The sequence below is a fragment of the Nonomuraea fuscirosea genome, assembly GCF_003001935.1.
GTDB lineage: Bacteria > Actinomycetota > Actinomycetes > Streptosporangiales > Streptosporangiaceae > Nonomuraea > Nonomuraea fuscirosea.
Genome location: NZ_PVNG01000041.1, coordinates 1 through 41,472, shown reverse-complemented (window position 1 = coordinate 41,472; position 41,472 = coordinate 1). Strand labels below are relative to the sequence as shown.

The 41,472-nt window shown below is 67.5% G+C and carries 35 protein-coding genes and 6 pseudogenes; 20 read left to right on the top strand and 21 right to left on the bottom strand.

Translation table 11 applies throughout. From position 1 onward, the window contains the following. The first annotated feature begins 819 nt into the window (after window positions 1-819). Window positions 820-945 carry a hypothetical protein gene (locus B0I32_RS61280; RefSeq protein WP_281262685.1) on the top strand — a complete coding sequence of 42 codons (126 nt, stop codon included), beginning with the start codon at window positions 820-822 and terminating at the stop codon, window positions 943-945. 160 nt (window positions 946-1,105) lie between these two features. Here B0I32_RS61280 and B0I32_RS57175 read toward each other — a convergent pair whose 3' ends face one another. Next, on the bottom strand, window positions 1,106-1,483 hold the full coding sequence (locus tag B0I32_RS57175; protein WP_146178689.1) for a hypothetical protein: 378 nt from the start codon (window positions 1,481-1,483) through the stop codon (window positions 1,106-1,108). Window positions 1,484-2,004: 521 nt separating this feature from the next. On the opposite strand from B0I32_RS57175, the gene B0I32_RS57170 reads away from it, so the two are divergent. Continuing rightward, window positions 2,005-2,208 carry a hypothetical protein gene (locus tag B0I32_RS57170; RefSeq protein WP_146178688.1) on the top strand — a complete coding sequence of 68 codons (204 nt, stop codon included), beginning with the start codon at window positions 2,005-2,007 and terminating at the stop codon, window positions 2,206-2,208. A gap of 502 nt (window positions 2,209-2,710) precedes the next feature. After that, a complete protein-coding gene (locus tag B0I32_RS58540; RefSeq protein WP_181308802.1) occupies window positions 2,711-2,863 on the top strand; it encodes a hypothetical protein in 153 nt (50 codons plus the stop codon). 289 nt (window positions 2,864-3,152) lie between these two features. On the opposite strand, the gene B0I32_RS53515 is transcribed toward B0I32_RS58540, so the two are convergent. The 3 genes and pseudogenes from B0I32_RS53515 to B0I32_RS53505 form a co-directional block, all read right to left on the bottom strand. Beyond that, window positions 3,153-5,744 (bottom strand): DUF7825 domain-containing protein, encoded by a 2,592-nt coding sequence (locus B0I32_RS53515; protein WP_106252975.1) that lies wholly within the window; start codon window positions 5,742-5,744, stop codon window positions 3,153-3,155. Window positions 5,745-5,950: 206 nt separating this feature from the next. Next, window positions 5,951-6,262, bottom strand: coding sequence for a M55 family metallopeptidase (locus B0I32_RS53510; RefSeq protein WP_106252974.1), 312 nt, complete (start codon window positions 6,260-6,262; stop codon window positions 5,951-5,953). Between the two features lie 13 nt (window positions 6,263-6,275). Continuing rightward, window positions 6,276-6,725 (bottom strand): annotated as a pseudogene (locus tag B0I32_RS53505) (Tn3 family transposase); the annotation flags it as partial. Here B0I32_RS53505 and B0I32_RS53500 point away from each other — a divergent pair. Beyond that, window positions 6,726-7,121 carry a hypothetical protein gene (locus B0I32_RS53500; protein WP_106252972.1) on the top strand — a complete coding sequence of 132 codons (396 nt, stop codon included), beginning with the start codon at window positions 6,726-6,728 and terminating at the stop codon, window positions 7,119-7,121. A 653-nt stretch (window positions 7,122-7,774) separates the two neighbouring features. Here B0I32_RS53500 and B0I32_RS57165 read toward each other — a convergent pair. The 5 genes and pseudogenes from B0I32_RS57165 to B0I32_RS53475 all read right to left on the bottom strand — a co-directional run. Next, window positions 7,775-8,953 carry a WD40/YVTN/BNR-like repeat-containing protein gene (locus B0I32_RS57165; RefSeq protein ID WP_146178687.1) on the bottom strand — a complete coding sequence of 393 codons (1,179 nt, stop codon included), beginning with the start codon at window positions 8,951-8,953 and terminating at the stop codon, window positions 7,775-7,777. Window positions 8,954-9,275: 322 nt separating this feature from the next. Then, window positions 9,276-10,190: a hypothetical protein gene (locus B0I32_RS53490; protein WP_106252968.1), complete on the bottom strand. Its 915-nt coding sequence runs from the start codon at window positions 10,188-10,190 to the stop codon at window positions 9,276-9,278. 1 nt (window position 10,191) lies between these two features. After that, window positions 10,192-10,692 carry a SigE family RNA polymerase sigma factor gene (locus B0I32_RS53485; RefSeq protein ID WP_106252967.1) on the bottom strand — a complete coding sequence of 167 codons (501 nt, stop codon included), beginning with the start codon at window positions 10,690-10,692 and terminating at the stop codon, window positions 10,192-10,194. Between the two features lie 267 nt (window positions 10,693-10,959). Further along, window positions 10,960-11,226 (bottom strand): hypothetical protein, encoded by a 267-nt coding sequence (locus tag B0I32_RS58535; RefSeq protein WP_181308800.1) that lies wholly within the window; start codon window positions 11,224-11,226, stop codon window positions 10,960-10,962. Window positions 11,227-11,431: 205 nt separating this feature from the next. After that, window positions 11,432-11,791: pseudogene (locus B0I32_RS53475) on the bottom strand (PhzF family phenazine biosynthesis protein); the annotation flags it as partial. A 674-nt stretch (window positions 11,792-12,465) separates the two neighbouring features. Here B0I32_RS53475 and B0I32_RS53470 point away from each other — a divergent pair. Continuing rightward, complete coding sequence (locus B0I32_RS53470) at window positions 12,466-12,870, top strand: hypothetical protein (protein ID WP_146178686.1); 405 nt, start codon at window positions 12,466-12,468, stop codon at window positions 12,868-12,870. A 125-nt stretch (window positions 12,871-12,995) separates the two neighbouring features. Here the strand turns inward: B0I32_RS53470 and B0I32_RS53465 are convergent, their stop codons facing one another. Both B0I32_RS53465 and B0I32_RS53455 read right to left on the bottom strand, forming a co-directional pair. Next, window positions 12,996-13,229: a hypothetical protein gene (locus B0I32_RS53465; protein ID WP_146178685.1), complete on the bottom strand. Its 234-nt coding sequence runs from the start codon at window positions 13,227-13,229 to the stop codon at window positions 12,996-12,998. Window positions 13,230-13,564: 335 nt separating this feature from the next. Further along, entirely contained in the window at window positions 13,565-14,269 is a 705-nt protein-coding gene (locus B0I32_RS53455; protein ID WP_106252984.1) for an ATP-binding cassette domain-containing protein, read from the bottom strand. A gap of 88 nt (window positions 14,270-14,357) precedes the next feature. Between B0I32_RS53455 and B0I32_RS53450 the strand changes: the two genes are divergently transcribed. The 3 genes from B0I32_RS53450 to B0I32_RS61520 are packed head-to-tail and all read left to right on the top strand — an operon-like array spanning window position 14,358 to window position 16,071. Further along, window positions 14,358-15,452 carry a sensor histidine kinase gene (locus B0I32_RS53450; RefSeq protein WP_146178684.1) on the top strand — a complete coding sequence of 365 codons (1,095 nt, stop codon included), beginning with the start codon at window positions 14,358-14,360 and terminating at the stop codon, window positions 15,450-15,452. Then, the gene (locus B0I32_RS53445) at window positions 15,449-15,973 is read left to right on the top strand and encodes a response regulator (RefSeq protein WP_342751854.1); all 525 of its coding nucleotides are present in this window, start codon (window positions 15,449-15,451) and stop codon (window positions 15,971-15,973) included. The genes B0I32_RS53450 and B0I32_RS53445 overlap by 4 nt, the downstream gene beginning before the upstream one ends. Then, a complete protein-coding gene (locus B0I32_RS61520; RefSeq protein WP_342751853.1) occupies window positions 15,919-16,071 on the top strand; it encodes a response regulator transcription factor in 153 nt (50 codons plus the stop codon). The genes B0I32_RS53445 and B0I32_RS61520 overlap by 55 nt, the downstream gene beginning before the upstream one ends. A gap of 197 nt (window positions 16,072-16,268) precedes the next feature. Here the strand turns inward: B0I32_RS61520 and B0I32_RS53440 are convergent, their stop codons facing one another. Both B0I32_RS53440 and B0I32_RS53435 read right to left on the bottom strand, forming a co-directional pair. After that, window positions 16,269-17,573, bottom strand: a complete 1,305-nt coding sequence (locus tag B0I32_RS53440; RefSeq protein WP_106252957.1) for a TolB family protein — start codon at window positions 17,571-17,573, stop codon at window positions 16,269-16,271. Then, the gene (locus tag B0I32_RS53435; RefSeq protein ID WP_106252955.1) at window positions 17,570-18,070 is read right to left on the bottom strand and encodes a SigE family RNA polymerase sigma factor; all 501 of its coding nucleotides are present in this window, start codon (window positions 18,068-18,070) and stop codon (window positions 17,570-17,572) included. The genes B0I32_RS53440 and B0I32_RS53435 overlap by 4 nt, the downstream gene beginning before the upstream one ends. A 441-nt stretch (window positions 18,071-18,511) precedes the next feature. Here B0I32_RS53435 and B0I32_RS60700 point away from each other — a divergent pair. Further along, a pseudogene (locus tag B0I32_RS60700) lies at window positions 18,512-19,087 on the top strand (transposase); the annotation flags it as partial. Between the two features lie 163 nt (window positions 19,088-19,250). Here the strand turns inward: B0I32_RS60700 and B0I32_RS57160 are convergent. After that, window positions 19,251-19,655, bottom strand: a complete 405-nt coding sequence (locus tag B0I32_RS57160; protein ID WP_146178683.1) for a hypothetical protein — start codon at window positions 19,653-19,655, stop codon at window positions 19,251-19,253. 712 nt (window positions 19,656-20,367) lie between these two features. Further along, window positions 20,368-21,172: pseudogene (locus B0I32_RS53420) on the bottom strand (IS5 family transposase). A gap of 1,491 nt (window positions 21,173-22,663) precedes the next feature. Between B0I32_RS53420 and B0I32_RS53415 the strand changes: the two are divergent. The 4 genes and pseudogenes from B0I32_RS53415 to B0I32_RS53400 all read left to right on the top strand — a co-directional run bounded on the left by B0I32_RS53415 (window position 22,664) and on the right by B0I32_RS53400 (window position 29,533). Further along, window positions 22,664-24,532: a hypothetical protein gene (locus B0I32_RS53415; protein WP_146178682.1), complete on the top strand. Its 1,869-nt coding sequence runs from the start codon at window positions 22,664-22,666 to the stop codon at window positions 24,530-24,532. 128 nt (window positions 24,533-24,660) lie between these two features. After that, complete coding sequence (locus B0I32_RS53410; RefSeq protein WP_245956698.1) at window positions 24,661-26,193, top strand: DUF5722 domain-containing protein; 1,533 nt, start codon at window positions 24,661-24,663, stop codon at window positions 26,191-26,193. Between the two features lie 119 nt (window positions 26,194-26,312). Then, a pseudogene (locus tag B0I32_RS53405) lies at window positions 26,313-26,719 on the top strand (ATP-binding cassette domain-containing protein); the annotation flags it as partial. A gap of 1,374 nt (window positions 26,720-28,093) precedes the next feature. Then, window positions 28,094-29,533 carry an L-fucose/L-arabinose isomerase family protein gene (locus B0I32_RS53400; protein WP_106252947.1) on the top strand — a complete coding sequence of 480 codons (1,440 nt, stop codon included), beginning with the start codon at window positions 28,094-28,096 and terminating at the stop codon, window positions 29,531-29,533. A gap of 310 nt (window positions 29,534-29,843) precedes the next feature. Here B0I32_RS53400 and B0I32_RS53395 read toward each other — a convergent pair whose 3' ends face one another. The 3 genes from B0I32_RS53395 to B0I32_RS53385 form a co-directional block, all read right to left on the bottom strand. Beyond that, window positions 29,844-30,503 (bottom strand): hypothetical protein, encoded by a 660-nt coding sequence (locus B0I32_RS53395; RefSeq protein ID WP_106252982.1) that lies wholly within the window; start codon window positions 30,501-30,503, stop codon window positions 29,844-29,846. A gap of 278 nt (window positions 30,504-30,781) precedes the next feature. Next, entirely contained in the window at window positions 30,782-31,507 is a 726-nt protein-coding gene (locus B0I32_RS53390; protein WP_106252945.1) for an MBL fold metallo-hydrolase, read from the bottom strand. Window positions 31,508-31,825: 318 nt separating this feature from the next. After that, complete coding sequence (locus B0I32_RS53385; protein WP_106252943.1) at window positions 31,826-33,919, bottom strand: S9 family peptidase; 2,094 nt, start codon at window positions 33,917-33,919, stop codon at window positions 31,826-31,828. Window positions 33,920-34,217: 298 nt separating this feature from the next. Here B0I32_RS53385 and B0I32_RS61950 point away from each other — a divergent pair. The 4 genes and pseudogenes from B0I32_RS61950 to B0I32_RS53365 all read left to right on the top strand — a co-directional run. Further along, window positions 34,218-35,424: pseudogene (locus B0I32_RS61950) on the top strand (Tn3 family transposase); the annotation flags it as partial. A gap of 39 nt (window positions 35,425-35,463) precedes the next feature. Then, window positions 35,464-35,847: a tyrosine-type recombinase/integrase gene (locus tag B0I32_RS53375; RefSeq protein WP_106252941.1), complete on the top strand. Its 384-nt coding sequence runs from the start codon at window positions 35,464-35,466 to the stop codon at window positions 35,845-35,847. A 166-nt stretch (window positions 35,848-36,013) separates the two neighbouring features. Then, entirely contained in the window at window positions 36,014-36,223 is a 210-nt protein-coding gene (locus B0I32_RS53370; RefSeq protein ID WP_106252939.1) for a hypothetical protein, read from the top strand. A 344-nt stretch (window positions 36,224-36,567) separates the two neighbouring features. Beyond that, the gene (locus B0I32_RS53365; RefSeq protein ID WP_106252937.1) at window positions 36,568-37,266 is read left to right on the top strand and encodes an MBL fold metallo-hydrolase; all 699 of its coding nucleotides are present in this window, start codon (window positions 36,568-36,570) and stop codon (window positions 37,264-37,266) included. On the opposite strand, the gene B0I32_RS53360 is transcribed toward B0I32_RS53365, so the two are convergent. Genes B0I32_RS53360 through B0I32_RS53350 form a run of 3 tightly spaced genes read right to left on the bottom strand, consistent with a single transcriptional unit; the run spans window position 37,182 to window position 38,460 of the window. Continuing rightward, window positions 37,182-37,625, bottom strand: coding sequence for an SRPBCC family protein (locus B0I32_RS53360; RefSeq protein WP_106252935.1), 444 nt, complete (start codon window positions 37,623-37,625; stop codon window positions 37,182-37,184). The genes B0I32_RS53365 and B0I32_RS53360 overlap by 85 nt on opposite strands. A 14-nt stretch (window positions 37,626-37,639) precedes the next feature. Beyond that, a complete protein-coding gene (locus B0I32_RS53355; RefSeq protein WP_245956697.1) occupies window positions 37,640-37,990 on the bottom strand; it encodes an ArsR/SmtB family transcription factor in 351 nt (116 codons plus the stop codon). A gap of 2 nt (window positions 37,991-37,992) precedes the next feature. Continuing rightward, window positions 37,993-38,460 (bottom strand): SRPBCC domain-containing protein, encoded by a 468-nt coding sequence (locus tag B0I32_RS53350; protein ID WP_106252980.1) that lies wholly within the window; start codon window positions 38,458-38,460, stop codon window positions 37,993-37,995. A 486-nt stretch (window positions 38,461-38,946) separates the two neighbouring features. Here B0I32_RS53350 and B0I32_RS53345 point away from each other — a divergent pair, with 486 nt between their 5' ends. The 3 genes from B0I32_RS53345 to B0I32_RS59355 form a co-directional block, all read left to right on the top strand. Continuing rightward, window positions 38,947-40,158 (top strand): hypothetical protein, encoded by a 1,212-nt coding sequence (locus B0I32_RS53345; RefSeq protein ID WP_106252932.1) that lies wholly within the window; start codon window positions 38,947-38,949, stop codon window positions 40,156-40,158. A 6-nt stretch (window positions 40,159-40,164) separates the two neighbouring features. Then, window positions 40,165-40,920, top strand: a complete 756-nt coding sequence (locus tag B0I32_RS53340; RefSeq protein WP_106252930.1) for a class F sortase — start codon at window positions 40,165-40,167, stop codon at window positions 40,918-40,920. A gap of 146 nt (window positions 40,921-41,066) precedes the next feature. Beyond that, window positions 41,067-41,472: hypothetical protein (locus B0I32_RS59355; protein ID WP_219912498.1), on the top strand; the 406-nt coding region annotated here is incomplete at its 3' end.

Below are 41,472 nucleotides of genomic sequence, written 5' to 3'. Positions count from 1 at the left end.
ATCATCAACGCACTCCTTGCCGAAGGCCTCGGCGAGGTATCCGGTGTCGTAGAGCCCGTCAACGATCCGGGTGAACTCTCGACGAGCGTCTGACCCGATCGCCGAGTGGAGCCCCTGGACGTGACGCTGCGGCCAGTACGGTCGGGGAGACGACGCCTGTGGCAGTTCGTCGGCACGGTTGATCAGCTCGGCAAACCATTCGCGCCGGCCACCCCCAACTGGACTCCGAGGTGATGATGTGGCTGACGCCCACGGATCAACATCTTGGCGTTCCTTGAGGTTCGCTGCGTCATCGAAGTCAGCTACCGCCGTCGTCCCCAACAACGCCTCCGTCAGAAGCCATTTCGCTCGCTCGCTCCACAACGTCACCGGCAGAGCGCGCGATGCGCTCTCCTTCAGCGACGAACAGCGCTGTCGGCCAAACCGCTTCGTAGGAGCTCAAGTCCACCGCCATGGCGTTCTTCCTCCAACATCGTCCGGTTGCTCGGGGGTGAACACAGGGACAGACAGCGCCTCGCAGGCCGGTCGTGCCGGCGCACGCCCGGCTGTCCCGGCGCTGGGCGCGCGCCGTGGCGTTGTTCGCCCACGCCGCCGGCGACCATGCATCTGTGATGACCCGGACGCCGAGTTTCCGAAGATCATGAGGGCTGCGGCGCGCGGGACGATCGGCAGACTTCCGGCCGCTGCCGCTGCCGGTCGAGTGCGTCGCCGTGGCCCCTTAGATCGCTGCGCCTCCTGGCCATCTGATCGGCGTGATCGCTCAACGCTGCGGAGTGTTCTGCCAAAGGCCGCCGTATGGGCCGCCGTCTGGTCGTGGCCGTGACGCAGTTCGTGGTAGATCGCCTGGAGCATCGACAGTCGCGCATCAGCCAGCAGCTTGCAGGCGCTGCGCAGGAAGGCGCCTACAAGGAGAGCATGTACGTCGCCGACCTCACCAGCTACTGATGCACATAGACTTACTTTGTAAAGGCATCTGGTTATAGAGAACCAATCCTTCATCCTTAAACGGAACGGGCTCCGCCCGTACGTTCTCCAACAACTAGGCCTCGCCCTGCCGCTCCTGGTCCCTGGCCCTCGGCCAGGGGGTGACGGTCCAGATCGGCAGCTATTCCCTGTCTTCCAGGCCGGTGGCGGCGCTGTCGTGCTGAGCGCGGGCGATGTTGGCCAAGGAGTGCAGCAGGGTGGTGGTGTGAGTTCCGCGTGCCGGGTGCAAGGTCTCGGGGGCGGTGTCCAGGAGCATGAAGGCCATGGGGTCGGCGCTGAGTGCGCCGATCAGGCTCCATCCGCTACCTTCGGCGCGGGGCGAGGTCGGGCCGGTCGGTGGCGGCCGGGTAGGCGCGGATGCGGCTGTACTGCGGTGGCTGGTGCGGGTAGGTGTGTGCGGTGTCGAGGGCGGCGGACAGGCCGGCCAGTTCCGGCAGCGGCCGTCCAGCCCGATGACGATCTCCATGAGTGTCTTCAGCGTGCGCTCCAGCGGGGCCATGATGGGGCTCCTGGCCGACGGCTGGGGAGGGTGGCGGAGCAGCCCGGCGATGTTCGGGAAGGACGGCCTGCCCAAGTGGATCGTGGTCGCGCGGTGGGCCGGCTCATCGGGCAGTTTCCCAGGGGCAGAGCTCACCGCTCGCGCTGACAGCCGCGTTCTGTGGGGGCCGCTTCGCACTGGTGTCGAAGCGGCCGGTCACCACGGAGAGCAGTCCAGCCGCACGCTGAACTCGTCACGCAATCGGCTCCTACCCGCGCAGAAACGCCAAGTTCCCTGATAACGCCGCTTTGAACAAGGCATAGCGCATCGCGGCCGTGGATGTGACCTCGTGCGGTGTGCGAGGCGCCATCGCATGGTCCCCGGAGTAGTGCACGCCGGGGCTCAGCCCTGCGGGCTTCCTCCCGAGTCGTGCGCCTTGCCGGATCGGCGCCGGGCGATTGAGAGCGCCGCGGTCTTCGAGGAGGAGGGGCGCTGGAGGGTCATGCGAACATACATTCGATCGGCTGATAGGATGCGGTGCCATGAAGGACGAGCACCGCGGCGCGCTGGCGGCCGTGCTGCATCCCGTACGCCAGGCGGCTCAAGGGGTCAGCGATCAACTCTGGATCGTCAATGATCCGGCTGCCACGCCAACCCCGGATGAGGCGCTTCGCGCTCTCGACACGCTGCAGGCAGAGGTGGCCCGCGCCCGGACGCTGGTTGTGCGGCTGGCCGCCCAAGACTGACGCCGACACGGCACGGCCCAGGACCCGCCTTGCGAACATCGGAATTGTCGAGCTCCCTACCGCCACCGAGTTGCACAGCCTGGCCGATCATGTGGGAGCGGCAGACGGGCATATGGCTGCACCGGCAAGGCCACAGCCAGCTGAGAAGTTCAGGCCGCCGATCGGCGTCGCGCCCGCATTCAGTCCGCGGCCGCCAGTCAAGAACGTGCCGGTGGTGCGGGAAGGTCGGCCACCCGAGCGGAACATGCGCCGCGAGCTCGGCCCAGATGTGCAATATCCCGTGAGTTCCTCCTTAGCTGCAGGACCTGGGCTTATCTGCTGGTGCTCTGGCTTCTTCTGGTGTTGATGAGATTTCGGGGATTCTGAAGGTCTGTCGTCCTGGTCGTTCGTCTTGCTGTGATGGTGAAGGCGAGGTGGCCGGAGTTGGCGCTGGCGGTGGTGAAGGATCTTCGGGTAACGTGCCCCGGCCACCGCCGAGAACCTGGAGGCGCTGGAAACCGACGTGCTGGCCGGGTTCGTGCTGGCCCGGGCGGCGGCGGGGCCGGCGGACGGCACGATCGCCTTTGACATGATGCACCTGGAGCAGGTGCGCGCCTGGTTTGGCCAGCCGCTGCGGCAGATGGAGCCTGCTCGGCGTCACCCAGCGCCGCGATGACATCCACGCCTGCGACGATCTGCGCGAACTGCCCGATCACGACAATGGACCCCCGCCCCTCGTTTCCGTTTGTGAGAACCCGTTGACGGCAGCGGCACCGCAGCGATGCATTCGCCTCACCATGTGACCCAGCGCGACGCAGTTGCCGACTTGCAATCGGTACTTGAATCAGGTTAAACCTCGGAGCACCGCATCACTCGCCCGATCCCGGCCTACCCCAACCACGGCCGGAGAACAGCATCAGGGCGCCCGCGCCCGAGTCCCACCCGCTCTCCGAAGATGTCCGGTGTCACATCGAGATCACCCCTTGCAGGCGTCGCGCCTCGTGGACCACCAGGCTCTGCCCCTTGCGTGCCGCCACCTCCGCCAGCCCCGGGACGTCATCGCGCGCCTGCGTTCGTGTGGCCGCCTCCGTGGCGACCTTAAGCAGCTCACCCAGTCCAGGCCGGGGCTTCTCGTCGGAGCCGGGCAACAGCATCGGCAAGGCCTGTGCCAGAGCCGCCCACACCTGGGCGTGTGCCCCCGCCGCCATTACCTCGTCGAGGATCCCGGTGACCCTGTTGAGCTTGACCTGTTCCGCCCGGACCAGGTGGCCTATAGCCTGGCCGAGGTCGGCGGCAGGCAACTGCCCGTGTGCGGTCAGCGTGATGACTGCGTCGGCGGCCAGGGCCCGCTGGGTGGGGCGGTCGTGGCCCATGCCGATGACGATTACGCTCGCGGTGGCGATGCCCACCGGGCCGTCGCCGTGAGCCAAGGACGCCACGACCTCCACTTGGCCGTCCGAGCTGTCCATGAAGAACGGCAGGCACTGCAGGACGTGCGCGGCCACGACCTCGCGATGAGATGGCATGATCGCCGGCCACCACTGCATGTCGCGGGAGAATGGCTTGGGGTCCAGCGTGCACAACTCGGCGACCAGCTCGTTAACGCCTCCGGGCGGCGTGAGTCTGGCGTGCGCCGACTGCTCGAATGTGTCGAGCTCCCAGGTCACCGTGGGATCGGGCAGTCCACCATCGCGCAGCCAGGCCGCCAGCCGCCGACCCGCCCTCGACGGCAGCTTTTCGGCCCGTACGACCAGTGCCGGATCGATCTCGCGCGGTAGCCTGAGCAACGCCTGCACGAAGTCGGCCTCAAGCGGCTCGGCGTCGCCCAGCAGCTCCATACGCTCGATCAGGATCTCGGCGGCAACGTGGCCGGTCGGGGACGTCGGTGTGGCCAGCAACACAGGGATCGTCTCATCCCGTTCGAATAGGGACAGGACCTCACGGAACCGCCGCTGGACGAAGCGCTCCGGGCTGGGATCGGAGGTGGGCCAGGCGCTCCGCCGGTTCTGCAGCACCGCGGACAGCTCACGGCTGTCCGCTGGCGACACGATTGCCAGCGCGCAGTGCGGCAGTAGCGCTCGGACGTTCTCAAGACTGCCGCTGACCATGGGCCTGTAGGAGCTCGCATCGAACGGCTGCCGCCAATACGACAACCACCAGGGCCGCAATGCCGCCGCGACGGCCTGGCGGTCACGATGGGTCAGCTCGACGAGGGCGGCGAGAATGCGCTCGAACCGCGCGGGTTGATCCGGCCCCCACAGCCTGCCCAACTCGGCCGCCAATTCCTCCGCCGAGACGATGGGCGGGGCCAGAGCAGGCGGCGGCATCGCCGTCACGGCGGGGGCGGACACGACCTCAGCCTGGGCCGCCTCCACCGCGCCGAAGGCAGCGGCCACCCGCTCACGCAGGTCTGCGGGCAGCCGGGTGGCCGCCTCGCGGATCGCCCCCCTGCCCGGTTCGTCAGCGTGAGGGGCGAGCCGGACTGCCACTTTCACCGCACGCTCGCGAAGGGCAGGCGTGTCCACGTCGAACACGGGCGCCAGCGCGGCCACCGCTGCGCCGCCGGTAGGCTCGGGCGCGTCGGCCATCCACTTCACGGCCGCCGTCATGTGCTTCTTCTCCGGTCGATAGGCCAGCGCCCGCACCGCCTCGGCGAACAGCTCGTCGTCGAGCACTCCTGCAGCGTGCGCCCGGCGCAGCTCGTCCACCGCGAGCTGGACCACCGGCGTGGGCGCCGACGGCAGCACCCGCACCAAATCCGCCACCGGGATCTCGGCCACCTCCGGCGCCAATCTCCGCCACAACACCACGAAGGGACCTACCTGCGCGGCCTCGGCTGTCACCAGGAAGCGGCCGACGCAGCCGTCGAGCAACACCTGTCGGGACACCCGCCCGCTGTCGGCCAGCGCGGCCAGCTCATCGATGATCGGATGGCCGTCCCTCCAACTGGAGTCCCAGGCCAGCCGCTCCCCAACGCCCTCCGCCTGAAACAGGCGGGGCAGCATGTGGTCAAACAGCGGATCCTCGGCGAGGACCAAGGCTCCTTCGCTCCTCCACTTCCGCTCGGCCACGTGCGCCGACCAGCCGGCCACGAACGCGTCATTCTCCGGCGGCTCTGCCCCCGTCTCGATCACCAGCGCTGCGGCCAGACCCCAGTCGGCCGCCATCAGCACGCCCGGCCAGGGCGAGCGTGTGGCCGGGCGCAACCGGCGCACGAGCCGGACAGCCAGGTCCCGGCGCCACTCCTGCGGTCTGCGGCGCAGCACGGACATGACGTATTCGGTGTCGGTTGCCGGGGCGCGCACCCAGCGCAGCTCCCGTCGGTTGAGCCAGGCCGCGACCTGCTCCGCACCGCCCAGAATGGCCGCCCCGACCACACGACAGGCAGAGGCCAGGTCGCGGGCCTCGAACCGGTCGTGGAGGCGTTCGCTCAGGCGAGCGGGCAGCTCCCGCGCCACCACGCGCCGGGCCGGGTCGCTAAGGTCGTTCAGGAACTCCACGAGGCCCCGGATGTCACCGTCGTCGATGCGGACGAGGATCCCCTGCAGGGCGTTCATTCCGGAATCTCGATTGCAGAAATGTCCCCGCCCGAGCCCGTGCGGGAGAAAAGGACGCGCTCGTACCTGCTCTTGATCATAGGCCGCACCCTATTGACCTCCACCGACAGAGCGTTGAAATCATCACGCCTTGTCTCCTGAGCTGGGCTGGCAACACCAGCACCGTGAAGACGAGGCAAAGCCACGATCCCGGATGGAGCGCCGTGTCAGGGGCCGATGTGGGTGAGCGGGGCGAACAGCTGGAGCAGGCGGTAGGCGGCGGTCATGTTCTCGGCGGTGAAGGCCACCGTGTGTCCGGTTCGGGTGATGCCGGGGATGAGGGCGGCCAGATCGGCCGCGTGTGGCTGATGCAGGTCGACCCCGGTCCCGAGCGGGCTCGGGACGGTGACGGGCCGGTGCTGGTCCCACCGCCGGATCGCCTGGCCGGCGCTGCCGGATCTGGCGGACGGCTTCGGCCAGCGTCCCTGCGCTCGCGCCGCGTACTGCGCTTTCTGACTCATCACGGTGGTCGTCGCCATGGGGTGAGGCTCCTCAGTGTCCCGCAGCCGGCAGGCCGGTCAGGTTCAGGCGGCGGTCGGTCCGCAGCTGGATCTCGCCGTACGGGCTCATGTTGGAGTGGAAGATCGGAGTCAGGCCGCGCCGGTCGGCGTCGGTGAGCACGTCCCGCCACTCCGGCAGGGCGAGCGTGTCTTGGATCATGAGCGTGTTGATCAGGTCGAGGCGGCTTTTAAGGATGCGCAAGCACAGCATGCCCAGTTTCTGCTCTTCACGCCGGTTGGAGGCGAGCTCACCGCGTTTGCCGAACCGGATGTAGTCATTGACGCCGTTGTAATTATCCACCACGTTCAGCCCGGATTCGGTCTCCCGCTGCAGGTCACGGTCGCGAAGCCAGCGCGCCAGAAAGATCGACCTCTGAGCGCGGCCGACCTCCAGCATCGCGGCGTAGGCGGGATGCGTAGTCTCGCTGGTGAAGCGGCGGAGATGGCCCGACGGGAGCGCGACCTCGCGACCGACGAGCGCAAGACCACCGAACAGCGCGAAGCCGCGCTGCGTACCCGGTTCGACACCCAGGCGGCGCGGCTGACGGCCGTCGGCGACCAGTTGCAGATCGCGCGGGACGAGATCGCCGAGCTAAAGCGGCAGAAGGAGGACGAGCGCGAGCGCGCGGCGGCCGCGGCGGCCGACGCCCGCGAGGCCCGGACGGAGACGAAGGCCGTACGAGAGGAGCTCAAACAGGTGCGGGCCGAGCTCAAGGACGTGGCCGTGAAGCTCTCGGCGGCACAACGTGAACCGGCGAAGCGGCGACCGCTCTGGCCGTGGCCCAGAGCAAACTCCAGGAAGCCCACAAAAGACAGCAGGACCTTGATCGCCGCTTGAGCGCTGCCGGTCAGACGGCACAGCCCGCACCTCCCACCGACCCGAAACCGCACGACCGGCAGTGAGCCAGCTGCGTCCGATGCACGCCCCCCATACGGACCGTCACATCGGACGACACGACCGCGCGAGGATCAATCGACTGTAGAACAGAGGACCGAGCTGCGCGTTCGTCATGAATTGTCGGCGGACTCGTCACTGGTTGTCGCCGGGAAGTGATCTCCACGGCATATGCGGCGCGGGCATGCTCATGTCCTTGCGCGTTTGTTCCTGGACGGCGCGAACCTGCTCGGCCCGCTCAGCGCGGGCGTTCTCCGCATCGGCCTGGCGCAGTGCATCCTCCGCCTCTTCTCGGTCGGCGACGGGTGTGTGGGCGCGCTCGCTTGCGGTGCGAGCCGCTGCTCAGCGTGCTGGGCGCGATTCTCGGCCGCCACCACCTGTTCACCCGGCCTCCGCACGGATGTCCAGGTCGGCTGCCTCCGCTTCACCTGGAGAACACTCGCCGCACAACCTGCCGTCTGACAAGGACGAGGAAGACGGCCCTGATCGCGGTTGACCACCGGCCGTAACTTTTGCCTACATCGAAACGGGCCGCAAGATCGACACATGGTCGGGGTTTGGTGCCGTTTCGCGGCTGGCCCGATCGCGAGCACGGGTCAATCGATTGCAGCCGCGTGTCGCAACCAAATCCAGCCTTCGCTGTCCTCCTCGGCGTTCGGCTTACCGCCGACTGCGATCGCCTGGTCGCTGCCGGGGACGGAAGCGAAGTCGGCAGCGATACGCCAACTGCTGCCAGATGGAATCTTTTCCGCTCTCCACTTGCGACCGTCATAGTGCCAGATGCGGCCGTGCTCGTCGCCGAGCCACAGGCCGCCACGGCCGTCGGAGGCGATGGTGCCGAAGTCGGAGTAGGTTTCGGGCTGGGGTGGTTGGAAGGCATCGTGCGAGGGAGTGTTGAGCGAGTGCCAATCGTGCCCGTTCCAGTACATGACAAAGCCCTGTTCGTACCCGTCGCTGTTTTGGACGTGGACGGCTCCCGCAATCCATGCCTTACCTGGCGCCGCCGCTACGATTCGCTTCAACGTCACCTCCTGTGACCGAAGCCGGTCCGGCAACGGCACGTCATGCCAACGCGTGCCGTCCCAGCGTGCGACGGCGGGCACATCGTCGTCCCCACCACGGCTCATCGCCCACAGTTGTCGGCCAGAGCCGACACTCAGAGATGTCACCTCGCCCACAAAAGGAGCAGGAGCGGTCGTCCATGAGGTACCCGACCATCGCGCGAGGAGAGGGCTCTGGCCCTTATCGCTTATGAGTCCCGCAACCCACACCTCCCGTGGGCCGACCACGACGGCGGCCCTCAAAAGGGAGAGCCCATTCGGGCGGCCCTGGTGCGACCAGCCGCCGCGCTCACGCCGCCAGGCGTTTCCGTCCTGGCCGAACGCCCAGACACTGCCGCTCGACAGCGCGGCTACGACCGCCAGCCCGTTCTCTCCCCTCTTTCCTGGAGGCTTGACCGACTGCCAGCGGTGACCGTCCCAATGTTTCACGATTCCCACAGATTCATCAGCGGCCGACCCGACCACCCACGCGTCTCGGGGGCCTGAGACTGCGACGCTCGTCATATATGCCGGGTCCTCGCGAACCCCGGTGTTCTTCCAGACGCCCCGGATCGGTCCCAGCGTGGGCTGTACGGCAACGGTCTCGACCGGCGTGATGCGGGGCTTGGCAGCTTGGCTTGATGCCAGCGGGGTGGGCGCAGTGCCACTGCGTCCGTCGCTGCAGGCCGCCAACGCCACTGCTGCTGTCATGACGACCATCCACTCCTTGATCACCTCAACAAGGTAGTGCAAAGGGAGCGAGGACCGGAACCGGGGGAAACCGTGGGGAACCAGACCGGTCGACTGGGTTACCGGCGAGGGCGGCGTAGGCTGTGGAGCGGCCGATCTTGAGGGTACGGGCATGCTGCCTGGTCGGAGGCGGCTGCTACCGGGGACGAGCAAGCCAACCGAGTGGCGGACGCGGGACCTCTCACCTTGACCTGGGGCGCTCACCGGCCTCATTCCCCATCCCGCTGTCTTCAGCCGCCCCGGCGGAACGGATACGGCAAGCTGGCGTCTCAGCTCCTTCCAGTCCCCCCTGCAGAGGGGGAGACTCTCATCGGGGTAATGCCCGCTCATTGGCTTGCCTCGACGCCTGATCAGTCGCTTCCCGGCCCAATGGTCCGAACGCCACGTCCTTATCCTGCTCTAGGATCTGGCCCTGCGGGCCATAGGCGGTGACCGTGACCGGTGGCGAATCCAGGATGGTGAAAGGCTTGCCAAGGGGGTCCTCGCCACCAGCGGGGTCCGGGACCGATCTCCCCGGCACCCGGGCGATGAAAAAGCCGTTGGCCACGCGCGCATCGGTACGCCGCCCGTCCGCCCAGTCGATCTCGACCCGTCGCACGTCCGATTGGACCCTGCCGGCGACGACCCGGTAGGTGTCGTCTTTCTGGATCCGCTCCGGCCCCACAGCATACGAGTGCATATGCGAGGTGTAGGCGTCCACCTGAAGGGGCCCCGAGAAGCCGGTCATGTTCCCCGGAGCCTTGAATCCCCAGTAGGTGAAGACCGCTAGCTCCGCGAAATCCTTCTGTGTGGTCAGCGTGCAGAGGACAAAGCCGGACAGGCTGCCGACCAGAGCGGTCGACCCGCCCTTGTCCCGATACTCCACGAGCAGCCGGAAGTCCTTGACGGTGCCGTATTCGGAGAGGCGCCGGTTACCGTCCATGTTGTGCACCGGACCTCCCTTGGGCATGCACTCGCGCACGGCCTGCAACTGCTGAGGGGTGTTGTCCGGCAGGCGTTCCTCCCTCGCCGCGGTGACCTGGCCGGAGCCTCCGGAAGTCATGACGATCACCGAGGCGATCACCGAAGCGGTTGCGGCGAGCCCGGCGACTGACCATGACCTGCGCCGACGCCGCAGGGAGCCGATCCGTGCCTGTCTGGCGTAGGCGAGCGCGTCAATGGGCCTGGCCTCGTCCGCCATCAGGAGCAGTTCCGCAGAGATCTGCTGTTCGTCGATAGTCATCTCAGGCCTCCAGGGTGACGGTCTTGCCGATCACTGCGCGCAACCGGGCGATGGCTTGGTGGGTCTGGCTACGCACGGTCCCTACCCAGCAGCCCATGATCTTGGCGACCTCGGACTCCGAGAGGTCCTCGTAGTAACGAAGCACCAGAACCGCCCTTTTACGCGCCGGCAGGGTCCGTAGCGCCTGGGCCAGGGTGATGTGCGTCTCAACCTCGTGAGTCCGGTCATCCGTGGCCCGGTCAGGAGGCGACAGGACCAGCCGTTCGCGGGACCAGCGCGGACTTCGCCAGCGACCGACCTGTTCGTGGTACATGACCTGGCGCACGTACGCCTCCGGATTGTCGCGGATTCGCCGCCAGTGTCCGGCAGTCTTGGCTAATGCCGTCTGGAGCAGGTCCTCGGCGGCGTGCTGATCGTTGGTCAGGAGGTAGGCGAGCCTGATCAGACTGTCGGAGCGGGTGGTGACGAACTCGGTGAAGGCTCGCTGCTGGTCGGGGTGCAAAGGTTCTCCTCGGGTCTCACCCACTTAGATGCGGGCGGGCCCGCGAATCTATGGTGTGGCGCCAGAGGCCACCTGGATGACCATCGAGCTGAGTTTCGCGGAGAAACGCGTTGGCCACCGAGATCGTTACCTCTTATTCGCAATAACGGGCCCGTACTCGTCGCGGACGTCGCAGCGTTGCACCCACTCGAGCATCTTGGTCCGGTAGAGGAAGCAGGTAAGAGCCTGCTCGGCGCCAGGGTCGCTGCCTGGCTTGGGAACAGCAGGTCACTGGCGGGCAGTGCGGCATCTTCTCTGGCGTGGTGCTCGACGATGAACTTCGAGCTCTTCGTCGATGGAGACGGGAGCCTCCCGCTTCATCTTGAGGTTGTCCGGCTGTTCGAGTTGTACCATGACGTGCTCACTGAGCGCGCTGGGCAGCGCTTTAGCTTCCTTGGGCCTGTTCTCGGGGAAGAACATCGCTCTGGTCGGCAGGTCACTGGCCCAACCGTGCTGGCGGATCGCGGTGAAGACCAAGTTCAGCTGCCCGATCATGTGCCGCCGCACTGTGCGTGTGCCGCTCAGTTCGGCTTGCAGATGGGCCAGGTGCAGTTCCAGAAGGGGGCCGGTCAACCTGGATCAGCCCGCGAACATCTACGGCACGCCGGACGGTACGCCGGCGCGCGAGCCGTCGACTTCTACTCCTATGGCCTGGCCAGCCGCCCCGCACTCGACCGCATCCCGCATGCGCTGAGGCAGGTCACAGGGTGATGGTGCCGCGAATGTAGCTGGTGGCGGCGCCGCCGACCCAGACGGTGCCGTCCGCTTCAGCGGTGATCTCGATGGTCCCGGCCCGGCCTGCGCGCTTGCCCTGGGAGACTCGGAAGGGGGAGGCTACGCGGCAGGTCGCGATGAGCCATTGCCCGACCGAGGCGTTCATGCTGCCGCACACGGGGTCTTCGGCCACGCCGACGCCGGGCGCGAACGTGCGCATTTCGAAGGCGTGCTCGGCTCCGTCGGGATAAGCCCCGATCGCGCCGACCATCCCTGTCGGGATGAGGGACAGGTCGGGTTCGAGGGCGAGGACCTGCTCGGCCGTGGGCAACTGGACGACGGCCCAGCCGGGCCCGTTGTCGACCTACTGGTGGGCGAGGACCCGGTCGCGCTCGATGCCGAATGCGACGACCATCTGGCCGTACGAGGACGACACCCTCACCGGCAAGGTGAACACGCAGTGGGCCGGCACGGACGGGGCGATCTACGGGCTGGCGTGGTTCCCAGCGGGTATGGTGCCGGGTGGCTTCACCAGGACGGTCCGGCAGCGGGACCTCGCCACCGTCCGTGCGGAGTTCGGCGCGACGGCCAAGGGCCATCTCGGCCGCCGGTCGATGTCGCCCTCCCCGATGTCCGGGAGCGCGTTCGTCTGGTCGCCGTTGTCGGGACATCGCCCTGCCGGGCAGCCGTACGGAGCACTACTCCACCGACGGCATCCTATGGAACGGATTCGTGAGCCAGAACGACGCCGACGGCCTGAGCCACGCCACGTGGACCGCGCCGGCTCACGGGCAGGGCGTACGTACTCCGCCCGCTACATCAACGCCGTGTACGGGCCCGGTGCGCCGATGTCGGAGGACGCGACCTGGGTCGTGCGCCGTGGCGACACTATGTCGATAAACGTGCCGATGTTCACGGACGGCCACGGCAACGGCGGCTTCTCCAGGACCGACCAGGCTGTACTACAACGGCGAGCTCATCAACGAGATCGCCGCTCCTGCCACGGGAACCTTCGAGAACGTGCCATCTCGGCCCGGCGTGTACCGGATCGCCACGAGCGTGGTGCGCGGGGCGGCGTTCGACGTCAGTACGAGGATCGACGCGGAATGGACCTTCCGCTCGGCTCACGCCGGCGACGGTCAGGCTTCCGCGCTGGACGTCGTCTTCGTGCGGTTCCTGCCGCGGCTGGACGCGGACGACAGCGCGAAGGCCGGCCATGTCCAGCTCGTGCCGTTGCAACTGCAGGACCAGCGAGGGGCGGCCCTGCGGCCCAAGCGGCTGTCGGCCGAGGTCTCCCATGACGAGGGCAGGACCTGGCGGCAGGTGCCGGTCGTGGCAGCACACGCGGCTGTGCTGGCGCACCCGAAGAACGCCTCGACGGTGTCGCTGCGGGTGTCGGCGGCAACACCGTCAAGGAGACGGTGATCCGCGCGTACAAGCTGTGCTCGTAGCCTGACCAGACTCCCGGCCGGGGCGAGGCATCGCACCATGTCCGATGCCCACACCGGATCAGCCGGGTGGCTCCAGCCAGACGTATCCCGCCGTCGCCACTAGAGCCAAGAGTACGAGGCCGAGGTCACGCACCACCTGGCCCGCCGGGACACGTCCGCGGGCTCCTGCGTCGCGAAAACGTGCTCCCGAACCAGCACGGCGTGGCAGGTCCCGCCGAGCCACAGCGTGACCAGCGCGAGCATGGGGATGATGTCCAGTTTGTTGAGCCCTCCGTCGTCGGTGAGCCGCATCATCAGGAAAGCCCCGCACAGGGCCAGGTAGATGAGCGCCAACAGCGCGAGGTTGAACGTGCGTCGTTTGGCCGCCGCGTACACGAACGCCCATGGAGTTCCGTACGCGCAGCTGAGGATCGGGATGGCCGCTCACAGCCAGCTACCCCAGGCGGTGGCCCGGGGCCGGCGGATTGGCGGCGGTGGCCCGGCGGGGGAGAGGCAGGTCCAGCGTGGGGTCGGCCTTGAGGATGCGCAGCTCCAGGTCCCGCAGCACGGCGAGATCACGGTGGACGCGCCGAGCACGGTGAGCGCGAGCGCCGTCAGCACCCCCACGCCGAGAGCCCACCAGGTCGAGCGCAACGTACGCAATTTGATCCACTCGGCGGCGACGGCGTTCACGGCGCGTTCCTTTCGATGACCTGCATGAACGTGTCCTCCAGCGACATCCCGGGCCGCACGAACCGCGTGATCTCCGTGTCGGCCAGCAGCCGCCCCCGCCCAATGACGATCAGGTGATCGGCGGTGACCGCCATCTCGTGCATGAGATGACTGGAGACCAGCACGGTCCGGCCCTCGGCGGCCAGCGACTTCAGCAGCCCGCGCATCCACCGGATGCCTTCGGGGTCGAGCCCATTGAGCGGCTCGTCCAGCAGCAGCACCTCGGGATCGCCGAGCAGCGCGGCAGCCAGCCCCAGCCGCTGCTTCATGCCGAGCGAGAAGCCGCCCATCCGCGTGCGCCCCGCGCCGGCGAGCCCGACCAGCTCCAGCAGCCCGCCGATGCGCGTGCGGGAGATCCCGTTGGACCTGGCCAGCCACCACAGGTGCTGCTCGCCGCGGCGTCCCCCCTGCATGGCGCTCGCGTCGAGCAACGCGCCGACATGGGTGAGGGGCCTGTCCAAGGTCCGGTACGGCACGCCGTTCACGGTGGCCCGCCCGGAGGTCGGCCGGTCGAGCCCGAGGATGATCCGCATGGTCATGGTCTTGCCCGCACCGTTCGGCCCGAGGAACCCGGTGATCTTGCCGGGGGTGACGGTGAAGGACAGGTCGTCGACGGCGGCGTGCCGCCGGAAGCGTCTGGTCAATCCGATGACTTCGATCATGCCCGTCACCATGCGTCCCGAAGGCCCGCCCGCGCATCGGTCATGGGACCGATACGTGACGCCGGACTCGGTGGCTAGGGTCGGGAATGTGCTTGAACAGCCCCGACCTCCCCTGCTGAGCCGCATACCGGGCTGGGCCTGGGTGTCCCTGGACATCGTGGTGGCTCTGCTACTGGCGGCCGGTTTCCTCGGGCTCATCCATTCGCGTAACCCCGCGCAGCCCGGCCTGCTCGACTTCACAGGGGCCCTGGCCACCAGCCTGCCCCTCGCGGTCCGGCGCCTGTGGCCGCGGGCGGTGTTCGTGGTCGTGCTGATCGGCGGGCTGCGGATGCGGGAGTTCCTCATCCCGCAGGCGGACCCGTTCGGCCTGCCGCTCGTGCTCTACACGCTGGCCACCCGGAACAAGGCGGTGCCCGCGCTGCTCGTGGCGGTGGCGGTCACGACGCAGGGAGTGGTGGAGCTCCCGCTGCGGGGTCAGACCGTCGACCAGCTCGGGCTGGTGCTGGCGATCGTGGTGGCGGCCTGGACCACCGGCACCGCGGTACGCCAGCGCAGGCTCTACACCGAGCAACTGGCCGCCCAGGCGGAGGACCGGGCCCGTGCCGAGGCGGCGCGGGAACGCCTGCGCATCGCCCGCGAGCTGCACGACGTCATCGGACACAGCCTCAGCACGATCGCCGTGCAGGCCGGCATCGAACGGCACGTCGGCGACGCCCGGGAGACGAGCCGCGCGCTCGGCTCGATCGAGGAGACCAGCAGGTCGGCGCTGCGCGAGACCAGGCGCCTGCTCGGCGTGTTGCGCGAGGACGGCCCGGCGGACGTGGTGCCTGCTCCCGACCTCGGCGAGCTCCTGTCCGGGGTCAGGGCCGCGGGCTTGGAGGTGGAGCTGCGGCTCGACGGCAAAGTACGTGGCGAGATGGAGCTCACGGTCTACCGGATCGTGCAGGAAGCGCTGACCAACGTGCTCAAGCACGCCGCGGCTCACCGGGCTACGGTGCTGATCGAACGGCAGGAGGAGGAACTGGTCGTGGAGATCGCCGACGACGGCAGGAACGCGCGGGAGCGGCCCTACGGCCACGGGCTGACCGGGCTGCGCGAGCGCGTGCGCATCTTCGGTGGCGAGTTCGAGGCGGGCGCCCACCCGGTGCGCGGTTTCCGGGTGACGGCGAGGCTGGCGCTGTGATCAAGGTGCTGGTGGCCGACGACCAGCCGCTCATCAGGGCGAGCTTCCGCCGGCTGATCGACAGCGTGCCGGGGTTCCAGGTGTCCGGCGAGGCCGCGACGGGCACGCAGGCCGTGGCCGTCGCCGCGAGCGAGCCCCCCGGCCTGGTGCTGATGGACGTGCGCATGCCCGAGATGGACGGCATCGAGGCCACCCGCCGCATCTGCGTCGCGCACCCCCAGGCGCGCGTGCTCATCGTGACCGCCTTCGACCTGGACGAGTACGTCGACGGAGCGCTCCGGGCCGGCGCTGCGGGCTTCCTGCTCAAGGACACCCCGCCAGCCGAGCTGATCAGGAGCGTGCAGGTCGTCGCGTCCGGCGACTCCCTCCTCGGGCCAAGCGCCACTCGGCGGCTGATCGAGCGTCACGTGCGCCCGCCGGCCCGACGCCTGGACATCACCGAACGCGAGCGGGGGTGCTGGTCCTGGTGGCGCGTGGCCTGTCCAACGCGGAGATCGCGCAGACTCTGTACGTCACGCTGAGCACGGTCAAGACGCACGTCAGCAGCCTGCTGCTGAAGCTCGGCGCCCGGACCAGGGCCCATCTGCTCATCGCCGCCTACGAGGCGGACCTCGTCTAAGACTTTCAAAGTCGATCTACGGCACGCCGTTGATCGACTCCGAGGCAGTCTGCCCGGCGAGATGTGCCCCGGGGAGATCTCGCCGAAGTGGCGCCGCGCCGCACTACAGGCTCGCTGCTGGCGAGGAAGGGCTGGCGCCTCACTCGCGCGGATAGAACGATCCCCTCTGACAGACACGGCCGCGGTTCAGCGCAGCCCTACTTGATCGCGGCCAGGTCCAGAACGTACATCTTGTTCTTGATCGGGTAGGTCATCAGCCGGTCGAGGCCGCCGTTGGGGATCGCCATGATTCCCCGCCCGTCACGCCGTATGCCGAGATCGGCAAAGCGGCCGGTCTTGACGTCGTACAGCGCCACGACGGGCAGGTTTCCCGGTCCCGACACATGGACCTTGAAGAAGCGCTCCAAGGCGGCATCGTCGCCTTCCTGAAAGGTGTTCGGCAGGTCACGCTCGTGGGAGCCGTCACGGTCGCGGACGAACCCGCGCAGAGTGGTCCGGACCTGCACCGTGTCCGGGCACCGGCGTGTGCCGCACTTGATTTCCTTGCCGGAGCGGTCACGGGGACGTTTGACGGTCTCGTAGCGTACGTCCACCCCCGCGCATCGTTCGACGCCGCACCTGACCTCCTCGTTGGCCTTGACCTCGGCGTCGCGCCGCTCACCGGTCTCGACGTTGACCAGCTCGCGGAAGATCGCTTTCCCGTGGTGGAGGCCCACCCATGGCCATTGCAGGATGTGGTGCCGCTCGGCGCCCTTCACCGGCTGCGGCGAACCCCCGCTCAGAGGCGCCCGGTAAACCCCGCCCTTCTCGTACGCGAAGACCACGTCCGAGCCCGTCACCGTCAGCCCTCTGATGTGCCCCTTCTTCATGACGTTTCCGAGAGGGGCGTCGGTCACCGGCCGAGGCTTGCCGCCGGCGGCCGGCACTGTCCAGATCCGGGCGACCCGCGGGCCTCCCGGCTCCTTGTAGGACGCCCACCAGACGATGTTGCCGCCACCGGCGGCGACGCCGTCGGCGAAGATCGCCGATCCCTTCGTCGGGGGAATCTCAGCAATTCGCCTGGGCCGGCCGGTGCGCAGATCGAAGCTCCACAGGAACTGACGCCTTCCGTCGGTCACGCCCGTCATAACCAGCAGAGTGCGATCGTCGAGGAGGAGCTGCGGGTAGTATGCGCGGCCGTCGGGCAGCTCGACCGGGATCTTGTGTACCGCCTGAGGCCACACCTTCTCGACGGCGGGCGGAATCTCGTCCGGCGTCGGCTTTGTTTCGTTGGTCGCGCGTATGGCGGGGTGCGGCTCAGCCGCCGCGCCGAGCGCGCTCACCGCCGCACCCACCCCGCCTGCCACCAGGACCACGGCCGCGGCCGCGCGCATGGCGGCGGTCCGGGCCCGCCGCCGGCGATGGCGCGTCTTGACCGTCGTGAGCAGCCCGGCCTGCGACTGCGGCGCGCGATGCGCCGCCCCGGACAGGACGCGGCTCAGCTTGTCTTCCAGATCGGTCATCGCATGCTCCTGTGGGTCGCCGGTGCGGAGAGGAGGGAGGAACGCAACTTGTCCAGGCCACGGAAGGCCTGGCTGCGCACGGTTCCAGGGGAGATGCCGAGCACCTTGGCGATCTCGGCGTCGCTGAGTTGTTCGTAGTAGCGCAGCACCAGCACGGCACGCTGTCTGCGGGGCAGCGCGGCCAGCTCTTCCCAGAGACCCTGGTCCTCGTCGGAAGGGAGGACCTCGTGGTGAACCCGGTCCGGCGGCTCCGCGGTGAGGTGTTCACGTCTGTGACGCCGCCAGACGCTGATGTGCAACCGCGCCATCGTGGTCCGGACGTAGGTGTGCGACCGGTCCTTGCGTCTCATCCTCGGCCAGGCGCCGCGCAGCCGTACCAGAGCTTCCTGGACCAGATCTGCGGCATCATGAGGGTTTCCGGTCAGAACGAATCCATAGCGGAGCAGCGCGTCGGTCTGCTCAGCCACGAAGTTGTCGAAGCCGGGTTCGTCATCCACGAGTGGTCCCTTCGGTCGTCACGTTCTAGACGGTCGAAGGGGCGAAGCCGCTGCATCGCGCGCTGAATCTTTTCTGGGGACTGCCCGGTGGGCATGGAACGTCAAGCCTCCGCTGGAGGTCAGGCAAGGGCGTGGGCGGACGGCGTCCGCGAGCGTTATCGGGTGTTGCGGGCTCACCGTGTCACTGGGTCCAATGGGGTCTGCGGGGCGATCTGCCGGCACTGCCAGTGGGGGAGAGGAAGGCAGGGGGCGTTTCGGCGCGGCCGATGACAGGCCGTCTGAAGGCGGATCAGGGGTTGCAGGGATTCGTGGCGTGGTCGGCCAGGGGTATGCGGGCGGTGCGGGTCAGGCTCTCATGGCCAGCCACGCTCACTGAGGGCGACGGCACGCTCCCGATCCTGATCATCCGCCGTGCCGGTGGTGCGCCAAGCCGTGCTTCGCCTGCCCAAGAGCGCGTGGACACCTGCCTACGACGTGACCGGCAGGTGCGGCCCGGCGCCTGGGTCGCCGAACTCACCGGCCTGCTGGAGTTGCCCGGCTGGCCGAAAGGAATGCGCATCATCGCCCGCAGAAAACGCCCACACCCCGGCGCCCAGCTGTGCTTCACCGACGTCGACGGCAACCGCGTCACCTGCTTCGTCACCAACATCAAGCAAGGTCAGCTCGCCGATCCGGATTGCGCCACCGCCGCCGCGCCCGCGCCGAAGACCGCATCCGCTGCGCCAACGACACCGGCCTGGCCAACCTGCCGCTGCATCACTTCGTCCGCAACCAGATCTGGTGCGAACTCGTCGCCCTGGCCTGCGAACTCCTCGTCTGGATGCAACTGCTGGCCCTGCCCGGCACCGCCGCCCAGACCTACGAACCCAAACGACTGCGGCTACGCCTGTTCACGGCGCCGGACGACTGGTACGCGGTGGCCGCCGTCTGCGCCTGCGCGTAGCCGCAAGATGGTCCTGGGCCCGCGACATCCTCACCGCCCTGGCCCGCCTGCAAGCCCTCCCGGCCCCGATCTGACCAGCCACAGCCTGTCCCTGCGACCACGAAAGGGAACGCCCGCGGGCCCATGGAAGCCCGCCCACCCGACGCGACAGCCGGGCCAGCATGCTGACCCCAGCACGCAATTCGACCTTCAGCCGAACCACTCCGCCGACCACACCTTGATCACGAAAGATCAAGGCTAGGAACCGTAATCGATCACCTGAGGCGCGCTGCCGTCCTGGAAGAACCTCACGTGCAGCACAATCGCGGTGCCAGCCATCGACACGAAGTAGTCGTACAGGTTCATCCCGGGGTAGACATTGTTCCGGCGCCCGCCCAGAGCGTGGCGCAGGTGGGCGGGAATGCCGTCGAACTGGATGATCTCACCAATGACTTGGCCACGTGTGACGATTGGACCAACAGCGACGCTCGACCCCAGATGCGCGCAGAGGCGCCGGCACCTCCAGGAGAATCGAGATGGTGGCGGATGGAGAATTGATCGCCGTAAATGCCTCCAGAGGGCTAGGCGGGGTGTGAAGATGTTCGTGACCTGGCCGTCGAAGCCGGTCGTGAATGGGTTCGAGATCTCGAGGTCGAAAGACACGGCGTCTTTCTCCTCACGGTGCACACGCGCCTTACGAGAGGGCGTGCCGGGCAAGCGCGCCGCCCTTGCCCGCGAGTTAGTTATCCCTGCATGTCCACGCATATCTCTGCCGTGAGCAAGGCATGGTCTTACTCGGCCATTTTTCCTGGGGCGCCCCGCAGTGCAAGGATGGCGCCCGGGGACGACATTGTCCCGGCGGTTAGCAACACCCTGGCCGGCCACACGGCCCCGGTCGCCGTCACACGTCACCACGTACTATTGATACCAGACAGAATTCAGTTTCTGTCTGGTATCACCCAGCTGGGCGGGTTCTTCCACCTGGACGCGGCCGCCCGGCGGCGGGCGATGGCCTGCAACGGCGCCCGCAACCAGGTTGGCTTTGCCAGGTACGTGGAAAACCGCTGGTGGGCGCGGTACGGCCACGCCCCCTGACGGAGAAGTCCTGCCCGCTGGTGCTGCTGGTACGGTCAGCTGCCCGGTTCGGTGTTCGCATCGTACCGCTTGGGTGTTGTTTCGGGTGACTACGCGTCGACTGGACCACCTGGGGTTGAATCAGTCGCGGGGGTGGGCTCGTGCGGGTGAGCGCGTCGCTCAAACGAGTCGAACCACAAGACCTCGCAACAGGGAGTTGAGCAGGTCGACCACTCCAAGGCGTTGTTCGTTGCCCAGATGAACGCAACGGTCTGGTGGATAAAGAACAAGCTAAGAGCTACTAACGCAATGAGGTGAGGCGTCGCCAGCAGATGAGTGCGCAGGCCAGTTTGAGGAATGCCTCTTGGATGTCGGCGCGGACTTCTCAGCGGATGCGCAGGCGGCGGAAGGCGTCCAGCAGGGCGAAGGCCTGCTCCACGACCCTGCGTTGTTTGCCCAGGCCGGAGCCGTGTCGGTGCCGCGTCGGGCAATGAGCGGCCGGATCTGCAGCTCACGAACCAAGGCGCGGTACTTGTCGTGGTCGTAGCCGCGGTCGGCGAGCACTACGTCAGGACGCTGGCGTGGCCGGCCGCGCTTGCCGCGCACCTTGGGGATGGCGTCCAGGAGCGGGCGCAACTGGGTCACATTGTTGCGGTTGGCGCCGGTCAAGATGACGGCGAGCGGGATGCCGGTGGCGTCGGTGATCAGGTGGTGCTTGCTGCCGACTCGCCCTCGATCGACCGGCGACGGGCCGGTCTGCGCCCCCCTTTCAACGCTCTGATCTGGGAGGAGTCCACCGCGGCCCGGGAGAAGTCGAGTGCGTCGGCGGCCTGCAACCGGTCGAGCAGCACCTCATGCAGCCGCTGCCAGACGCCGGCCTTGTTCCACTCGGCCAGAAGCCGCCAGCACGTCATACCCGAGCCGTAGCCGAGCTCTTGTGGCAGGTGCTCCCAGGCGATCCCGGTGTGCAACACGAACAAAATGCCCTGTAACGCCAGCCGGTCATCCAGCCGCTTACGTCCTGGATGCCGGAACCGCCGCTGACGCTGCGGCAACAGTGGCTCAAGCACCGCCCACAGCTCGTCGCTAACCTCCCACGGCTTCAGCTTGGCCACTCGCACCCTCTCGCTCGGCTACAGCGAGAGATCAAAGCACAACAAAGATCATTCTGTTAGGCGCTCTAAGGCAGATCGCCTCGGCTGCGCGGCGGCAGACCGGGCACCCAACTGGGAAACGGGGCCGTGGCACGCTTCGTTCGTATTCCGGTCTCACCCCATATTAACGGCTCTGGAAGATCGCTAGTCGGGCCGCCGCCTGCCGCTGACGATCTTGGCGGGAAACCGGCGATTATTGGCCAAATCGACGATTGCTGAGCCAGCCGCACACGGTGTATTAATAGAGACGCCAGCCTATTAAATTATTGATAAATATCCGCAATGTGCGGCTAATTCGCTATTATGTCCAAAAACGATATCGCTTTCTGTTTCGCGACCACATTGGCACCCTCGGGGCACGCCCCGAATATCATGCCTGAACGCTGCGGCATGCCTGAGCGGTACAGAAGCGATTGACCATTAAACTTAAAACAGCACGACACGACGTGACGAACTGCCCCGTCCTGCTCATTGCGACCGTCATCGCAGAAGCCTGCGGCGGTGCCGCAAAAGCTTCGGCTGTCGCGTCCTGACCTCACCACGAGTAACTCACCTGTCGCAATACCAGCACCCGGGAATGCGACAGCCATGCAAAGCCCTGGCTCATGGCACACCTGGGCCATAGAGGGCGGCGATCAGCCGCCGGTAGGGAGCATTCTAGATCGCCGCCATCCGGGACGGCCCGGCCGACGGGGCTCGCCAACCTGCCTCACACGCCGATCGCCGCTCGATCCGTATCTCCCGAAACGTACCCTGAGGAAAGAAATGATAAAGCTGAGAAAATTATTAACAATGACCGCCATCCTTGGTATGAGTCTGTCCGTTACGACGATAAATCCTCCGCCGGTCAACGCTGACGATTGTTGCCTTACTCCTCCATATCCTTGCAGTGGGCCACAGCCCAGTGACGCCACGGTACAGATACTCTCCAGCGGCAAAGGCCTAGAGCCGAAAGGTATTCTAGTAAGAGCCACTAACGCCACCCAAGACCCCATGTCGATGCCGGTACATACGATTACAGAAGAATCGGTATCGGTAGAAACAAGTGTGAACACCTCGCTCGAGGTCGCAAAGATAATCGGCGCATCCCGTAGCGTCGGAATCGTCACGACCGTGACTAACAAGACTGCGACCTGGTCGGGGGTAGCGCCCTTGGTTCCACCTGGTAGGGTGGGGTTCGCCCAAGCCTACTTGGAATTCGCTAGAGTGGCGTATCGTAACATCCAGCACGTTGAGCGATTCAACATCTTGGGCACATGGTGGTGTGTGAGCGGTGACGTCACTAGTTACCGCTCTGCCAAGATCCCCACTAGTTCGACGGTCTGTGTGTGGCTCAGCCCAGAAACAAGATGCACGGCGGCGAATTATTACGGTGGCGGTGGCGGCGGCTACGGGCAACCTCCCGGCAGTGGCACGCCCGCTCCCCCGCCTGGTCCGCAGCCGGTGACCGATGTGCGCGGCCTGGCCGACGGCACCCTGTTGCACACGAGCGACACCGGCAGAATCTACAAGATGGTCGGCGGCGCGCCGGTATGGCAGGCCACCTGCAACGACAACATCTGCTCCGGAACGCCGCGCCCGACCACGCAAGGGGTGATCAACGCCGGTCCGGCCACCCCCCGCAACGCCACCTCGGCGATCGACCAGCGCGGCCGGATCTACATCTTCGTCGGCGGCTTTCCCGCCTGGCAGGACTCCTGCGCCGCCCCGGTGACCTGCGGCACGCCGGTGAAGGTCTCCGACTGGTCCATCGACGCCCGTGACCACATGAACCAAATTCCGGCCGACGGGAACCTGGTGCAGGCCAAGGACGGCAGCACCGACCTGCCTGTCTCCATGACGCTGGGCGGCGCCCTGGTGCCCTTCGCCAATCCTCAGGAGGTCATCGACGTCGGTCAGGGCGCCGACTGGGCCAGCCGCGTGGTGGCGATCTCGGCCGGCAGCTACAACCGAATGGGCTTCGTCCCCTCCGACGGGACTCTGGTTCAAGGAACCGCCGGCGGCGCCTCCACAGCGGTCGCGATGTACCTGGGAGGTGCGAAAATACCGTTCGCCAGCCCTCAGGAGGTCATCGACGTCGGATATGGCGCCGGCTGGGCCTCGAAGGTACGTGCCATCCCTTCCCGGCACTTCAACACCCTGCCCACCGTCCCCTATGACGGCACCCTGCTCCAAGGGGCCAACGGGTCGACTCCAGTAGCCGCCATGATCGGCTTGGCCAGAGTGGACTTCGGCAGCTCACAAGAGGTCATCGACGCCGGCTTCGGCACCGACTGGGGATCGAAGGTGCGGGCCATTCCGGAGCGGGTCTTCAACTCCCTGCCGACACGGATCATGGATGGCACCCGGCTCAAGAACGGGACCTCGACCTCGCAGGCCGTGGTCGTCGGTGGCGCGAAGATGCCCTTCACCAGTCTGGAAGAGCTCAACGGCGCCGGATACGGCGACCGACCCGTGTGGACTATCCCCACCCGCACATGGGACGCCCTCCCAACGAAGATCGCAGACGGCACGCGGATCAAGAATGCGGGTTCATCCGCGCAGGCGGCGATCATCGGAGGCGCGAAGATGCCCTTCACCAGCATCGATGAGCTCAAGGCCGCCGGGTACGACAACCGTCCGCTACAGGTGGTGCCTACCCGCGTCTGGGACGCCTTGCCGAACGACATCGGAGACGGAGTCCGCATCGGCAAAGCTGGCGACACCGCCCAAGGGGCGGTCGTGGGCGGGGCGAAGATGCCCTTCATCTCTATGGAGGAACTCGAAAGCGCCGGCTATGCGGACGATCCCCTGCACATCCTGCCGGTCCGTGTCTGGGACGCCCTGCCGACGCGGATCGGCGACGGGACGCGCCTTGTGAAGGCGGGCACCACGTCTGAGGCCGCGATCGTCGGTGGCGCCAAGGTCGAGTTCCACACCATGGAGGAGCTGATCGCCTCGGGCTACAAGGACAAGCCGCGCCAGATCATCCCGGTCCGTGTCTGGGACGCTCTGACCAAGCAGATCGGCGACGGGACGCGCCTTGTGAAGGCGGGCACCACGTCTGAGGCCGCGATCGTCGGTGGCGCCAAGGTCGAGTTCCACACCATGGAGGAGCTGATCGCCTCGGGCTACAAGGACAAGCCGCGCCAGATCATCCCGGTCCGTGTCTGGGACGCTCTGACCGAGCAGATCGGCGACGGCACCTATGTCAAGTCTCCCGACTCGGCGTCGGTGTGGCTGATCAATGGAGGGCGTAGGACTGAGGAACAACAGCACAGCAATGTGCAGGTGATTCCCACCCGGGTCCTGAACGCCATCCCTTTGAGTTGATGATCTCGGTGGAGATCCGCAGCGCTGTGGAGCGGTGCGGATCTCCACCATTTTCCTGAGAAAGGACCCACATGCGAGCCCATCGATGGTGGTGGCTATGCATCAGCGCGCTTCTCCTGACCATATTTGTGCCCACCACCGCGCAGGCGAGCGACATCACGCTCCCCTATCCGGTACGAGACGCTTACCGGATCAAGTCCATTCAGCCTGACTTCTGGCCGGACAAGGAGGAAATAGCAGGGACCAACACCGGCGGCGTGGCGATCAACCTTGTGTGGGCCCATTGGGAGCCGCAGATCAAGCAGGCGCCCTGCGCCGCGAATGAGCAGGCGTACGACGGCCGCTGTTTCGCCGTGCCCGCTGAGGTGGACGCTGAGATCCGGCAGTGGAGCGGTCGCGGCCTTGTGATCACCGGGGTCGTGTACGGCACGCCTGGCTGGGCACGGAATGGCAAGCCATGCTCCCCTGCGGCTCCCGGTTTCGACCTCTTCTGCACCCCGAACAACCCGGCGGACTATGCCCGGTTCGCCGGCATGCTCGCCGAACGGTACGACGGGCTGCACGACCATGGCCGGGTGGCTGACTTCGTCATCGGCAACGAGGTCAACAGCAACAGCTGGTTCGACATCGGTTGCGGCCAGGGCACTGCTTGCGACACCGGGAAGTGGCTGCAGGAGATCTCGGCGAACTACAACGCCGCCTACGATCGGGTGGTCGCCGAGCAGCCCAGCGCGCACGTGCTGATTTCACTGGATCACCAGTTCGGCATCGAACTGGAGCGGCCCGCCGCAACCGATGCCACCCTGGCCGGTCAGACGGTGCTGCGTGGTCTGGCCGAGCGGGCCGGCAACAGGCAGTGGCGCGTAGCCTTCCACCCGTACGCGCCTGACCTGCGCAGCGACGTCTTCTCCACCGACGACTATCCATACGTCTCCTATGGCAACCTCGGCGTGCTGACGGGCTGGCTGCGCGCCACCTTCCCTAGCCAGACGGCCGCATGGTCACAGGTGCAACTCACCGAGAGTGGAGTCAACTCCCTCGCCCCGTCCTCGCCCCAGCGGCAGGCCGCCGCGGTGTGCCAGTCCTTCCGGAATGTGCTTGGCACCCCCGGTATCGTGAACTACGTCTACCACCGCATGCGCGACCATCCCGACGAGGTCGCCGGCGGGCTCGCGCTCGGTCTGCGCAACCCCGACAGCACCGCCAAGCCCGCCTGGGCCACCTGGGCCATGGCCAACCGCAGCGACCTGACGCCGTCCCAGCTGTCCTGCGGCTTCGAGCATCTGCCGTACACCAAGCTCACCCGCGGCAACCATCCCACCCGTGGTCACTGGGCCTCTTCCCGCGGGCTGCCACCCGGCTTCACCGCCGAAGCCAGTTGGCGGCTGCGCCGCGACCAGGTCGCAGGAACTGTTCCGCTGTTCGAATGCCAGGTCGGCGGCCACAATCTCCTCAGCCTGGAGTCGGGGTGCGAGGGGCTGCGTCCGCTCGGCCCGGTCGGCCACATCTACACCAACCAGGGACCCAACACCATTCCCCTGTATCGGTGCTACATCCCTGGCAACGGGGACCACTTCGCCTCCGCAGATTCCGGATGTGAAGGCCAGCGGACCGAAGGGCGCCTCGGCTACGTCTACAACGCCTACCGGGCGAAGTTCTGACGGCGTAACATCCGCCGTATTCTGGGCCGCTCTCGGGCGTAGGCAGAGCCAGTCTGCTCCAGACGCGATCGGCTGAGCTGGCGGCGTACTGCCACGATCTATGACGATCATGGCAGTACGCCGCTGCCGCCGTCGCCGGAGCCGACGAGGTCATCGCCGGCCTCCCGCACGGCTACCGCACCCTGCTGGATCGCCGCTTCAAGGACGGTTGCGAGCTGTCCGGCGGCCAAGGGCAGCGCATCGCTGTGGCCCGGGGCTTCCACCGCGACGCTGACCTGCTTATTGGCGACGAGCCCACCGCCGCCCTCGACGCCCGCGCCGAGCATGCCGTGAGGGCCTGCGCGCGCATGCCGACGGCCGCACCGTCGTCCTGATCACCCACCGGCTGGCCAGCGTCCGCTACGCCGACCGCATCTACGTCTTGGACCACGGCAAGATCACCGAACAGGGGACGCACGAAACGCTGATCGCCTGCGGCGGCTTGTACAGCGACCTGTACACCCTCCAGGCAACCGCCTACCAGTAACAGCCGCCTCTTGCTGGCAGGCGGGAAGCCTCTCCAGCGCGCCGCGGTGGGCTATCCCACGCCAGCCAGGCGATCCCGCTCCAGCCTCACGCGTCATTCGTGCGCATGCGACTTCGGCGACGCCACCGGGACGGCCGTGAGGTGTCGGTGGCCAGGGCGTCTCGTCCGGCTCATTCCCTCAGACATCCGCTACGACGGGGGTCCGGCAAGAAGATCGCCGACCGCAAACGCAGCATCATCACCGACACCCTCGGCCTGCTCCTGGCGGTGCTGGGTCACCGCCGCCGGCATCTCCGACAGCGCCGCCGGACTGCCCCTGCTCACCCAGGTCGCCGCTGACCAGCCCACGATCACCAAGGCCTGGGCCGACAGCGCCTACCGCACCACGGTCATCGAGGGCGCCGCCGCCCTCGGAATCGACCTCGAAGTCGTCAGCCGCGATCCCGCCACCAGAGGCTTTACCCCGCTACCGCGCCGCAGGGTGGCCGAGCGCACCTCGGCTGGCTCATGCTGCGCCGCCGCCTGACCCGCGACTACGAAACCCGCCCCGACCGCTCCGAAGCCATGATCGACCCCATGGCCCGCCGACTCACCGGCGAAAACACGCCCACATGGCGCGGCACCTGAATCCGGGACCAGGCAGGATGAAACGCCCACTAATGCAAGGGGTCGCCGGATGCGCGGCGACGGCGGACCAGCCGAGGTCACATCCGCCGCCCACCGTAAGTTCTGCCGCCAGGGCGACGGCGGCGGATCTCTTCATTTGACCCATGGCTGTGTTGCGAGCAGCGGAAAGCATGCGGTCTCTACGGTGTCAACGCTTCGTATCCGATGCCCGGCCTTGCTCCGAGTTACCTTTGGCAGCATTACCAGGAACTTGGCGCTTTTCGCCCTCGCTGAGCTCGGGCCCACGGTGTGTATTTGAAATCGAGGGATGGGGCGCAAGGTATGTGCCGTCTGAACGTAAGGATGGATGATCTAGGCGTCAGTGCCGTTTTCATCGGACATCTCATAACTGCGTGGTGACAGGAAACCGCTCACAATGAGTGGCCATATCGAAATGGCGAAATCCTGGCGCGATAGAGGGTGACACCGAGATGGTGTTGTGCGGCGGGGACCGGATGGCGGTGGCATGCAGGGCTGAAGGTCTGGGGCGAGTGGAGCGGGTAACCGGCGGGCGCTGCAGGCGCTAGCGCGCCCGTCCGCGTAGTCCGGGTCCCCGGCACAAATCACCGGAGCTGCCGAGCGGCCCGCTCGGACTTCGCCCCTTCACCGCGGACGCCGTCCGCATCGTCGCGCTGGCCTCGAACGGCGCGAACGACCACACGCGCGTCATCGAGGTCGAAGTGCGCTGACACTCATGAGGAGAAACCCGTGAACGACTTCCCCCGCATCACCCCGCGCCGCGTCAAGGTGGGCCTGGTCGCGGGCGGCCTCGGGGCCTACTGGCCGCAGTTCCCCGACCTCCTCCCCCAGCTCCAGCGCTCGGCCGCGCGCGTCTCCGAGCGCATGCGGGAGTTCGACGCGGAGGTGGTGGACGCCGGTTTCATCTCCGACGCCGAGGAGGGTGCCGCGGCGGCGGAGAAGCTGCGCGCGGCCGGCTGCGACCTGATCGTCGGCTTCCTGACGACGTACATGACGGCCACCATGCTCGTGCCGATCGCGCAGCGCAGCGGCGCGCCCGTGCTGCTGATCAACCTGCAGCCGACGGAGTCGATGGAGCACGCCACCTTCGACACCGGCCAGTGGCTGGCCTACTGCGGGGCCTGCCCCCTGCCGGAGATGGCCAACGCCTTCACCCGCTGCGGCATCCCGTTCCGGTCGGTCTCCGGCCATCTGGAGGACGAGCGCGCGTGGCAGCGGATCGGGCGCTGGGTCAGAGCAGCGGGCGTACGGGCCGCGCTGCGGCACGGGCGGCACGGGCTCATGGGTCACCTGTATCCGGGCATGCTGGACGTGGCCACCGACCTGACGCTGGTCAGCGCGAACTTCGGCGGCCACGTGGAGGTGCTGGAGTTCGACGACCTGCGGGTGCGCGCGGAGAAGGTCACCGACACCGAGACCGCCGACCGGGTGGGCCTGGCGCGCGAGGTGTTCGAGCTGGCCGACTCGGTGAACGAGGACGACCTGGCCTGGGCGGCCCGCGTGTCGGTCGGCCTGGACCGCCTGGTCGAGGACTTCGCCCTGGACAGCCTGGCCTACTACCACCGCGGCCTGGACGGCGAGATCCACGAGCGGCTCGGGGCGGGCATGATCCTCGGCGCGTCCCTCCTCACGGCGCGCGGGGTGCCGGCCGCCGGCGAGTACGAGCTGCGTACGTCCCTGGCCATGCTCATCATGGACCGGCTGGGCGGCGGCGGCTCCTTCACCGAGTTCCAGGCGCTCGACTTCGCCCGCGGCCACGTGGAGATGGGCCACGACGGCCCCGCCCACCTGGCCATCAGCTCCCGCCGCCCGCTCCTGCGCGGGCTCGGCGTCTACCACGGCAAACGCGGGTGGGGCGTGTCGGTCGAGTTCGACGTCACGCGCGGGCCGGTGACCGCGTTCGGGCTGCGGCAGGCCAGGGACGGGAGCTACGGGTTCGTCGTGTCCGAGGGCGAGGTCGTCGAAGGGCCCCTGCTCCAGATCGGCAACACCACGTCCCGGGTGGACTTCGGCTGCGACCCCGGCGAGTGGACGGACGCGTGGAGCGCCAGCGGCATCTCCCACCACTGGGCCCTGGGCACGGGCCACCGCCTCGCCGACCTGCGGGCGGTGGCCGACCTGCTGGGGGCGGAGGTCGTGCACGTCTTTCCCGCAACCGCGGATCGGTGAAGGTCACGGTCCCACGGAGTGGTGTAGTTCGGTTCTCGCGTGAGGCCCGTCACCGCGTTTCCGCTGGTGACGGACCTCTTCTCGCTGGTGTGGCAGGTGCAAGGTTCGAACTTGCGTAGGCTGAGCCGACGGTTTCACAGCTCGTCGCCGATCGGACCGGGAAATGGCTTGCGCCAATGGCGCAAGCGCGTCTCACCACCATGCAGGCCATGATCATTGCACGTACATGGCACGGCGACTGTCGGAGATGATCCCAGGGCTGTATCTTCCCCATGCGTGGTGTGCCCCCACGGAACAAACCGCACTCGTGTTACTCGAGCGGATAGCCGATCACTTGCAGGTCAGCACGGACGTTGCGCAGGCCTGTCTCCGGGTTAAGCGCTCTGACCACCTCTTCTGTTAGCGGCCGGAGCGCGAAGATGTGCGCGACCGGTTCCAGCGGCACGGGCGGCTCCTCCTCGTCAGTGACCGCCCATGCCACGTAAGCTGCCGGTGAACGATCGATGAGGAGCTCGAACATATGGTCCGAGCCGTCTCTCTCGTAGGTGGCGGGTCCAGTGCGCCAACAGTCGTCCGATGCAATACGCCACAGGCAGGAGGTGATGAGCGGGACGTCCTCGAGTGTGAACGCCACTTCGTCGACCTGCGGTCTCAACACCTCGGGAACGTCGTCGACCACGCCCGGCCAGGGGCGAAGGTCATCGCTGGCGAACGGCGAAACAGGCGACTCGTGGTCAAAACCGCGGATATAAACGCCAGCGGGGCAGAACACGATGGAATAGTCGTCGCCCGCACCGCTGCGCCCCGAGGCCATCTCCTCCCCAGGCGTCCAGTGGGAGTCGAAAGAGTACTCGCGGTACTCCCATTCCGGGATACGTATGGCATCCACCTTGGCAAGAGCGCGGCAGTGGTCGCGCAGGATCTCGACGGGGGGAGGGAGGGCGGCGGCTACCTCGTGCACATTCTTCATGCGGAGATATGTACCGGACAGCTCTGACACACCAAGCGGAGTCGGCCTGTCGGTAATGTTGGCGCCACCAGCCGCCACCTGCGGCATTCCCGCATGTAGGGCCCGGTGCCATCGGGTACTTTACGGCCAAAGGCGTACCGGCTTGCTTGACCACGATTGTTTGGGATCTTGGTGCGGTCGGTTAAACGGTTCGGCTTGGCAGTTGTAGGCGTGGTTCCTTCGACGCACGCCGAGCGCGGCCGCGTCCACGACCTGGCCGATGGCTTCGGCCGGTTGTCTCAGCCGGAAACGATCAGGTCCCGCAGGGACTGCCGGGACCGTGGCGGGCTGTGGCTGTCGACGAACCAGTCGTAGCGCCCCTCCGGATACTCCGACATCAGCCGGTCGACCAGGTCGGCGGCGTAGCCGTCGCCCGCCTGGCGCAGGTGGAGCGGAGGTGAGTAGAAGCAGTCGCCCAGTAGCAGCACGCCGGCGTCCGGGACGGCCACGACGGTCGAGTCCTCCGCGTGCTGCCCGCCGACGTGCCGCACTTCGACGCCACCTGGCAGGGTGAGGTCGTCGTCGAACTCGGTGTGCGGCGGCACCACCGTGAAGCCCTCCCAGGAGGGCATCGCCCACGCGCGTCCCCGGAAGCTGGGTCCGAGCCTGGGGTTGGCCTCGACCTCGGCGCGCAGGTAGTGGTGACTCCAGGACCGCTGGGCCTCGACTTCCAGGATGCGCGCGCCGGCGCGGTGGCCGATGATCTCGACCTCCGGCCAGGCGCACGCGCCCCAGACGTGGTCCCAGTGGTGGTGGGTGTAGATCAGGCGCCTGGCGGCGGGGAGCCCGGCGGCCTCGATGGCCGCCTGGATCCGGCGCGCGGTGGACGGGCTGTTGCCGGCGTCGACCACGACGCTGCCCGCGGGATCGGAGATGACCGCGACGCCGCCCTGGATATTGTCGGGATCCTCGTCGTGTGGATACCACCAGACGCGGCCTGCCAACTGCCGTAGAGCTTGACGCATCGGCCGAGCCTACAGCAAACCAGTAAAGGTATGCCTTGGGACCGCTAAGGTCTCTGTGGCCTCACTGCCCCCTTGAGGGCCTAAAGACCTCATGACCCGTACTTGGACGGCGGCGTTCCGGTCCACTCGTACGAATCGATGATGCTCATCCACGCGCCGCACGGCCTCGCCACCCGCACCCTCCGCCGGACGTACGCGTCCTCGGCGGCACAGACCGCCTACGGGCTCGTCTACGGCAGGGCAGCTCCTCACTCTCCCGATCCCCGCCTCGCCTCGCCTCGCGGGCGATGTCCTCGGTGCGCCTCAAGAAGTTCGTCATCAGGCCACCGAGTCCGGGCGCTTCCACTCCTGGCCGAGCACGTGCTGGGCGAGGAAGGCCAGCACGGTCTCGTACCAGGCGACGATGTTGCCAGGCTTGAGGATCCAGTGGTTCTCGTCGGGGAAGTACAGGAACTTCGAGTCGACCTCGGTACGACGCAGGTCCCACCACAGGCGCAGCGCTTCGCCGATCGGCACCCGGTAGTCCTTGTCACCGTGGATGACGAGCACCGGGGTTTTGATGTCAGCGAGGGAGTGGTGCGGCGACAGGAGCTGATAGCGCTCGGAGCCGGGCTCGCCGAACACGCGCTGCCAGTACATGGAGGCGTCGGTCGTGCCGGCGAACTGGTCGAGGTTCCACAGCGAGGCGTGGGTGACGATGGCCCGGTAGCGGTCGCTGTGGCCGGCGAGCCAGTTGGCCATGTAGCCGCCGAACGAGCCGCCTACCGCGGCGACGCGCTCGCTGTCGATGTCGTCCCTGGCCAGGGCCACGTCCACGATCGCGTCGAGATCGGCCTGGGTGCGCGGGCCCCAGTTGCCCCAGCCGCGGTCGATCATCTCCTGGCCGTAGCCGGTGGACAGGCACGGGTCGGGCAGGAGCACGGCGTACCCGTGCTCGACCATGATCCACCACTGCCTGCGCCACTGCCAGTCGTTCCAGGAGGCGACCGGGCCACCGTGGATGAACAGCAGGAACGGCGCGGGGTCGGCGGCGGAGGCGCCCTCGGGCAGCGCGAGCCAGCCGCGAATGGTGGCGCCGTCGTCGGCTGTGGCGGAGATCTCGGTCAGCGTGCCGGGCACCTCGGGGGGCGGCGCGGGCGTGGGCAGGTCGATGATCTCGCCGGTGGCGGCGTCGATCCTGGCCGGGGCGGGCGCGAGGTTGACGGCGCTGCGCAGGGCATAGACGAACCGACCGTCGGGGGATGGGTTGAGGCCGAGGTAGGCGCAGTCGTCCAGGGTGAGCCTGGCCGCTTCACCGTGCTCATGGCCGCCTCCGCTTCGCTCCTCTTTGGCTCGTCCCTCGTTCTCTCGTCGCGAGCTCCTGCGCTCGTCAAGCGGCACACGGAAGACCGGGCGGCGGCCCCGGAAGTCGGTGGCGAGGTAGACGGCCGAGGAGTCCGGCGACCACTCGACGTCCGAGGGGAACAGGCCGGGAGCGTAGCCGCGGCCCTGCCCGGTGGCGAGGTCGGCGATCCACAGCTCGCTGCGGGCCGAGACGTTCAAACCGGTGAGCCGGTCGCGGGAGCAGGCGACCCTAGTGCCGTCAGGGGAGACGGCCAGCGGGCCGGTGAAGTCGTGCGCGTCGTCGCTGAGCAGCACGCGCCGCTCCCCGGTGGCCACGTCGATGGCCACCAGGTCGGTGCGCCAATCGCCCTTCGGCAAATAGTTGCGCCAGGTGGAGATCACGGTGGTGCCGTCGGGCGTCAGCTCGAACCCGCCCTCGCGCAGCGCGTCGCCCGCGTCGGGGGTCAGGTCGCGCACGTCCTCCAGGCGCTCGCCGCCGAGCCTGGCGGTGAACAGCCTGGTGCGGCCCGGGCCGAGGTCGTGGTCCCAGAAGCGGATTGGGTAGCCCTCGTGCAGGATGGCGCTGATCCCGGCGTCCTTGCGGGCCTTGCGCCTGGCCTCCTCGGCCGCCTCCTCGCCGTCGAGCACGTCGGCGGAGAACACCACGACGTCGGCGGCCGTTCGTACCGCGCCGATGCCGCCGGGGCGGGTGGCCACCTGGCGGGCCTCACCGCCCGCGCGGGGCAGCAACCAGAGCGCGGGCACCTCGTCAGAGGAGTCCTTGACGGTGGGGTCGGAGCGGGCGGAGGTGAACAGCACGTCGCCCGCGGCCGTGAAGACCGCGGCCGACTCGCCCTTGGCCGAGCGGGTCAGCCGGTAGGGCTGGCCGTCGACCGGAATCGCCCAGAGCGCGGTGCCGTAAGACTTGCCGTCGGGGTTGAGTGACTGGACTGTGGAGATCAACCTGGAGCCGTCGGGGGAGAGCTTCAGCGAGAGAACCCGGGGGATGGCCACATAGTCACATATGTCATTGAATACGCTCACTCGATCGAACCTACCTACAGGCGGGGACCGCCGAAACTCCCGCATAGGGTTGTCACGTGGGACAAGGTCGGCCTCATGGCGAGGCCGCACGCGGAATTGTGGCTGCTGCTCGCAGGAGCGGACAGCAGGTCACGCGAAGGGTGCTGGACCGAACTCGAGCACGCCGACCACCAAAACGGCGGGAATCATGTGGTAAGCGGCCTTTTCAAGGGTGGCCGCACCCCGGTAGGTGTCAAGTCAAGTGCGACAGGGAGCCTGCCGAGGTGATCGCTAGGCGACCTCTTGTGCGGGCGTGGATGCGCTGTTCTGGTCTTCTTCGGGTTGGTTGATGCGCATCGTGCCCGCCGAACTGGCCGAGCTGATGGACGCCCAGCGGTTCACCGCCGACCTGATCGAGGAGATGGACGCCGAACTGTCCGCGCTCCACGACGCCCTGCCGGGCCTGGATTGGCAGCAGATCGCCGAGCGCAAGAAGGGCGGCGCCATCCAGCTCACCCCGCTGGAGCCGCTGCCCGAACCGCGCAACCTGCGCAAACTCAAGGCCGCCATCCGGGCCCGGTGGGGCGTGGTCCCGCTGCTGGACATGTTCACCGAGACCGCGCTGCGCACCGGCTGCCTCGACCCGCTCACCTCTGCCGGCGTCCGTATCGACCTGGACCCCCAGGAAGTGCTGGAGCGCATGCTGCTGGTCATTTACGCCTACGGCACCGGAGCCGGCATCCGGTCAGTGGCCGCCGGCGAGCACCCCTACTCCGAAGACGACCTGCGCTACGCCGCCGCATGGTGCTTATCGGTCGCTGGCGCCCGCGAGGTGGCCCGGGTCAACTATGTGGACTCGCACGGTGCCAGCTTCATCGGTTTCGGCATCACCAGGCTGCTGAACTTCGACCTGATCGCCCGCTTCAAGCAGATCAACACGATGAAGCTGTACCTGCCCGGCAAGAGCGACCGCTTCGCCTACCCACTGCTCGGCCCGGCACTGACTCGTCCGATCCGTCCCGACATCATCGAGAACAACTACGATCTGATGATCAAGTAGCGACCGCGATCCGGACCGGCACCGCCGCCACCGAAGCCCTCCTGCGCCGCTTCACCGGCCAGACCACCCACCCCGCCTACGCCGCGATGCTGGAGGTCGGGCGCGCCCAGCGCACCATTTCCTGGCTCGCTGGCTCCGCGATCGCGATCTTCAACACGAGACCGAGTCCGGGCTGAACGTGGTGGAGAACTACAACGGGGTCAACGACTACATCCGCTTCGGCAAGCGCGGCGAACTGGCCTCCAACCGGCGCGAGGAGCAGGAACTCGGCATGCTCTGCCTGATGATCTTGCAGAGCAGCCTCGCCTACATCGACACCCTGATGATCCAAGACACCCTCGCCGAACCCGAGTGGGCCGAGGTGCTCACCGACGTCGATCGGCGCGGCCTCACCCCGCTGATCACCACCAACATGACCCCGTACGGCACCGTCCAGCTCCGGCCTGACCGGCGCCTTGATCTGACCGCTCCCGCCACGCCCACGGCCGACGACGAGGGACCAAGCGCATGATCTCGGATCGAGTCAGCGCCGAACATATGAGCCGAAACCCTGGACTGCCCGCCACCACCAGCGGCGATCACCCTGCCCGGACCCCTGCCCATCAAAGAGGCCCTCGCCCTGCACATCGCCGCCGCCCGCCAGAAAGGCGCGGCCTTCCTGTTCGAATCATCGTGGAAGAAGCCGTACTCCACCCGCAACGCACGCGCCATGCTCGCCCGCTACGCCGCCAAAGCCGGGCTGCAGCACAACATGCCACCCCACCGCCTATGGCACTTCCTGTTCACCTGGCTCAAGTCCCAAGGCATCGACGACGCCCTCATCCAGCCCTACTCCGGCCACGCCAGCCGCACCTCGCTGGAGATCTACTCCAAGATCGCGCTCGGACCCGCTCAAGCAACCTACGACGGCGTCATCGACCAGTTCCCCGTGTAACCAATCTCTCACGCTCCCCGCCACCTGCGGGAATGTCACAGATGGCGGCTGATGGGGCCAGCCTTACCAACAGCCCGAGTCGCGCACGGTGGAAGGCGTCTGAACTGGGGGGCGCCTCACGACCTTGAGGAACGCGGTAATCACCTGCGCAACCGAGTCTTACGGCATGACGATCAAAGAGCTCCGCGCTCAGGGCCGCGAGGGTCCCGACGAACTGCTGTCGTTCATCGCTCCTGGCCACCGCGAGAACATCCCCCGTCCTCGCTTCATCGAGGTCGACATCAAAGCCGGACTCGCCAACCTGGACCACGGCCGGCGATCGCTGCGGCCCACCCTGGTGAACGAGTTAAGCACCACCTTCCTGACCAACTCTTGATGCCCGAACCCTAGAAGAACCATGAGGGTGGCCGCCTGTCGGCGTGCGTGGCCGTATGTGCAGCTCGCTCCGAAGACGCCGCAGGCTAAGCCTCTGTTCTGGCCCCATGTCAAGCTCTACGGCGGTTCCGGTTGGACCTGGTATCCGGCTCCACCTCACCACCGCTTGCCCGGCCACGTCTCCTCACTGAGGAGGGACGCAGCGCGAGGGACAGCAGGTTCGATCCAATGGCAGGGGAGGATGAGGGGCGAAGGTTGGCGAGCCGGGCGCGACGTCGCTCGACCGCGCCATCGCGGGCGATACAGGCCCGGATCGTACAGGCCTGCGTTTAGGGCAGCGGCAACGTGGCCGTCGCGGGCTGTTGCGCTCGACACCCGAGCACGCCCATCACTGCGGCCGGGCTCCCCGCCGCCCTGCGCCTGATCTACACCCACCACCACTGGGACCATGTCTGGGGCGCGTGTGCCTGGCCGGAGGCGGAGATCATCGGCCACCGCGCCGGCACGCGTCTCCTGGAAGCGAAGGCCCAGCGCCCCTGGAGCCACCACTACCTGCGTGCCGAGGCCGCGGCCGACCCCATGCTCGGTCCCAGCTTCCGGGCGCGTGCCTGGGCGATGCCCTCCTGGGAGGGCTTCCCGATGATGCCGCCGCACACCGAGTTCGACGAGGGGCTCACCCTGTCGGGTGGCATCGAGGTACGGCACGTCGGGGGGCTGCACGCTGAGGACTCAACCGTCGTGGCCGTCCCGAACTCCGGCGTGCTGCTGCTGGGCGGCTGCTTTTACGCACCCCCACTCCACCTGCTCAAGGCGGGTGACGGCTACGTCGCCGATCTGGTCGACTGGCTGCTGTCGGAGTATCCGCAGGGGCGCTACGACTGGTTCGTCGACGGCAACAGCGCGCCCCGGTCCCGCCAGTCGCTGCGCGATCCGACCGTATCCGGTGTCGGCTGGAGTGATCAGTCCCAGTCGCTGATCTTCACATCGCGCGGGTCAGGGGCGCCTTGCCCGGTCTCGATGAGCTGCTTGAGGCTCATCAGGTAGGTACCCCACTTGGTGCTGCAGTGGTGCATGAACTCCACCGGCTCACGCCAGCCCTCGTGCTTGAACAGCAGGATCGTGTGATCGCCGTCCTGGCGCAGGTCCCACTGCACGCTGGTGCCGATCCACTCCAGAGGACCACCCACGACCTCCCAGCGGACGAGCCGGCCCGGGTCGAGCCCGGCGACCTTCATGTCGAACCCGCCCGCCCCGAACCGGAACTCGATCACCCCGCCGAGGCCCGTCTCCCCCGACGTCTTCTCGGTCCACCAGCCGGACAGGCCGTCCAGCGTGGTGAGCGCGTTGTACACCTGCTCCGGCGAGGACTGCTCGACGCCGATGCGGTGAAGGATGTCTGCCATTTCCGTGTTCCTTTCTACTGCTTCTTCCTGATGTCGTCGTTCGCGTCCTGGTCTCGCTGGATCGTCTCGGCGATGCGCTTGATGCGCCGCAGCCGGGAGCCCCATGCGGCGCCGACTTCGGTGAACTGGGCGACGGCGCGGGCGAGCTGGGCCTCATCCACGCGGAACTGCTTCTCGCGGCCGGCGGTGGTGGAGTGCACCAGACCGATCCGGTCAAGAACGACGAGGTGCTTCGTCACCGCTTGACGCGTCACCGGCAGGCGCTCGCTCAGGCTGGTCGCCGTCCCGCCGCCTTCGATCAGCAGCAGGTCGAGCATGCGGCGCCGGATCGGGTCGCCGACCGCCGACCACAGGTCGTCGTCCACCGTCATGCCGACGCGCCTGCGGCGACCTTCGCGGCATAGTCAGGCAACCGAGGCAGATAGTAGTCCCAGCCGGTGGCGTGCTCGGCGTACTCGGCGGCGATCTTCGCCTCGTCCCAGCCCCGCTCGCGGAAGCCGCTCTCGGTCATTCGCAAGATCGTTCCCGTTCCGGCGGGCTCGATCTCGAAGACGACCAGGTTGGAGTTGCCCGGGGCGGCGGACTGCCCCTCCTCATGTGTCCATCGGAAGGAGAACCGTCGCGGCGGCACGGCGTCCACGACCTCGAACCGCACCCACGTACCTTCCCGCGAAGGATTCCCGAAGCCAATCCGCCCCTCTCCCCCGGGCGCGGCAGGAAACTCCGCCTCGTCCGGCCACCACTCGCGCAGATGCTCCGGACTGCTCACCACGTCGAACACGACCTCGGCTGAGGCCTCGATGTGAATTTTGCGCTCGATCGTTCCGAATTCCATGAAGGACACCTTTCGCAACCTTTGGTTGCGCATGATGTTAGCCGATGTCAGCCGACTAACGCAACAATTGGTTGCGCGATGGCCCGTTTCCCGACTCGCTCCGCACGTAGATCGATGTTCGGTGCGCGGGGCCTCGCGCCACCTGAGGACGCGCGGCTGGCCGCTCATCGCCCGACGCCGGTCTGCCCGGCCTGCCGGTCGAGCGGCACTGCTGGGGACGGCCCGGAGCCTCGTGATCCATCGCAGGGGCCGTTCCGGGATCTTGCCGAGGGGCGGCAGGAAAGACGCGCGTATTGGCAGAGGTGATTCTGTCCGGTGCTGTGGCCGGTGAGCGAAAATCGGGGGCCGGGGCTGTGGCCGCTGGGTGGTCAGCGTAGGAGCCCAGGCGTGTGACCGTCGGATCGGTACGGTCCGGATCACGGAGAAGGGCTCGTACTCATGTCCCAGGGGAGGTGCCGCCTTTCCCGGACGGCATTTGCGTCAGGATTGACGGGAACGCTCATCATCCTCATCTGCTCCTTCTTCGTGGCGGCGATGCCGGCATCGGGCTCGGCGGCGACGACGAAGCAGTTCACCTACACCTGTAGTGGCCAGCCGTTCACGAACACCTCGATCACGGTGGGGCTCAGCGCGCCCGACTCGGTGACGGCGGGCCAGACCTTCAGCCTGACAGTGAACATCCCCGCACTGACGCTGGCCACCGCCCCGGCCACCGCCACCACGGTGCAGGCGAGCCTGGCACTTACGCCGACAGGCGGCACCAGCTCGGACACCTCGGCGAAGACGGGAGCGACGGTCACGGCCGGCCAGACCGCCGTACCCGCCGGAACGGTCACCTACCAGGTCACGGCGGCCACCGGCGCCACGACCAAGGTCACCATCAAGCCCGGCGAGCTGAAGCTTGCCCTGACCAGCGCCGCCACCACCGCCACAACCTGCACCACGACATCCACGGACGTCGTGGACGTGCCGATCGGCACGAGTGGCGGCGGCACTGCCGACGACGTCGTCACCTACGACTGCACCGCTTCCAGCGTTACCGGCTACCGCGCCGAAGTGGACATCAAGGTCGTCATGACCGCTCCCTCCGGCGCCAAGGCCGGCGAAGACGCCCCGATCACCTGGGCCGGCACCATTCAGAGCGGCGGCGACCCGCTCGAAACCCCCACCGGCGCCGACCTCACCGGCGCCAAGCTCTTCGCCACCATCAAAGCGACCGGCGCGGGCGCCCCCGCCACCGCGACCGGTGAGGCCGCCCTCAGCGTGACGGCGGGCTCGGACGTCACGACGCTGCCCAGCATCAGCATCAAGGTCAAGCCGACCACGGCAGGAACCGTGTCCCTGACGGCGGGCGACCTCGCCATCGGCACCACCTCGACGTCACCCGTGATCAAATGCACCGCGCCGGCCAGTGGCCTGAAGGCGTATACGTTCACGGTGGCCGAGGCCTCGCGCGACTCCGAACCCACACCCAGCCACACCACCACCACGACCCACACCGCCACGGTGACCGTCAAGCCGCCGGCCGAGGACGATCCCCCGACGAGGAAGTCCCGGACGCCCAGAGCGGGTGCCGACACCGGTGCCGGGGGCACCATGGGACCTGACGGGCGGTTGTTCATCCTGACCGGCATCGGCTTGGTCGTCGCCGCCACGATCGGCGGGCTGATGATACGGCGCCGTTCCTTGAAGAGCTGAGACGACATGGCGAGTCATCACCCGGGCGATGGCATCCCCGTTCCGCCTTCGCCCCCCAGGCGCGGAGGCGGCGACAATCTGAAGATCGTTCTGGCCCTGACCGCCGTCGCGGGCGCGGTGGCGGTCGCGGCGGGCGTACTGATCGTGCTGAGGTCGCCCGGGGAGTACGGCCTGCACGGCAACAGGGACGCCCTGACCCTGCAACCGCAGCCGGGCGGCCAGGAGAAGCGGGAACTCTTCCAGGCACGGGCGGATGCGCCGCCGCCCTTGCCGCGGACCACTCCGGCACCTGCCATGCTGCCGTCGACCCCGATCAAGATCGTGATCAGAAGTCTGGGCATCAAGGCGCCGATCAAGTCCGTGGGCCTGGCCAAGGACGGCACGATCGAGGTGCCTCCGGCGAACAACGTCAACCTCGTCGGCTGGTACCGGAACATGTCCACCCCCGGCGAGGCGGGTCCGGCCGTGTTGCTCGGGCACAAGGACACGCGGACCCGCGACGCCGTGTTCGCCAGGCTGTCGGAGATTAAGAACGGCGACACCATCGAGGTCAAGCGCCAGGACAGGACGACCGCGGTGTTCACCGTCGGCGGCGTGGAGCAGGCGGCCAAGAAGACGTTCCCGACCCAGAGGGTGTACGGGCCCAGGGACAACGCACAGCTCCATTTGATCACCTGCGGTGGAGACTACGACCGCACAGTGGGGCACTACACCGACAACGTCATCGTCTATGCCACGATGACGGGCTCTTATCGCGGCTGAGCGCCCTTGACTCTGACGTGTGACCGCCGCACGCTCGGCATCACCCGCAACGCCGTCCGCGTGCGAATGTACCGTGCCCGCAAACGGTTCACGCGGGCCTTGGCCGACGCCGGAATCGACCTTCCGCTCTTCGAGAGGAGTACGCTGTGGACCTCGACGACCTCGCCCGAGTGCACGACGACGACCTGAACAGCGAGCCGGCGGGGCAGGTGTCAGGGCCCGGAGCCCAGGCACTGATGTCTCAGCCGCCGGCGCAGGGCGCCAGAGCACACGGCAGGAGGTGGCGAGGTCCTGCCCCCTGGGTGGCCGCGGCGGCGAGTTTGGCCGCCACGGTCCTGGTCGTCACGATGCTGACAACGCCGGAGGTCCAACGGGCGAATCCGGCGGCGGCCTCGCCCTCGCCTGGCACGCAGCCATCGGCGCGCCGGATGCTGCTCGCCGCCGCCAGCGCCGCCAGCGCCGCCAGCGCCGCCAGCGCCGCGAAGCAGCCCATGCAGGGCGCCTACTGGCTGACCACCACGGTCTCCGGCACGGACGCGATCTCACCTGATC

Coding starts and splice junctions, on each gene's coding strand:
- B0I32_RS57175 (WP_146178689.1), bottom strand. CDS start 1,483: ATGGCCCCGCTGGAGCGCACGCTGAAGACACTCATGGAGATCGTCATC.
- B0I32_RS57170 (WP_146178688.1), top strand. CDS start 2,005: ATGAAGGACGAGCACCGCGGCGCGCTGGCGGCCGTGCTGCATCCCGTA.
- B0I32_RS53515 (WP_106252975.1), bottom strand. CDS start 5,744: ATGAACGCCCTGCAGGGGATCCTCGTCCGCATCGACGACGGTGACATC.
- B0I32_RS53510 (WP_106252974.1), bottom strand. CDS start 6,262: ATGGCGACGACCACCGTGATGAGTCAGAAAGCGCAGTACGCGGCGCGA.
- B0I32_RS53500 (WP_106252972.1), top strand. CDS start 6,726: ATGGCCCGACGGGAGCGCGACCTCGCGACCGACGAGCGCAAGACCACC.
- B0I32_RS53490 (WP_106252968.1), bottom strand. CDS start 10,190: ATGACTATCGACGAACAGCAGATCTCTGCGGAACTGCTCCTGATGGCG.
- B0I32_RS58535 (WP_181308800.1), bottom strand. CDS start 11,226: ATGATCGGGCAGCTGAACTTGGTCTTCACCGCGATCCGCCAGCACGGT.
- B0I32_RS53455 (WP_106252984.1), bottom strand. CDS start 14,269: ATGATCGAAGTCATCGGATTGACCAGACGCTTCCGGCGGCACGCCGCC.
- B0I32_RS53440 (WP_106252957.1), bottom strand. CDS start 17,573: ATGACCGATCTGGAAGACAAGCTGAGCCGCGTCCTGTCCGGGGCGGCG.
- B0I32_RS53395 (WP_106252982.1), bottom strand. CDS start 30,503: ATGAAGAATGTGCACGAGGTAGCCGCCGCCCTCCCTCCCCCCGTCGAG.
- B0I32_RS53390 (WP_106252945.1), bottom strand. CDS start 31,507: ATGCGTCAAGCTCTACGGCAGTTGGCAGGCCGCGTCTGGTGGTATCCA.
- B0I32_RS53385 (WP_106252943.1), bottom strand. CDS start 33,919: ATGCGGGAGTTTCGGCGGTCCCCGCCTGTAGGTAGGTTCGATCGAGTG.
- B0I32_RS53370 (WP_106252939.1), top strand. CDS start 36,014: ATGACGATCAAAGAGCTCCGCGCTCAGGGCCGCGAGGGTCCCGACGAA.
- B0I32_RS53360 (WP_106252935.1), bottom strand. CDS start 37,625: ATGGCAGACATCCTTCACCGCATCGGCGTCGAGCAGTCCTCGCCGGAG.
- B0I32_RS53350 (WP_106252980.1), bottom strand. CDS start 38,460: ATGGAATTCGGAACGATCGAGCGCAAAATTCACATCGAGGCCTCAGCC.
- B0I32_RS53340 (WP_106252930.1), top strand. CDS start 40,165: ATGGCGAGTCATCACCCGGGCGATGGCATCCCCGTTCCGCCTTCGCCC.